This is a genomic window from Pyxidicoccus xibeiensis, assembly GCF_024198175.1.
In the GTDB taxonomy this organism is placed as follows: Bacteria; Myxococcota; Myxococcia; order Myxococcales; family Myxococcaceae; genus Myxococcus; species Myxococcus xibeiensis.
In genome coordinates, this window is sequence record NZ_JAJVKV010000004.1 from 1,088,363 (window position 1) to 1,144,011 (window position 55,649).

The 55,649-nt window shown below is 70.8% G+C and carries 54 protein-coding genes; 17 read left to right on the top strand and 37 right to left on the bottom strand.

Features of this window, described 5'->3' with window-relative positions; translation table 11 throughout:
- Positions 1-183 precede the first annotated feature (183 nt).
- Positions 184-921, bottom strand: a complete 738-nt coding sequence (locus LXT23_RS22315; protein ID WP_253982243.1) for an SDR family oxidoreductase — start codon at positions 919-921, stop codon at positions 184-186.
- A 162-nt stretch (positions 922-1,083) separates the two neighbouring features.
- Here LXT23_RS22315 and LXT23_RS22320 point away from each other — a divergent pair, with 162 nt between their 5' ends.
- Positions 1,084-2,034, top strand: a complete 951-nt coding sequence (locus LXT23_RS22320; RefSeq protein WP_253982244.1) for an AraC family transcriptional regulator — start codon at positions 1,084-1,086, stop codon at positions 2,032-2,034.
- Positions 2,035-2,084: 50 nt separating this feature from the next.
- Positions 2,085-3,485 carry a serine hydrolase domain-containing protein gene (locus LXT23_RS22325; protein WP_407692902.1) on the top strand — a complete coding sequence of 467 codons (1,401 nt, stop codon included), beginning with the start codon at positions 2,085-2,087 and terminating at the stop codon, positions 3,483-3,485.
- A 4-nt stretch (positions 3,486-3,489) separates the two neighbouring features.
- Here LXT23_RS22325 and LXT23_RS22330 read toward each other — a convergent pair whose 3' ends face one another.
- The 7 genes from LXT23_RS22330 to LXT23_RS22360 all read right to left on the bottom strand — a co-directional run bounded on the left by LXT23_RS22330 (position 3,490) and on the right by LXT23_RS22360 (position 10,688).
- A complete protein-coding gene (locus tag LXT23_RS22330; RefSeq protein WP_253982246.1) occupies positions 3,490-3,954 on the bottom strand; it encodes a DoxX family membrane protein in 465 nt (154 codons plus the stop codon).
- A 168-nt stretch (positions 3,955-4,122) separates the two neighbouring features.
- On the bottom strand, positions 4,123-5,685 hold the full coding sequence (locus tag LXT23_RS22335; RefSeq protein ID WP_253982247.1) for a fibronectin type III domain-containing protein: 1,563 nt from the start codon (positions 5,683-5,685) through the stop codon (positions 4,123-4,125).
- A gap of 111 nt (positions 5,686-5,796) precedes the next feature.
- The gene (locus LXT23_RS22340; RefSeq protein WP_253982248.1) at positions 5,797-6,618 is read right to left on the bottom strand and encodes a glycoside hydrolase family 25 protein; all 822 of its coding nucleotides are present in this window, start codon (positions 6,616-6,618) and stop codon (positions 5,797-5,799) included.
- A gap of 12 nt (positions 6,619-6,630) precedes the next feature.
- Positions 6,631-7,629 carry a hypothetical protein gene (locus tag LXT23_RS22345; RefSeq protein WP_253982249.1) on the bottom strand — a complete coding sequence of 333 codons (999 nt, stop codon included), beginning with the start codon at positions 7,627-7,629 and terminating at the stop codon, positions 6,631-6,633.
- A 402-nt stretch (positions 7,630-8,031) separates the two neighbouring features.
- Complete coding sequence (locus LXT23_RS22350; protein WP_253982250.1) at positions 8,032-8,736, bottom strand: DUF899 domain-containing protein; 705 nt, start codon at positions 8,734-8,736, stop codon at positions 8,032-8,034.
- A complete protein-coding gene (locus tag LXT23_RS22355) occupies positions 8,733-9,419 on the bottom strand; it encodes an NHL repeat-containing protein (RefSeq protein ID WP_253982251.1) in 687 nt (228 codons plus the stop codon). The genes LXT23_RS22350 and LXT23_RS22355 overlap by 4 nt, the downstream gene beginning before the upstream one ends.
- Positions 9,420-9,464: 45 nt before the next feature.
- Positions 9,465-10,688, bottom strand: coding sequence for a helix-turn-helix domain-containing protein (locus LXT23_RS22360; protein WP_253982252.1), 1,224 nt, complete (start codon positions 10,686-10,688; stop codon positions 9,465-9,467).
- An 81-nt stretch (positions 10,689-10,769) separates the two neighbouring features.
- Here LXT23_RS22360 and LXT23_RS22365 point away from each other — a divergent pair, with 81 nt between their 5' ends.
- Complete coding sequence (locus LXT23_RS22365) at positions 10,770-11,057, top strand: hypothetical protein (RefSeq protein ID WP_253982253.1); 288 nt, start codon at positions 10,770-10,772, stop codon at positions 11,055-11,057.
- Here LXT23_RS22365 and LXT23_RS22370 read toward each other — a convergent pair.
- The 4 genes from LXT23_RS22370 to LXT23_RS22385 form a co-directional block, all read right to left on the bottom strand.
- Positions 11,012-11,959, bottom strand: coding sequence for a hypothetical protein (locus LXT23_RS22370; RefSeq protein ID WP_253982254.1), 948 nt, complete (start codon positions 11,957-11,959; stop codon positions 11,012-11,014). The two genes, LXT23_RS22365 and LXT23_RS22370, sit on opposite strands and share 46 nt — an antisense overlap.
- Positions 11,960-12,122: 163 nt before the next feature.
- A complete protein-coding gene (locus tag LXT23_RS22375; RefSeq protein WP_253982255.1) occupies positions 12,123-12,566 on the bottom strand; it encodes a VOC family protein in 444 nt (147 codons plus the stop codon).
- Positions 12,567-12,586: 20 nt separating this feature from the next.
- Positions 12,587-13,453 (bottom strand): AraC family transcriptional regulator, encoded by an 867-nt coding sequence (locus LXT23_RS22380; protein ID WP_253982256.1) that lies wholly within the window; start codon positions 13,451-13,453, stop codon positions 12,587-12,589.
- A gap of 60 nt (positions 13,454-13,513) precedes the next feature.
- The gene (locus LXT23_RS22385) at positions 13,514-14,950 is read right to left on the bottom strand and encodes an aminotransferase-like domain-containing protein (RefSeq protein WP_253982257.1); all 1,437 of its coding nucleotides are present in this window, start codon (positions 14,948-14,950) and stop codon (positions 13,514-13,516) included.
- 193 nt (positions 14,951-15,143) lie between these two features.
- Between LXT23_RS22385 and LXT23_RS22390 the strand changes: the two genes are divergently transcribed.
- Together LXT23_RS22390 and LXT23_RS50145 are read left to right on the top strand one after the other, a co-directional pair.
- A complete protein-coding gene (locus tag LXT23_RS22390; protein WP_253982258.1) occupies positions 15,144-15,491 on the top strand; it encodes a DUF2917 domain-containing protein in 348 nt (115 codons plus the stop codon).
- A gap of 92 nt (positions 15,492-15,583) precedes the next feature.
- The gene (locus LXT23_RS50145; protein ID WP_267146705.1) at positions 15,584-16,609 is read left to right on the top strand and encodes a DMT family transporter; all 1,026 of its coding nucleotides are present in this window, start codon (positions 15,584-15,586) and stop codon (positions 16,607-16,609) included.
- Here the strand turns inward: LXT23_RS50145 and map are convergent.
- The 4 genes from map to LXT23_RS22420 all read right to left on the bottom strand — a co-directional run bounded on the left by map (position 16,596) and on the right by LXT23_RS22420 (position 19,719).
- On the bottom strand, positions 16,596-17,591 hold the full coding sequence (gene map, locus LXT23_RS22405; protein WP_253982259.1) for a type I methionyl aminopeptidase: 996 nt from the start codon (positions 17,589-17,591) through the stop codon (positions 16,596-16,598). The two genes, LXT23_RS50145 and map, sit on opposite strands and share 14 nt — an antisense overlap.
- A complete protein-coding gene (locus LXT23_RS22410) occupies positions 17,588-17,812 on the bottom strand; it encodes a hypothetical protein (RefSeq protein ID WP_253982260.1) in 225 nt (74 codons plus the stop codon). The genes map and LXT23_RS22410 overlap by 4 nt, the downstream gene beginning before the upstream one ends.
- A 138-nt stretch (positions 17,813-17,950) precedes the next feature.
- Positions 17,951-18,835: a hypothetical protein gene (locus LXT23_RS22415; protein ID WP_253982261.1), complete on the bottom strand. Its 885-nt coding sequence runs from the start codon at positions 18,833-18,835 to the stop codon at positions 17,951-17,953.
- A 146-nt stretch (positions 18,836-18,981) separates the two neighbouring features.
- Positions 18,982-19,719 carry an immunity 52 family protein gene (locus LXT23_RS22420; RefSeq protein ID WP_253982262.1) on the bottom strand — a complete coding sequence of 246 codons (738 nt, stop codon included), beginning with the start codon at positions 19,717-19,719 and terminating at the stop codon, positions 18,982-18,984.
- 134 nt (positions 19,720-19,853) lie between these two features.
- Here LXT23_RS22420 and LXT23_RS22425 point away from each other — a divergent pair, with 134 nt between their 5' ends.
- Together LXT23_RS22425 and LXT23_RS22430 are read left to right on the top strand one after the other, a co-directional pair.
- The gene (locus tag LXT23_RS22425) at positions 19,854-21,809 is read left to right on the top strand and encodes a serine/threonine protein kinase (RefSeq protein WP_253982263.1); all 1,956 of its coding nucleotides are present in this window, start codon (positions 19,854-19,856) and stop codon (positions 21,807-21,809) included.
- A 56-nt stretch (positions 21,810-21,865) separates the two neighbouring features.
- The gene (locus LXT23_RS22430; protein ID WP_253982264.1) at positions 21,866-22,735 is read left to right on the top strand and encodes a DUF2381 family protein; all 870 of its coding nucleotides are present in this window, start codon (positions 21,866-21,868) and stop codon (positions 22,733-22,735) included.
- Between the two features lie 36 nt (positions 22,736-22,771).
- On the opposite strand, the gene LXT23_RS22435 is transcribed toward LXT23_RS22430, so the two are convergent.
- From LXT23_RS22435 to nrfH, 8 genes are all read right to left on the bottom strand, one after another.
- Complete coding sequence (locus LXT23_RS22435) at positions 22,772-23,557, bottom strand: hypothetical protein (protein ID WP_253982265.1); 786 nt, start codon at positions 23,555-23,557, stop codon at positions 22,772-22,774.
- On the bottom strand, positions 23,554-25,293 hold the full coding sequence (locus LXT23_RS22440) for a hypothetical protein (protein ID WP_253982266.1): 1,740 nt from the start codon (positions 25,291-25,293) through the stop codon (positions 23,554-23,556). Before LXT23_RS22440 ends, LXT23_RS22435 begins: the two co-directional genes overlap by 4 nt.
- A gap of 152 nt (positions 25,294-25,445) precedes the next feature.
- A complete protein-coding gene (locus tag LXT23_RS22445) occupies positions 25,446-26,156 on the bottom strand; it encodes a hypothetical protein (protein WP_253982267.1) in 711 nt (236 codons plus the stop codon).
- 71 nt (positions 26,157-26,227) lie between these two features.
- Complete coding sequence (locus LXT23_RS22450; RefSeq protein ID WP_253982268.1) at positions 26,228-27,904, bottom strand: hypothetical protein; 1,677 nt, start codon at positions 27,902-27,904, stop codon at positions 26,228-26,230.
- 379 nt (positions 27,905-28,283) lie between these two features.
- Positions 28,284-28,562 carry a TraR/DksA family transcriptional regulator gene (locus LXT23_RS22455; RefSeq protein ID WP_253982269.1) on the bottom strand — a complete coding sequence of 93 codons (279 nt, stop codon included), beginning with the start codon at positions 28,560-28,562 and terminating at the stop codon, positions 28,284-28,286.
- Positions 28,563-28,835: 273 nt separating this feature from the next.
- Positions 28,836-29,483 (bottom strand): START domain-containing protein, encoded by a 648-nt coding sequence (locus LXT23_RS22460; RefSeq protein WP_253982270.1) that lies wholly within the window; start codon positions 29,481-29,483, stop codon positions 28,836-28,838.
- A gap of 119 nt (positions 29,484-29,602) precedes the next feature.
- On the bottom strand, positions 29,603-31,099 hold the full coding sequence (locus tag LXT23_RS22465) for an ammonia-forming cytochrome c nitrite reductase subunit c552 (protein WP_253982271.1): 1,497 nt from the start codon (positions 31,097-31,099) through the stop codon (positions 29,603-29,605).
- A 3-nt stretch (positions 31,100-31,102) separates the two neighbouring features.
- Positions 31,103-31,648 carry a cytochrome c nitrite reductase small subunit gene (nrfH, locus tag LXT23_RS22470; RefSeq protein ID WP_253982272.1) on the bottom strand — a complete coding sequence of 182 codons (546 nt, stop codon included), beginning with the start codon at positions 31,646-31,648 and terminating at the stop codon, positions 31,103-31,105.
- A 171-nt stretch (positions 31,649-31,819) separates the two neighbouring features.
- Between nrfH and LXT23_RS22475 the strand changes: the two genes are divergently transcribed.
- Complete coding sequence (locus tag LXT23_RS22475; RefSeq protein ID WP_253982273.1) at positions 31,820-33,328, top strand: HAD-IG family 5'-nucleotidase; 1,509 nt, start codon at positions 31,820-31,822, stop codon at positions 33,326-33,328.
- Positions 33,329-33,340: 12 nt separating this feature from the next.
- Here LXT23_RS22475 and LXT23_RS22480 read toward each other — a convergent pair whose 3' ends face one another.
- Positions 33,341-33,796, bottom strand: coding sequence for a DUF2267 domain-containing protein (locus LXT23_RS22480; RefSeq protein WP_253982274.1), 456 nt, complete (start codon positions 33,794-33,796; stop codon positions 33,341-33,343).
- A 191-nt stretch (positions 33,797-33,987) separates the two neighbouring features.
- Here LXT23_RS22480 and LXT23_RS22485 point away from each other — a divergent pair, with 191 nt between their 5' ends.
- Complete coding sequence (locus tag LXT23_RS22485) at positions 33,988-34,476, top strand: hypothetical protein (protein WP_253982275.1); 489 nt, start codon at positions 33,988-33,990, stop codon at positions 34,474-34,476.
- Positions 34,477-34,608: 132 nt separating this feature from the next.
- Entirely contained in the window at positions 34,609-34,908 is a 300-nt protein-coding gene (locus tag LXT23_RS22490; protein ID WP_253982276.1) for a hypothetical protein, read from the top strand.
- Between the two features lie 109 nt (positions 34,909-35,017).
- Here LXT23_RS22490 and LXT23_RS22495 read toward each other — a convergent pair whose 3' ends face one another.
- Positions 35,018-35,719 carry a DUF1361 domain-containing protein gene (locus LXT23_RS22495; RefSeq protein ID WP_253982277.1) on the bottom strand — a complete coding sequence of 234 codons (702 nt, stop codon included), beginning with the start codon at positions 35,717-35,719 and terminating at the stop codon, positions 35,018-35,020.
- Positions 35,720-35,869: 150 nt separating this feature from the next.
- Positions 35,870-36,520: a hypothetical protein gene (locus tag LXT23_RS22500; protein WP_253982278.1), complete on the bottom strand. Its 651-nt coding sequence runs from the start codon at positions 36,518-36,520 to the stop codon at positions 35,870-35,872.
- A gap of 239 nt (positions 36,521-36,759) precedes the next feature.
- Here LXT23_RS22500 and LXT23_RS22505 point away from each other — a divergent pair, with 239 nt between their 5' ends.
- Positions 36,760-37,158 (top strand): hypothetical protein, encoded by a 399-nt coding sequence (locus tag LXT23_RS22505; RefSeq protein WP_253982279.1) that lies wholly within the window; start codon positions 36,760-36,762, stop codon positions 37,156-37,158.
- Between the two features lie 24 nt (positions 37,159-37,182).
- On the opposite strand, the gene LXT23_RS22510 is transcribed toward LXT23_RS22505, so the two are convergent.
- From LXT23_RS22510 to LXT23_RS22535, 6 genes are all read right to left on the bottom strand, one after another.
- Entirely contained in the window at positions 37,183-38,361 is a 1,179-nt protein-coding gene (locus tag LXT23_RS22510) for a trypsin-like serine protease (protein ID WP_253982280.1), read from the bottom strand.
- A gap of 280 nt (positions 38,362-38,641) precedes the next feature.
- Positions 38,642-39,199, bottom strand: a complete 558-nt coding sequence (locus LXT23_RS22515) for a hypothetical protein (RefSeq protein ID WP_253982281.1) — start codon at positions 39,197-39,199, stop codon at positions 38,642-38,644.
- A gap of 41 nt (positions 39,200-39,240) precedes the next feature.
- Entirely contained in the window at positions 39,241-39,630 is a 390-nt protein-coding gene (locus LXT23_RS22520; RefSeq protein ID WP_253982282.1) for a hypothetical protein, read from the bottom strand.
- 3 nt (positions 39,631-39,633) lie between these two features.
- A complete protein-coding gene (locus tag LXT23_RS22525) occupies positions 39,634-40,527 on the bottom strand; it encodes a hypothetical protein (RefSeq protein ID WP_253982283.1) in 894 nt (297 codons plus the stop codon).
- A gap of 142 nt (positions 40,528-40,669) precedes the next feature.
- Positions 40,670-41,485, bottom strand: a complete 816-nt coding sequence (locus LXT23_RS22530) for a CheR family methyltransferase (RefSeq protein WP_253982284.1) — start codon at positions 41,483-41,485, stop codon at positions 40,670-40,672.
- Positions 41,486-41,545: 60 nt separating this feature from the next.
- A complete protein-coding gene (locus tag LXT23_RS22535) occupies positions 41,546-42,307 on the bottom strand; it encodes a hypothetical protein (protein ID WP_253982285.1) in 762 nt (253 codons plus the stop codon).
- A 184-nt stretch (positions 42,308-42,491) separates the two neighbouring features.
- On the opposite strand from LXT23_RS22535, the gene LXT23_RS22540 reads away from it, so the two are divergent.
- Positions 42,492-43,634 carry a serine hydrolase domain-containing protein gene (locus LXT23_RS22540; protein ID WP_253982286.1) on the top strand — a complete coding sequence of 381 codons (1,143 nt, stop codon included), beginning with the start codon at positions 42,492-42,494 and terminating at the stop codon, positions 43,632-43,634.
- 75 nt (positions 43,635-43,709) lie between these two features.
- Complete coding sequence (locus LXT23_RS22545; protein WP_407692903.1) at positions 43,710-45,848, top strand: M3 family metallopeptidase; 2,139 nt, start codon at positions 43,710-43,712, stop codon at positions 45,846-45,848.
- A 27-nt stretch (positions 45,849-45,875) separates the two neighbouring features.
- Here LXT23_RS22545 and LXT23_RS22550 read toward each other — a convergent pair whose 3' ends face one another.
- Positions 45,876-47,507 (bottom strand): R3H domain-containing nucleic acid-binding protein, encoded by a 1,632-nt coding sequence (locus LXT23_RS22550; RefSeq protein ID WP_253982288.1) that lies wholly within the window; start codon positions 47,505-47,507, stop codon positions 45,876-45,878.
- 306 nt (positions 47,508-47,813) lie between these two features.
- On the opposite strand from LXT23_RS22550, the gene LXT23_RS22555 reads away from it, so the two are divergent.
- From LXT23_RS22555 to LXT23_RS22565, 3 genes are all read left to right on the top strand, one after another.
- Positions 47,814-49,526 (top strand): DUF1592 domain-containing protein, encoded by a 1,713-nt coding sequence (locus LXT23_RS22555; protein WP_253982289.1) that lies wholly within the window; start codon positions 47,814-47,816, stop codon positions 49,524-49,526.
- Positions 49,523-50,866, top strand: a complete 1,344-nt coding sequence (locus tag LXT23_RS22560) for a DUF1552 domain-containing protein (RefSeq protein WP_253982290.1) — start codon at positions 49,523-49,525, stop codon at positions 50,864-50,866. The genes LXT23_RS22555 and LXT23_RS22560 overlap by 4 nt, the downstream gene beginning before the upstream one ends.
- Before the next feature lie 104 nt (positions 50,867-50,970).
- Entirely contained in the window at positions 50,971-51,630 is a 660-nt protein-coding gene (locus tag LXT23_RS22565; protein WP_407692904.1) for a CAP domain-containing protein, read from the top strand.
- 26 nt (positions 51,631-51,656) lie between these two features.
- Here the strand turns inward: LXT23_RS22565 and LXT23_RS22570 are convergent, their stop codons facing one another.
- Positions 51,657-51,863: a hypothetical protein gene (locus LXT23_RS22570; RefSeq protein WP_253982292.1), complete on the bottom strand. Its 207-nt coding sequence runs from the start codon at positions 51,861-51,863 to the stop codon at positions 51,657-51,659.
- Positions 51,864-51,996: 133 nt separating this feature from the next.
- Between LXT23_RS22570 and LXT23_RS22575 the strand changes: the two genes are divergently transcribed.
- Positions 51,997-52,581, top strand: coding sequence for a CAP domain-containing protein (locus tag LXT23_RS22575; RefSeq protein WP_253982293.1), 585 nt, complete (start codon positions 51,997-51,999; stop codon positions 52,579-52,581).
- A gap of 227 nt (positions 52,582-52,808) precedes the next feature.
- Here LXT23_RS22575 and LXT23_RS22580 read toward each other — a convergent pair whose 3' ends face one another.
- Complete coding sequence (locus LXT23_RS22580) at positions 52,809-54,137, bottom strand: alpha/beta hydrolase (RefSeq protein WP_253982294.1); 1,329 nt, start codon at positions 54,135-54,137, stop codon at positions 52,809-52,811.
- 603 nt (positions 54,138-54,740) lie between these two features.
- The gene (locus tag LXT23_RS22585) at positions 54,741-55,571 is read right to left on the bottom strand and encodes a dienelactone hydrolase family protein (protein ID WP_253982295.1); all 831 of its coding nucleotides are present in this window, start codon (positions 55,569-55,571) and stop codon (positions 54,741-54,743) included.
- Positions 55,572-55,649: the final 78 nt, after the last annotated feature.

The window sequence follows — 55,649 nt, forward strand, 5'->3', positions numbered from 1 at the left end:
GGGGCTCCAGTCAGTCCCTGGAGCCGGTGGGCCGTAGGCCTCCGGCATGCCTGAATCCGCCTTCGCGGTCCAGAAAGCGTCCCTCCCGGGCCCGCACGTCCCGGGGTAGAGCTCCGAATCATGGACGTCGCCTTCTTCCTCACCCCTCCCGAGGGCCTCCTCTTCGCACACTGACGGCAACGCTCAGTAGGGGCTCGCTGTCGGCCTCACGATGATTTCACTGACGTCCACGTCGGCGGGCTGCTCCACGGCGTAGGCGATGGCGCGAGCAATGGCGTCGGACGGAATCGCCCCCTTCCGGAACTCCTTCATCGTGTCGCGGGCCAGCGGGTCGCTGATGCTCTCCGCCAGCTCCGACTCGGTGACTCCGGGCGAAATCACCGTCACCCGGATGTCGCCGCCCACCTCCTGGCGGAGCCCCTCGGAGATGGCCATCACGGCGAACTTGGTGGCGCAGTACACGGCCGCCGTGGGCGACACCGCGTGGCCGCCAATGGACGAGATGTTGATGAACTGCCCGCTTCGCTGCTTCTTCATCAGCGGCAGGCCCGCGGCGATGCCGTGCAGCACTCCGCGGATGTTCACGTCAATCATCCGGTTCCACTCGTCGACCTTCAGCGCGTCCAGCTTGGACAGCGGCATGACGCCGGCGTTGTTGATGAGCACGTCCACGCGGCCGAACGCGCCCACGGCGAACTCGACGAAGGACTGCACGTCCTCCAGCCGCGTCACGTCCAGGCGGCGGTAGCGGGCCGAGCCGCCCTCGGCCTGGATGGCGCCCGCGAGCGCCGCGAGCCGGTCCTCGCGCCGCGCTCCCAGCACCACGTGAGCGCCCTGCCGGGCGAGCAGCCGAGCAGTCGACTCGCCAATGCCGCTGCTGGCCCCGGTGATGACGACGACCTTCCCCTTGATTCCAGACATGGTTCTTCCTCGGTGAAGTGAGTCAGGAGCCCCGGGGCGGTGCGCCTCGGGGCTGAGCCATATCTAGGAGTCGGGGGGCCCGCGCCGGTAGACCGTTCCTGGCGGGCTCTTGCCTGTTCCTGCACGGCACGCACGCCCCGGCCGGATTACCCTTGGAGCCACATGGCGACGACCCCACAGGCGAAGCAGCCGGCCCTCCACCCCGGTGCGCCCGAGCGGCTGGCGGAGCTGGCCGGCTGGCTCGAGCACCTCACCCGGCGCGACGGCATGCACCCGACGGCCATCGAGCGCCTCTCGCTCATCCGCGCATCGAGCGCCGGTGAGCCCTTCCACGTCCTGCACCAGCCGGCGCTGTGCATCATCGTCCAGGGCGCCAAGCGGGTGATGGTGGGCGAGGAGGTCTACCGCTATGGGGCCGCGCAGCACCTCGTCATCTCGGTGGACCTGCCCGCCGTCGGGCAGGTGACGCACGCCACGCCCCGGACGCCCTACCTCTGCTTCCGGCTGGACCTGGACCCGGGAGAGCTCGCCGAGCTGGTGCTGAAGACGGGCGCGCCCCCGCCGGCGGAGCGAGGCAGCTCGCGGGCGCTGTTCATCGGTCAGACGCCCGCGCCGCTAGTGGACGCGGCGCTGCGGCTGGTGCGCCTGCTGGACACGCCCGAGGACATCCCCACCCTGGCCCCGCTGACGATGCGCGAAATCCTCTACCGCCTGCTCAGGAGCGAGGACGGCTGGAGGCTGGGACAGATTGCCACGGCGAACAGCCAGGCACAGCGCATCGTCAAGAGCATCGACTGGCTGAAGACGCACTTCCGGGAGCCGCTGCGCATCGAGGACCTCGCGCGGAAGGTGCACATGAGCCCGTCCGCGCTGCACCACCACTTCAAGGCCGTCACCAACCTGAGCCCCCTGCAGTACCAGAAGCAGCTGCGGCTCCAGGAGGCCCGGCGCCTGCTGCTCAGTGACGAGGTGGACGTGGCGACCGCGGGCTTCCGGGTGGGTTACGAGAGCCCCTCCCAGTTCAACCGCGAGTACCGGCGCCTGTTCGGCGCGCCTCCCGGGAGGGACTTGCGCCAGCTGCGCGGCACCCGGGCAACGCTCGTGGCGCTCTGACCCGCGGCGGGTACAGTCACGCCCGTTCCCGCTCCGAAGGAGTCATGTCCGTGTCCTTCCCCCGCCGTCTCGCCGTGTTCGCCGTCTTCCTCCTGGGCCTCGCCACGAGCCGCCCCGCCGCCGCGCAGGGCCCCGTTCAGCGCATCGACGCCTTCGTGCGAGCGGAGCTGGAGCGCCAGCAGGTGCCCGGCGTCGGCATCGGCGTCGTGAAGAATGGCAAGGTGCTCCTGGCGAAGGGGTATGGCTTCGCGAACCTGGAGCACCAGGTCCCCGCCAGGCCGGAGACGCTCTTCCAGGCGGGCTCCATCGGCAAGCAGTTCACCGCGATGGCGGTGATGCTGCAGGTGGAGGCGGGCAAGCTCGCGCTGGCGGACCCGCTGACGAAGTTCTTCCCCGAGGCTCCGGCCTCCTGGAAGGCCCTCACGGTGCGCCACCTCCTCAACCACACCTCCGGCCTCCCGGACCTGGAGGGCACGCTCGACTACCGGAAGGACTACACCGATGAGGAGCTCGCGAAGTTCGCCTACGCGCTGAAGCCCGAGTTCACCCCGGGCGCGCGCTGGAGCTACAGCAACACCGGCTACGTCCTGCTGGGCATCATCGTGAACCGCGTCGCGGGCAGGTTCTACGGCGACGTGCTGCGCGAGCAGGTCTTCAAGCCCGCGGGCATGACGACGGCTCGCATCATCAGCGAGGCGGACATCGTCCCGCACCGCGCGGCCGGCTATCGCATGGTCGACGGGCAGGTGAAGAACCAGGAGTGGGTCTCGCCCTCGCTCAACACCACGGGAGACGGCTCCATGTATGTCTCCGTGCGGGACCTGCTGGCGTGGGACGCGGCGGTGCAGAAGGGGGCCATCCTGAAGCCGGAGAGCTGGAAGGAGATCCTCACCCCCGCGACGCTCACCAGCGGCGCCACCTATCCGTATGGCTTTGGCTGGCAGCTGCTGGAGCGGGCCGGGAAGCCGCTGCACCAGCACGGCGGTGCGTGGCAGGGCTTCAGGAGCGCCTTCTCCCGCTTCGTGGGAGACGGCATCTCCATCGTCGTGCTGACCAACTCCTCGGCGGCGAACCCCACGCGGTTCGTGGAGGGCCTCGTGGCCCTCCTGAACCCCGCGCTCGCCCGGCCGGAGCTCAAGCCCATCGAGGACAAGGAGCCCCAGGTCACCGCGCACATCGCGGCGCTGCTGGAGAAGACCCGGGAGGGGAAGCTCGCGCCGGCGGACTTCGCCTACCTCCGCGCGGGGTTCTTTCCGGAGCGCGCGAAGCTGTACCAGACGCAGCTGCGCGAGCTGGGGCCCACCGGACCGCTGGTGCTGCTCGAGCGGACCCCGCTGGGCGATGACCGCCTCTACACGTACCGGGTGGCGTTCGGCCCCCGGAACTTCCAGCTCCTCGTGGGGCTCGCGCCGGACGAGCGACTGACGCTCTTCGGCATGCGCCCCGAGTAGGGGCCTACTTCGACCCAGGCGTCGCGCGCAGGGCCAGCATCGGGCGGAACGCGTCCCGGTACACCCAGGCGAGGTAGAGCTCCAGGGCCAGGACGACGAAGGTCATCACCATGCCCATCGGCGCCAGGAAGAGGTGGAACGCGACGATGTTGACGATGACGGGCGCGAGCAGTGCCAGCGCCAGCGGCACGAAGCGGTTGGCCAGCAGCAGCACGCCCGCCAGCACCTCGGTGCCCTTGATGAGCGGCATCATGTAGCCCGTCTTCATCAGCGCGATGCTGAACGCCATGGAGGCCTCCGGCATGGGCTCCGTCGGCGGAGGGATGAAGTTCAGGAAGCCGTTCAGCCCGAAGACGAAGAACATCAACCCCATCAGGAAGCGCGCGGCGGTCGGAAGGTGGCGGGCCAGCGACTTCGAGCCCTGGCCTGCTCCGGCGACATCCACGTTCAGCGTCGTTCCCGTTCCCATGGCGTACTCCCCTTCGTGGTTCCTACAGGTGGTTGGCGCCGGGGCCAGCGAACTGGTGCGGCCCCGGCTTCTGTAGCTACGACGAACGGGAATCCGGGAGATCGACACGCCGGAGATTTTCTCCGGCGCTCCGACAAGTCCCCGGAATCATTGGCGCCCGCCCCTGCACTACGGGGTGAAGGGGGTCGGGTTGGGCACCGGGGGAATGGTGACCGCCTGCCCGTAGACCAGGGTGTTGCCCGTCACCGCCCCCGTCGCATTCAGCCGGCTCGCGTCGGCCAGCGTGCCGCTGACACCCTGGACGTTGAAGGTGCACTGGGTATCGCAGTCATAGGCCACGAGCCGCGCCGCGTTGCTGGAGTGGACGGCGATGCCCACCGCCGTCGTCACCCCCGAGCGCATGAAGAAGTGGGCGTCCCGGGGCTGGTAGCTGGTGACGGACTCGACGCGCGGGCCCGGCGTCGCCGAGTTCCACAGGCGGTAGTTGCGCTTGCACTCGGCGGCGACGGTGTTGCGGATGAGCATGTTGCGCACCTTGGTGTCGATGCAGCCATCCTCCGAGCCCCGGAAGTAGCTGTCCTCGACGAGCACGTCGCTCGCCGTGCTCTCACCGTCGATGCCGTCCCCCTGGGTGTAGTCGGTCTGCTTGCCGATGACGTTGAGCACGGTCGCCCTGCGGACCACCACGTTGCGCGCGGTGTCGTAGAAGGCAATGCCCACCGGGTAGTCGCTGCCCTGCCCGCCAATCAGCTGGGGCTGCATGTCGATGTACGTGTCCTCGATGAGCACGCCATTCGTGTTCGACGCAAGGAAGATGCCGCCGCGCGTGAACTGGAGAATCATCGCGCCGCGCACCGTGAGGTCTGTCACTGACGCGGTGGTGGAGCGCTCGACGTCCACGCACGTGGCGAGGTTCTCCGCCCGGAACTGGCTGAGCGTGACGTGCGAGACGGGCGCCACGGCGCGGAACGCGAAGCACGTGCCGACATGGCGGAACTCCAGGTTGTGGAAGACCACGTTGCTGGCCCGCACCTGGAACGCCACCGCCCCCGACTTCGCGCGCGTGGAGGCTTCGAAGGTGGACTGGAACACCGGCCGGCCCAGGATGCCCTTGAGGGTGACGGGCGCGCCGTCCGCGCCGCCGGCGGAGACGGTGTAGCCCGTGCCGTACGTGCCGCCGTGGATGCACACCTGCCCGCCCGGGCCCACCGCCGTGATGAAGGCGTTCAGGTTCGCCATCGTCCCCGCGTTCTGCGCGGTGAGCCCGTCCTTCGTCCCCGCGCCAGTGACGGAGATGTGGCGCACGGCGGTGCCCGTGCACTCGTCAGCCGTGGGCGTCGCGTACAGCCCGTTCGAGTACGTGGAGGTCGTCTCCACCGTGGCGCCCTTGATGCGCACGCGGAACTCGTAGCGCGTGCCGTTGGTCAGCCCCGTCACCACGTACGTGGTGTTGGAGCCCGCGCTGCGGTAGCTCCAGGTTCCGTCGGCCACGCGGAAGCGCACCTGGTATTGCTCGGTGCCCGCGGTGGCCGAGCTCCAGCGGAGCGTCACCCTGGAATCCCCAGGCACGGCCTCCACCATCGTCGGAGCCGTGAGGGCCGACTCGACGGTGTCGATCGTGTCGCGCTCGTCCACCCCATCTTCCCCACCGACGGGCTGGGGACCACACGCCAGCTGGAGCACGACGGCTCCCAGCAACAGCAGGAGGTGCTTCTCGGTAGAACGCCTCATCAGGGTCTGCTCCTTGTTGGCCTCTCGGCGCCGGACGGGTTTTCGGAGGCAGGAGCAGACCAGTTGCGGCTTTTCGTCGGATGAGGCCTGGATGTGAAGTGTGAGCCGCGCCTACTTCGTGGCGAGGAGGGCCTTCAGCTCGTCCGAGGTGCCGTTGAAGTAGCTCTGGTCGACCTGTCCGTCGATGCCGGCCACCTTGCCGCTCTCCGTGTACTGCCAGAAGTGCCAGCGCTTCCAGCCCTTGGGGAGCTTGGGCTCGGCCTGCTGCGTGTACGCGGCGAGCCAGAGCGGGTGGTCCTCGAAGTAGGGGTGGTCGCAGAAGCTGCCGCTCCACGTCACGTGGTTCGTGTAGATCATCGGCTTGCGGCCGAGCTCCTTCTCCACGCCCTGCGAGAAGCGCTGGAGCATCCCCGCGAGCTGCTCGCAGGTGAAGCCCGCGTACTCCGTCTTGAACTGCTCCACGTCCACCACGGGCGGAAGCTCACCGGAGTCCGGCTTCAGGTGCTTGGTGAAGTTGGCCACCTGCTTGTCCACGTCCTCCTTGGGGTGGAAGAAGTGGTAGGCGCCGCGAGGCAGCCCCGCCTTCTTCGCCCCGCTCCAGTGCGTCGTGAAGCGCGGGTCCACCGAGCCCGTGGACTCCGTCGCCTTCACGAAGACGAACGCGGTCGCGGAGGTGAGGGCCTCCCACTTCACGGTGGGCTGGTAGTGGGAGACGTCGACGCCCTGCAGCCAGGCCTTCGCCTCCTGCCCCTTCGCGGCCTCCGCCGGGTGCGCGGCTGCGACAGGCGCGGCGGGCGCGGCGGCAACGGCCTCGGGGGCCTTCGCCTCCAGCGTGGGAGCTGGAGCCGCGGGAATGCTCGGGGAGGAACAGGCCACGAGGGCCAGGGTGCTCAGCCAGCTCAGGGGATTCACGAGGGGGTGTCTGGGGGACATTGCCGCGCTCCTTCAGTAGACGATGAAGTTGAGGGTGAGGTTGGGGCGCACGCGCTGCGTGCCTCCCAGGGGAAGGTGGACTCCGCCGCCCAGGGCCACGCCGAGCTGGCGGCCCTTGTAGGACGGCGTGTAGGTGACGAAGGCGTCGCCGCCGCTGCCCTCGAGGGAGTCGAAGTCGGAGGACATGCCGCCCGCGAGGCCCACGTCGCCCAGCCGCACCACGCTCGCCGAGGCGCCGAAGCGCAGCACGCGCTCCGAGCGGAACGAGGTGCCCACGGTGGCCATCCACCCCGGGCCCCACTTCACCCACCGGCTCGGCGGCCCCTCTTGCGGCGCGTTCGAGTAGGTGAAGTTCGCGTCCACCAGCCGGGCCTCGGCCAGCTCGCGGTACTCGCTTCCCTCTTGAAACACCTCCACCAGCTGGATGCGCTCGGCCATCAGCGAACCGTCGGTCTGCTGCACGACGGTGCCCTTCACGCGGAAGTACTGCTGCATCTCCAGGTCCTCATCGCCCTGCACCCAGATGTCCGGGTCGGTGAGGTGGACGCGGCCCTGCTTGTCCGCGAACGCGTAGGCGATGACGGGCTTCGCGTCGGGCGCCGGGGTGCCGCCGGGCGCCGCTGGAGCCGGGCCCACCACGTGCGCCTCCTCCATCCCATCCTCGGCGCGCTGCTTCAGCGAGAAGAGGGAGTTGGAGATGCTCTTCAGCGCGAGGTCATGCTCGCGGCGGAACTTCTCGAAGTCCGCGTCCCGCGACGTGAGCAGCGCGGCGTACTTCTTGTCGAGGTCATCCTGCGTGACGAGCTGAGAGCGCGCGGTGCCCAGCTGCGTGTTCAGCGCCTCGATTTCCTTCTCGCGCGCGGTGAGGTGCCCCTGGAGCTGGCGCTGGTACTCCGCCTCCCGGCGCTCCCAGTCCGCATTGCTATAGCGGTGGAAGAGGTACGCGCCGCCCGCGGCCGAGCCGAGGACGAGCAGCAGCACGCCGGATACTCCCGTCAGCTTCAGCGACATGGACACTCCCCCCTGTCGGCCTCACCCACGGAGGGGAAGCCGAACACGTTGTCCGAGTGACAGCGTGACACACGTCCCCGACAGCGCCCTCCAGGCAGGCCCACCTGGCGGATGGCTGCTTCCAACCGTGGCGAGCCACAGTCGCGGGGAACGGGTATCGGACTGTGTGCGGCTGTGACGCGGGCGGGCATCGAGACTCCGGCGCGGCGTCACTGCGGGAGGCATGCCAGCCCGCGCGTCGCTCTCCGCCAGAGGGCCCGCCTGGCCTCACCCGCGCGTCTCGCGTCCCAAGGGAACGCAGCCCGGGCTCAGCGGGACGCGAGGCCTGCGTCCAGCCCTCGCGAGGAGGGCGTGGGCCGGGCTGAAGCGGGACGGCATCAGCCCGGCCGGGCAGGCGGCTGCTCAGGCGTACTCGTCCCGGCGCCGGAGCCATGCCATGGGGTGCGCGAGCCCCTGCTCGTCACGCCCCTTCGGGACGAGGTCCAGGTACTGGTAGGCCGCGTTCAGGCTGTCGATGCCCCGCGCGTAGCTGGAGTACGCGTGGAACACCTGACCGTCGGCGTCCTTGTAGAACGTGCTGACTCCCGGCATGTCCGTATTGTTTTCCTCGAACGGCCCGTAGTTGTAGCTGGCCCGATGCCGGGCAAGCTCCTCGGGCTTGAACGAGACGCCGTAGTCGAAGTTGAAGTCGCTCCCTCCGGAGGACACCCACTTGAAGCTCCAGCCCATGCGGCGCTGGTAGGCCTGGAGCTTCGGGAGCGGCGCGCGCGAAATCGCGAGCATCGTCACGTCGCGGTGCGCCAGGTGCGGAACGAAGCCGTTGAAGTTGTCCGCCCAGAACGAGCAGCTCTTGCACCCGGCCTCCCACTCCGGAGCGAACATGAAGTGGTAGACGAGGAGCTGGCTGCGCCCCGCGAAGAGCTGGGACAGCGTCTCCTCACCGTCGGGCCCCTGGAAGACGTACTTCTTGTCCACCCGCACCCAGGGCAGCTCACGCCGCTGCTGGCTGAGCTGGTCCTTCAGGTGCGTGAGCTCCCTTTCCCGGGCCAGCAGGCGCTTGCGCGCCTCCAGCCACTCTTCCCTCGATACGACTTTGTGGTTGTTCATGGTCCCTCTCCCTTCGGTCGCCGCACGGCGCGCACCCGTCCCGCGGGCCCGCCACCGCAAAAGAAAAGCTCTCCACCGTCCGACTCGAGCCCGCTCACCCCGGTGCCCTGAGGCATCTCGAGCCGCTCGAGCACCGCGCCCGAGCCCGGGTCGATGCGGCGGAGGTCGCTCGCGCCGTCTTCCCAGGTGCCGTGCCAGAGCTCGCCGTCGACCCACGTCACGCCCGTCACGAAGCGGTTGGATTCGATGGTGCGCAGGATGGCGCCAGTCTCCGGGTCGATTTGATGAATCTTCCGGTCGCGGTACTGGCCCACCCAGAGCGAGCCCTCGGCCCAGGCGAGTCCGGTGTCACGGCCCTGGCCGGGTGCGGGAATCGAAGCGACGACCTTCCCCGTCTCCAGGTCGATCTTGTCGATGCGCGCCTCCGCGATCTGGAACAGGTGCTTGCCGTCGAAGGCGGTCCCTGCATCCCCCGCGACGTCCAGCGTCCGCACCGTCTCGCCGCTCTCGGGGTCGAAGGCGATGAGCTTCGCGCCGGTGGCGGCCCAGACGCGGTGGCCATCGTGCGTGACACCGTGCACCTTCTCGACGCCCGCGAACGGGCCATACTCCCTGACGACCTCCGCGGCCCGCACGCGTGGCGGACCTTTCGGCTTCGCTGTCTTGGTCTGGGGTTGGGTCATGCCGTGGCTCCTTCACCGGGGATTCGTCGCTCCATCCACGTCCAATCAGTACCCACCGGGCGCGGACGCGGGGAGTAACAAGGTCGTCGTGAATCCCGCGAGCGGAGGCGAAAGCCAGCGCCGTGCCCGGGCCTGCCCCAGCGAGCGCACCCGCCCCGACGCTTCGAGCTCAGCGAGCGCCCGCTGGACGGTACGCTGGCTGTCACCCAGTGCGAGTGCGAGCGCCGACGTCGACCAGGCCTCGCCGTCGGAGAGCAGCGCCAGCAGCGCCGCCGAGTCTCCGTCGATGGGAGGCAGGAGCACGGTGACGGGCGCCGGGGGATTCGGCGTGAGCGCGAAGCCCGTCTTGGTCGCTTCGACCCGGGCCAGGGGCGCGAGCACCGCGCGCAGGCGGCCAATCTCCACCCGCAGGCGGGCCCGATGGGACTCGTTCACCCGGCGCACGCCGAAGGCGCGGGCAATCAGGAGCTCGCGGTCCACGCCGTCCGGCCCGCCTTCGCCCAGCGCCCGTGCCAGCGCGAAGAGCACCGGCCTCCTGGCCAGGGACACGACCTGCGCTCCGCTTCGCAGCTCGCGGCGGCAGGCGTCGATGACGAGCTCGCCCGACGCAAGCACGGCCTCCACCTCTTCGAGCAGCAGCTGCTGCTCGGCGCCCGCGCGAAGCCGCCTGGCGGCGGGCCGCTCCAGCACGGTGCGGGCCTGCTCCACCTCGGCCATCAGCGCGGGGACGCGCGCCCGTCGCGCGGCCTCGTGAGCCCGCTCCAGGGCTGCGCGTGCGGGGCGCGTCCGAATCGACCGCAGGGCGACCTCCGCATTGGCGAGCTCGGCAATGGTCACCAGCGGCGGTGGCACGCCGCGCGTGTCGAGGCGCGCGAGCGCATCAGCGGCCTCGCCGATGCGGCCGAGCAGCAGCAGGCGACGGATGGCGACCAACCGGGCGTGCAGTGCGTTGACCCCGTCTCCCCGGGCCTCGAGCGTCAGGAGCGCCGAGTCCAGTGCGCGCGGTGACCAGGTCAGGTCGCGCGTCGCGAGCGCCACCTCCGCCTCGGCCACCTTGCAGCGAGCGCGTGCGAGCTCTTCACTCGCGCCGAAGGCACGCGCGGCCCGCCGCAGGAGCTCGCGAGCCTTCCCATGCTCGCCCAGCTGGGCCATGGCGATGCCACGCAACGCGAGCGCCGGGGCATCGTCGCGAAGGGCGACGTGCCTCAAGGCACCGAGCACGTCTCCCACGGAGAGCGCCCGCGCGGCCGCGGATATCAGGGAGTCCATGCCGGGAGGCTAGCTCCGCCTCACGGATTCGCGCCGCGCTTGTTACTCCCCGCGCGGAGTGGCGGTGGCTATGAGACGCTCATGCACACTCCGCTCCTCTCACGCCGCGCCTCGCGCATCATCACGGGCATCGTGCTCCTGCCCGTGCTCGCGCTCCTGCCCAAGTGCCCGCTCTGCATCGCGGTCTGGCTGTCCGCCGCGGGCTTCGGGGCGGGCGCTGCCCATGCGCTGGCGTCCGGCGCCGTGGAGCTGGCGAAGGTGCTCGTGGCCCTCGCGCTCTGCATCCTCGGCGCCTGGCTCGGCAGGCGGGTGTGGCGGGCCGCCTACGCCGCGGGCTTCTCTTTGTGGGAGCGCCAGATGAAGGAGTAGACGTCCATCAAGTCGCGCGGCACGTGCCCCGCGGCCACCAGTCGCTCCGACGTCTTGCGCGCCACGTCCAGGAAGCCCTCGTAGACGGCGCTGGTGACGCGCCCGTGCTTGTCCGCCGTGAGGTTCAGGATGAGCGCCTGCTGCTCGAAGACGGTGGGCTTCACGAACGTGTGCTGCGTGGGGGCGTACAGCGCCTGCAGCAGCGTGGCCAGGGGCCAGGAGACCTTGCGGGCATTGCCCGCCGCGTCCGAGATGCGGACCGAGTCCGCGAACTTCTCGAAGCGCGGCCCATGCGGGCCCTCACCGTGCAGCAGCTCGCCCAGCGCCGTGACGAACCCGGCCCGGTCCTCCTCCTTCATGGTGGCGAAGGGAACGGGGCCCTCGATGGGGAAGACGAGGTTGGTGAACGCCAGCAGCTTCTTGGCGACCGCGTACGTCTCCTCCGGCGTGGCGCTGGCCAGCCGCTCGGGCGACAGCTGCTCCTGGGCGAGCTTGATGGCGGCGGTCTTGTACCCCTTCTTGCCCTTGACCTCGGGAGCGCCGCGCTCCTCGGCGACGAACTTCTCCCCCGCGAAGCCGCCAGGGAAGAAGGTCTCGAACCAGCGGACCTGGGCATCGAAGGAGGGGTACACGGCGGCGAGCGGACGCGCGGCCTTGGCGGACTTCCGGGCCGCGCCTCCCTGCGGGTGCTTGCCGCGCAGCCGGGCATTCACCGCCCGGGCCTCGTCGTCACTGAGCTGGACGGCCTGGAGCCCCTTCACCTGGGATTTGACGAAGACGCGCCGGCCCCCGTGCTCGAAGAAGAGGACGAGCTTGCCGTCCTTCTCGTCCAGGAGGGTGGCACGGCCCCAGGTGGGCTGCCCCTCCAGGGTGAAGAGGGACGGAGTGGCAGTGGCTGTCATGGGGTCGCCTTGGGGTGGAGCCGTCCGCGCTCGCGACAGGGTCGTCGCGGTGACGCTCTTCGGCGGAGCCCTCCAGCGGCGGGGGGCTCCCCAGGGTACACCGGCGGCGGGAAACATGTTGGCCCATGCTGCCAGCCCCTGACTCCCTGCTTACCGGGCGGAATCAGCGCGTAGCGAACAGTTGGTTGTACCGGCGCTGCATCTCCTCGGGTGTGACGTCCTCGATGGAGTGGCCGATGCTCCACTCGTGTCCGAACGGGTCCCGCACGGTCCCCGAGCGCTCCCCGTAGAAGGCGTCCGTTGGTGGACGGACGATGGTGGCCCCCGCGGCGGCGGCGCGCTGGATGGCCGCGTCGGCGTCGTCGACATGGAGGTGGATGGTCACCGACGTGCCGCCAATCGACTGCGGCCCGAGGATGCCCAGCTCCGGGAACTCCTCCGACAGCATCACCGTCGTCCCGCCGAGCTCCAGCTCGACGTGGCCGATGCGCCCGCCCGGCTCGGTGAGCCGGAGCTTCTCGGTCGCGCCGAAGGACTGCTTGTAGAACGCAATCGCCCGGTCCGCCCCCTTCACGCGCAGGTATGCGAACACCTCGTGGATATTCATGGTGGACTCCCTTCCGGTGGTCATTCGCGGGGGAATGTGCCCGCGCGCGGCGACAGCGTCTTGAACGAATTTGACCTGATGGGGACGTGGTGGGCCTTCAGCGGAGCGGCCGCCTGGTACTCGCCGGGGGACAGGCCGGTGAACGCGCGGAAGTCGCGGTGGAAGTGCGCCTGGTCGCTGTAGCCGGCGTCCGCCGCGACGTCGCCCGGACGGGGAGCCCCCCTGGCCGCCAGCCGCTCGAGCGCTGCCCCGAAGCGGACTACGCGCGCATACTGCTTCGGTGCCATTCCGACCGCCTCGCGGAACAGGGCAATGAAGTGCCGGTGGCTGTAGCCCGTCTGGTCGACCACGCGTCCGACCTCCACGCCGGAGGCGAGGCGCCCCAGCGAGAATGACAGCACGGGAGCAATCCGTGCCTCGCCCCGCAACCGGGAGAGCAGCAGGGACTCGAAGGTCGAAAGGCGCGCCTCGGGTGTCTGCGCCTCATGCAGCCGCTCGGTGAGCTCGGAGGCAAAGCCTCCCCAGAGCGCGTCGAGCGGCGTGTGGCGCTCGGCGAGCGCCTCGGCCGGAACGCCGAGCAGCAGGGGCGCGGCCCCCGGGTACAGCAAGGCGCCCACGGACTCCGCCGGGCTCGAGACGTCCCGGACGTAGAAGCCCGTGCGCGGTCCGCCGACGACGGCATGCCCGAGCACCCTTCCGTCCTCGGACGACGGAGTGTCGTACAACCTGAGCGGGGAGCCCGAGAGCCGGATGACGAGGTGCACCGCGCCCGTGGGGAGGACGCGCTCGCGCAGCCCGGAGGTCCCGGGCACGGAGGGGCCCGCGCACGTCGCCCAGAGCGTCTTCACGAAGGGCTGGAGCGCGGCACGGGGAAGACGGCTGTACATGGGCGGCCATCCTTTCATGGCGGAGGCCCCGGGGCAGGTCCGCCCAGGCGCGCGCGGACCTCACGCCAGGCTGCGCGCGAGGCTCCCCAGGGTGCCCATGGCACCCTCGATGCGGGGCGTCCACGGATGGCCGCAGTTGAGCCGGATGAAGTGCCGGTACGAGTCCGGCCGGGCGGAGAAGATGGGCCCGGGGGCGATGCTGATGCCCGCCTCCAGCGCCTTCGCGTGCAGCGCCAGCGCATCCACCTGGGAAGGCAGCTCCACCCACAGCAGCGAGCTGCCAGCGGGGCGGGCCGCGCGCGTGTTCGCCGGGAAGTACTCCGCCACTGCCTCGACCATGCGCTCCACCTGGGCGGCGAGCTTGCGGCGCAGGATGCGCAGGTGCCTGTCATAGCCGCCCTCCTGGAGGAAGCGCGCAATCGCCAGCTGCGGCAGCGTGGCGGTGGCCACGGTATGGGAGAACTTGAGCAGCTCCACGCGCTCGCGGAAGCGGCCCGGGGCGACGTAGCCCACGCGGAAGCCGGGGGCGAGCGTCTTGGAGAACGAGCCGCACAGCATCACGGTGCCCGTCGTGTCGAACGACTTGCACGTGCGCGGGCGCTCCGGGGCGAAGTGCAGGTCGCCGTAGATGTCGTCCTCGATGAGGGGGATGTCTCGCTCGGCCAGCATGGCCACCAGCCGCTGGCGGTTCGCCTCCGGCATGCAGCTTCCCACCGGGTTGCTGAAGCTGGGCACCACCAGCACCGCGGCCACGCGCCGCCGCTCCAGCGCGGCCTGCAGGGCGTCCAGCTCCATGCCGTCCCGGGGGCTGCTGGGAATCTCCAGCGCGCGCAGGCCCAGCGACTCGATGGCCTGGAGCGTGCCGTAGTACGCGGGTGACTCGATGGCGATGGTGTCACCGGTGCGCGCCACCGCGAGCAGGCACAGGTGGACGGCCTCGGATGCGCCGCAGGTGGTGATGAAGTCGTCGGGCGACAGCGCGCAGCCCCAGTCCAGCGAGCGGCGGGCGAGCTGCTGGCGCAGCTCCAGGCAGCCGGGAGGGATGTCGTAGAGCGCGCCGGCGTCCCCCGCCTCGCGGGTGAGGGCATTCAGCTCGCGGTACAGCCGGCGCGTGGGCAGCAGCTCCGGCGCGGGCCAGGCGGCGCCCAGCTGCACCAGCCTGGGGTCCCTCCCCGCGCGGTACACGCGGGAGACGAGCGCGCTGATGGTGACGGGCGTGGCGCTGATGGCGGGGCGGGACACCTGGGGCTCGGCGAGGCGGGGGCGCTCGCGGCGGCGCACATAGTGGCCGGACTGCGGGCGCGTCTCGATGAGGCCCACGGCTTCCAGGTGCAGGTACGCCTGGAGCACGGTGGAGATGCTCACCCGCTCGCGAAGGCTGAGCTGCCTCACCGACGGCAGCCGGTCTCCCGCCCGCAACGTGCCCGCGGCGATGGCGTCTCCCAGCCGCTCGGCCACCTGCTCGTACAGCTTCGGTCTCTGTGCCAGCGCGCCCATGTGTCCTCCCGGGGTGCGTCACGTCCCAGCCATCATCGGTACCCGGCTCCCGGCCCGCTGCCCAGATACACCTCCCCGCGCCGTGGACCGGTACAGTTCGACAACCCGGGACTGTACCGGTCACAATCCCCAATCGCTGCATCTGTTCCGTTTCTTCCGCCGGGCGCATGTTGGCGGCCAGGAGGATGCGGCGATGGCGGTGACACTCACCTTCCCTTTTCATCACTGGCTGCGGGCCCTGGCGGAGCGCCTGAGGCCTGGCGTGCAACGGAGCTACACCGCGGGGCCGGTGTCGCTGGAGCGGGGTGCCACGTGGAGCGTGCGCACGCAGGCCGACGAGTCCCTGACTCTCACCTGCGGCGAGGGCCTGCTCTGGCTCACGCGCGAGGGCGACTCGCGGGACTACGTGCTGAATCCCGGGCAGACGGTACGGCTGGAGGTTCCCGGCCGCGTGGTGGTGCAGGCGCTGCGCCCCGCGAGCTTCCGCCTCGCGAGCGGGCCGTCCCGGGCGCGCGTCGCGAATGAGCTGCGCGCGTCATGACAGCACGGCCAGGGACGCAAAGGATGTCGTGGGCGGGCGGCGCCGAGGAAGCATCAGGCCCCGCCAGGGTGGAACAGCCGAGGACGCAGGGGATGTCGTGGACGGGCAGAACCGAAGAAGTGGCCACCCGCGCCACGACGGAAACGCCAGGTACGCTCGAACTGTCATGCCCAGGCCGCGCCGAGGAAGCGCCCACCCGCGCCACGACGGAACAGGCGAAGACTCGCGAGGGCCTTCTGCTCGGCGCGCTGGGAGTGCTGGCCTTCAGCCTGACACTGCCGGTGACGAAGGTCGCGGTGCCGGAGCTGGGCAGCGTCGTGACAGGGCTCGGGCGAGCGGTGGTGGCGGCGGTGTTGGCGGGGGCGCTGCTCGCCTTCCGTCGCGAGCGACTCCCGGAGCGGAGGCACTGGCCCCGGCTGGCGGTAGTGGCGGGAGGACTGGTGGTGGGCTACCCCCTGCTCTCCGCGCTGGCGCTGCGAGACATGCCGGCGGCACATAGCGCGGTGCTGGTGGGCCTGCTGCCCGCGGCGACAGCCGTGGCGGCCGTGTTCCGAGCGAGGGAGCGGCCCTCCGGAGCATTCTGGCTGGCCAGCGCCGCGGGCCTCGTGGCCGTGCTGGCCTTCGCGGTGGCGCAGGGCGCGGGGCGCCCCACGGCGGGAGACGGGCTGGTGCTGCTCGCGGTGGTGGTCGGCGCGATGGCCTATGCCGAGGGCGGAAGCCTGTCCCGGGAGCTCGGAGGCTGGCGCGTCTTGAGCTGGGCCCTGGTGCTGTCCGCGCCCGTGCTGCTGCCCGTGGTGGTGCTGAGCGCCGACGCGCGCGTCCTGGACGCCAGCCCCCGCGCGTGGGCCGCCCTCGCCTACCTGTCGGGCGTGAGCATGTTCCTGGGCTGCCTCGCGTGGTACCGGGCGCTGGCCCTGGCGGGTGTAGCGCGGGTGAGCCAGCTCCAACTGCTCCAGCCGCTGCTCTCGCTGGGCTGGTCCGTGCTGCTGCTCGGCGAGCAGGTGGGGCGCGGCACACTGGGTGCCGCGCTGCTCGTGGTGGGCTGCGTCCTGGCGAGCGCGCGCAGCCGCATCCAGCGACTGCCCGCGCCCGAGGCGCCCGCCGTCAGGCCACCGTGAGAATCTCGGCGCCCTTCTCGGTGACGAGGAGGGTGTGCTCGAACTGGGCGCTGCGGCTGCCGTCGGCGGTGACGGCGGTCCACCCGTCATCCCAGGTGCGGCTGCCCCAGCCGCCCAGGTTGATCATCGGCTCCACGGTGAAGATCATCCCGGGCTCCATGATGGTGTTGGAGTCGGGCTCGTAATAGTGGGGAATCTGGAGGGACGTGTGGAACGTCTCGCCGATGCCGTGGCCGCAGTAGGCGCGCACCACGCTCATGCCATTCCTGGTGGCGTGGTCCTCGATGGCGCGGCCGATGTCGCTGATGGGGCGGCCGGGCTTCACGGCGGCGATGCCGACCTCCAGGCACTCGCGCGTCACCTTCACCAACCGCTGGCTCTCCGCGTCCACGTTGCCGACGAAGTAGGTGGCCGAGCAGTCACCATGGACGCCATCCAGGTAGATGGTGATGTCCAGGTTGACGATGTCGCCATCCTCCAGCGCGCGGCTGTCGGGGATGCCGTGACAGACGACCTCGTTGACGGAGGTGCACAGCGACTTGGGGAAGCCGTGGTAGTTGAGGGTGCTCGGGTAGCCGCCACGCTTGATGTACGCCTCGTGGGTGAGGGCATCCAGCTCGTCGGTGGTGATGCCCGGGCGCACGTGGGCGGAGACCTCCTGGAGGACCTCCGCGGCGGCCTTGCAGGCGCGGCGCATGCGGGCGATGACGTCCGGCGAGTTGATTTCGGAGGCCGGAGCCCGGCGCGAGGGCCGGCCTGACGACGCGTAGTCCGGGCGGGGGATGTGGAGGGGCACGTCGCGGCGGGGGCTGATGATGCCCGGGCGGACGCCACGGCGGGCCACCTCGGGGCCCTTCTTGCGGGCCTCGACGGCGTCGGCGCCGCGGTGGCACTTCTTGTACTTGGAGCCGCTGCCACACCAGCACGTGTCATTGGGGCCGGGCAGGACGGCGGGGGCCGTGCGAGGGACTGCGGTGGTCATGATTCACCTCCAACACTACTGAGCTGCTCGGATTGACGGGCGCGCAACCAGCGCACCACCTGGGGACGGAGCCACAGCCGGGGGCGTCCGGTCCCCAGGTCCAGCACGGGCCGCGGCATGTCCGGGTACCGGCGCAGGTAGGTGCTGACGCTGTTGGCATGGCTCAGGCGCAGCAGCCCGGCCACGCCCTGGGCGTCAATGAGGTCTTCTGTCTTCACCATGGGACACATGAGGGCCTGTCTATACCCATAGACACGCACCCGTGCACGCGTTCTTTCCGGAGGCGGGCCGGGCGGGCGTCGCCTGGGGACACCGGAGGGGCCCCGGCTGTCCGCCTGGTGGGGGGCCTTCCTGGCCGGCTATTCGAGCGCGAGGAGCAGGGCATCCCGCTCCGCAGCGAGCTTCTTGGAGCTGATGCCCTTGCGGATGAGGCGTCGCGCCTCGGCGCGGGCTCCCGCCTCCGTCAGCCGGGGGAGCCAGCGGGCGCGCAGCTCCTCGACCTGCTGCCGCTGTGTCAGCCCGGGAGTCTTGAGCCAGCGCTCCAGCTCGATGACGACGTCCGGCCGGGGAGGCGCGGGCGGCTCGGCGGGCCGGAGCGCCTCGGGCTTCGGGGTGTACCGCCGCGCCGCCCAGGCCTCGGGCAGGGGGCCCCACTGCTCCGCCAGGGTGCGCAGGCCGCGCTGGGCCTCGTCGAGGTAGGCATCCTGCGTCGGGTCGGAGAGCACGCCCCAGTCCACGAGCCGTTGCCGCAGCGCCTTGCGCCCATTCACTTCGTCATGGACCTCTTCGGCGAGCGAGGCCGTCCCCCAGACGTCGAAGTGGTGGTTGTGGGAGAAGACGGCGCTCTCCACGTGGGCGTCGCCGAAGACGTAGGTGCCGTGCGGCTCGTCCTCGCCGAGCAGGCGCCGGACGCGAAGCTCCCCGAGCACGATGAGGTAGCCGTGGGTGTAGAGCGTCTGCGCGATGAGGTTGCCGCGCACGAAGACGAGCCCGCCGGGGTTCTCCAGCCAGCCATCGACGAGCAGGTCGCCATCGATGAAGGTCGAGCCCCGGCTGTTCTCCAGGCTGAGCGACGGGACCCGCCCGCCCTGGAACAGGCCGGCGCCGCTGTTGGAGAAGCCGTAGGAGAGCACGGCGGCATCGACATCCATGCCGATACGGGCGCCGGTGCCTTTGAAGGCCTCGTACGGGCGAAGGTATGCGGCGGCCTCGTCCGGAAGCAGCCAGCGTTGCAGGGCGAGCATGGGTCGAATCATCCGCAATGGCCCGTGTCCGCGTCCACAGGATGAGCGGGCTCGCGCTGCCCAGTACCGTTGACGGGAACGCGCACCAGGAGGGCGCGCCCCACACGCCCCCCCCGGCGCAGACCGCCGAGGTCTCCGGACTCCAGTTACCCTCTCGCGTACACCAGGGGCTTCCACGGCCTGAGCGCATTGAGCAGCTTCGCGGTCCGCAGCGCCTCGCGGACGTGCTCCGCCAGCTCCACGTGCTCGGGGTTGGTGGCCGTGAAGCGGTCCGGCGTCAGCACCACCAGCGTCCCCAGTCCCTCCACCGGCTCCACCCGCACCGGCTCCGGCAGCGGCGGCACCTCGCCCCGGCGGCGGGAGAAGTACATCATCCACCCGACGAAGGTGCCCGCCCGCGCCCGGCCGGACACCATGTCCCGGTGGTTGTCCGACGTGGCCACCGCCCACTCCGGCTCCCACGCCAGCACCATGCTGCGCAGCACCTCCTTCATCACCTTGGCGCTCACCACCCGCTCCGCCACCGGCCCGTGCGACGGCGGCTTCAGCAGGCACACCGCCGACGTCTGTTGCGACGCCGAGCCACACCGCAGGCTCACCCCCGTCACCTCGTCCCGGCGCTCACCCGCCCACGCCCACAGGCTCACCCCGTCCCCGGACTCCTGGTTCTCCTTCCGCCCGAACATCCGCGCGAGGTTCGCCGCGTCCGGCTGAAAGGGCAGCAGCCGCGACGTCTCGAAGGACTCGGCGGCCTCACACCAGTGCGCCCACGCAGGGTCGCACCGCCCCACGGAGCGGAAGAAGGTCTCCGCCCGCCGCGCACACGCCTCGGCGGATTCCCTCCTCCCCAGCCAGTAAGCACCCGCGTACCAGGTCTCGTTCATCCGACAATCTCCCTTGGACGCCTCCCCGGGCGACTCCACCGGGGACGTCCTCCATCTTCGACAGAACACACCAGGTCCCCACAATCCCGCTCAACCTGCTAGGTTGAGGGAAAGTCAGGAGACCTCCCACGGCCATGAGCTCGGACATTCCCCAGGTGAACCCGGACACGCTGCCCCCCGGCACGGTGGTGGGCGGCTGCTGGCGCCTCCTCGAGCGGCTGGGGGTGGGCGGCTACGGCGCCGTCTACAAGGTGGAGGCCACGGACCACCCGGGCCGCTACTTCGCGCTCAAGCTGTCCCGGCAGCTCTACGAGCCGCGCGCCCGGCGCGAGCTCACGCTGCTCATGGACAAGGCAGTCCACGCGCACGTGGTGGCCGTCCACGCCTGCGGGCGCTGGCCGGACATCGTCACCGGCCACTTCTTCTTCGTCATGGACTGGGTGCCCGGACCCGCGCTCCACCTCTGGGCAGACCTCCACAACCCCTCCTTCCAGCAGCTGGCGGACGCCGCGCGCCGCGTGTCCCTCATCCTGGATGCCATCCACGCCGGGGGCGTGCTGCACCGCGACCTCAAGCCCGAGCACATCCTCATGCGCGGCCCCCACGGCGACCCGGTGCTCATCGACTTCGGCTCGGGCGACTACCTGGGTGCGCCCACCCTCACGCTGGGGCCCCTGCCTCCGGGCACCCTCCACATGCGCAGCCCCGAGGCCGTCCGGTTCCACCAGCGCCACTGGCGCCGCCTCGACGCCCGCTACGCCTTCGAGCCCACCGACGACCTCTACTCCCTGGGCGTGTGCCTGTACCGCGCGGCCACCGGCCACTACCCGTTCGCTCCGGAGTGGCCTCCGGACGTGCTGTGCGCGGCCATCGTCTCGCAGCAGCCTCCGGCGCCGTCGGAGGTGAATCCCCGCGTCCCGCCCTCGCTCAGCGCCCTCATCCTGCGCCTGCTGGAGAAGGACCCCGCCCAGCGCTTCGAGACCGGCGCGGAGCTCCACGAGGCGCTGACCGTGGCCCGCGAGGAGCGCCTGCGCGAGCCGTGGGAGACGCCCCTGTTCGAGTGGCACGAGGCCCCGGTCTCCACCGGGGAAGGCGCCCCGGTGCCCGCCCGCCGCGTGCGCCGTCCGGAGTGGCCGTCCCACAAGCACCGGCCGCCATCCGTGGTGCGAGCCCGGCTGCTGCGGTTGTGGGCGGAGGTGCTGGGGTGGTTGCGCCCGCCTCCGAAACCCACTCCCTACACGAAGCCCAGGGAGGCCCTGCTGGAGGGGCGAGCGCGCCGGGTATACCCGGGCCGGCGGCGGGCGCTCGTGGCGGCGGGAGGGCTCGCCATGGTGGCGGTCCTGGTGGCGCTGGGGGCTCGGGCAGCGGGAGCATGGGGCAACACTACCGCCCAGGTGAGGTCCGAGGCAACCGCCGCAGTCGGTCAGAAAGTGGCCAGCCCGGCGGAGGCCCTCCACACTGTCCCGGTCGCGGTCCCGCCCCCGGCGGAGCCTACCCCCGCGGCCGTCGCCCCCCGGGCGGCGTCATCCCAGGAAGCCGCTCCCGTGAATGTGAAGAAGACCGACACCGCCTCCAAGTCCCAGGTGGCGGAGAAGAAGGCACCCACGCTCGGCGCCCGTGCCGGCACCGCGGCCCGGACGCTGGCCATGTGCGGCGCTCTCGGCTGTGCGAGCACGCCGCCGCTGATGGAGCAGCCGCTGCCGCCACCCGAGGACTGCCCGCCTGCGTCGATGGCGGCGATGAAGCGATTGAGGATTCCCATCGGGGCGGCCCTCATGAGCGAGTTCGTCAGGACTGGGGACGGCGAGCCCATCACCGTCCGCGAGGGGCGGGCCATCGCCTATACCCTCAGGACCGTGGGAGACCTGTCGAGCGGCGCGGAGGTGGATGGGTATCTCTACGTGACGCCCCAGCGCGTCTATGGCCGCTTCACCCAGGTCCGCTACAAGAATGAGCGGTATCCGGGCTGCTTCGAGCTCTGGGAGTTGAACTCGAGGCAGCGCGGCTTCCCGAGGGAGCCCGGAGGCGACGCGCAGAACGCCATCATCGTCAACAACGTCGATATCCGGGCCGTCCACCGCTTCCAGTGAGCCACGGGGCCTGCGACGTGTCTTCCCGGCTGCCTCCTCTGGTTTCGCTGCTCGCGGTGCTCCTGGGTTCCACTGCGGCCAGGCCCGCCCCGGCTCCCGTCCAGGCACAGCTCCGGCGCATCGAGCTGGCCCCTGAGCCACTGCATGAGCCCCTGGAGATTGCCATCCAGGCGGGGACCGCCACCCTCCTCATCTTCGAGTCACGCCTCGAGCGCGACAAGGTCGAGCTGGAGGGAAGGGAGCACTTCAGTCGGGTGGCCGTGAGCGAGGACACCCTGGCCCTGCTGCCCACGGAGGCGGTGCGCGAGGGAGAACGGCTGCGGCTCACCGTGCGCTTCGCGGAGGGTGCCACTCCTGCCGAGGCGCGCTTCGTCCTCGTGGTGGACCGTAATCGGGCGGATACCCAGGTCGAGGTGCTCCACTCGCGGCGTGTTTCCGAGCCGGCCCTGATGGAACAGGAGCTTCAGCGACTGCGAGAGGAGAACTCGCGGCTCCGGGCGGCGCGGGGACCCGAGGGTCTGGCAGGCGCCATCGCGGCGGCATGGGTGAACGAACAGGGCGTTGCTGCCGCGAGTCTCAGGTTCACGGCTCCGAGCGTGACGGGCACGACTCACGAACTTGATATCACCGCAGTGGGCTTTCGCACCTCTGCTCGGGTCGCGGTGGAACTGGAGCTGGCGTTCTCCGCGAGCGAGCGTCCCTGGTCGATGGAGAGCGCAGCGCTCATCGGGCCGAAGGGGCAGCGGTTGCGCATCGTGCAGACCTGGCAGTCCGGGCCCGGCCAAGAAGGTGCACGCAAGGTGCGCATCGCGGTGGAGGCAGCCGCGGAGACACACGAAGCTCACGGCCCACATGCCCTGGAGCTACGGGAAGCCGGCGGCGACCGCACCCTCACAATCAGCCCGGTGACGTTTCCTTCCCTGTGAACCCGCGCACTGCCGCCCGTCGAGCTCGACCGAAGCCTACGGACTGCCAGTCGAGAGGTCCGGAACACGCGTGGGCTTGCGGTGCTGCTCGTGGTCGTAGAAGCACTCGGGCCCGAGCACCGTGATGAGCCGCTGCTCGGCGGCGTCGCCTTCGGGCGTCATCGCCTGGGTGGGCAGCTCGTAGGGCTGCACCAGGACGATGTCGCTGCCGAGCTCCTGAGACGCACCGGGTGGTAGGGACCGGAGGCGGTCTCCGAACATGCGCACGAACGGCGGACCGAAGAAGTTGCGCCAGTAGAGTCCCGCGAGTCCTTCGCTGGGGTCGCGCACGGTGAAGGTCTCGATGGAGCCGATGCCATCCGGAGAAGGTACCTCCCTGCGGCCTTTGCGCTGAAAATCATCGGCCAGTCCGGTCCGGGCCAGAGATGCGCCTAGAAGCCCCATGAGTTCAACGACCTGCTGAAGATGAGACCGTTGCCAATCAGTTTTATTGGCCTCACTTGCAGCTGTGTACCAGGCGAACTGCCCTACAAAAGGGGGAGCGCCAGGTCTGGTAGGAGACAGACTGATGAAATCCCGGTCCGTCCAGGCAAGAACCATGAGGGAGCGCTTCTCCTCGTAGCTCGCCACGAGTGCGTCGTAGTCGATCCGTCGTGGATCCAGCCGCCCGTCATGGCCGAACCGGTCATAGCGAACGGGATGGAACCAGCGGTAATCCTCAAAGATGCGCCGCAGGAGCGCACGGACCTCCGATGAAGTTGGAGGTACGGGGGGAAGGTTGATGCGGGTGGTGATGGAAGGCGGAACCATGGACTCGCTCATGGGAAATATCGCACGGTGACACCACCAACCTCTTCGAGCGCCGTGAACCTTTCCTGCAAGGGCGTCGTCAATCGCGTTCTTCCCGCTGGATGGCGCGCGGACCGGAACCATACTTCGACATGCCCACCATGAACTTGGACGTAGTCCAGCATGGCCTTGAGGTTGCCGGTGAGCGCCATCTCCCCGCGGGCCTTCACCTCGATGAAGCGGTAGGGCTTGCCCCACACCAACTCCTCCGGGTTGCCCACCACCGAGTCCGAAGCGAAGCCCTGTGCTCGGCTGCCCGGCGGCGGTAGCAGCAGGGCCGTGTTCTTCTCATAGCCCTTCGCCGTGAGCACCTTCTGCTCGAACTCTCCACCTTCCCCCTTGTTCTTCAGCACCGTGCGGTACATCCGCTCCCACGCCGCGTCCGGTGCGTAGCTGAAGCGGGGGTACTTGCCCGGGTGGCGGAACTGGTAGTCCACCCACGCCTGCGCCAGGTGCTCCGCACTCCCCGGCACCAGCCTCATTCCTTCCGCCGTCGCGCGCGAGCCCACCAGCGGCACCCGCGCCCCCGCCTTCACCGCCTGGGCCACCTCCGCCAACGGCCCTCTCAGCCGCTTCGCCAGCTCGCGCAACCACTTCAGCTCCTCCTCGGGCACCTTCTCGCCCCGCCCCGCCGCCTTCAGCAGTTGCTGCATCCGCGCTGTCTCTTCCGGCGCCAGGTGCTGCACCACCCGCTGCGCCACCTGCGCCTCCTGCAGGCCGCGTCCCGTCAGCAGCGCCGCACGCTCCACCTCCACCGCGTTGGCCAGCAGCGCGCCGCTCACCACCGGCAGTACCGCCCCCGCCACGCACAGCAGTCGCTCCTCCCCCGTCAGCTCCCGCCCCAAGAGGCTCAGCCCCACCACCGCCCCGGCGACGTCCACCCCCTCGCCCACTCCAGGCAGCAACCCCACCGCCAGCTCCAGCAGCACCTCGTCCGCGGGCACCTCCTCCACGTACTCCGGTACCCACTCCAGCTGCGGCGGCGAGGCGTTGCCCTGCGCCAGCGCCGTCGCCAGCGCGCTGCGCTTCACCAGCAGGTAGACGGCCACCTCCTGCGGACTCTTCTTCAAGAAGTCCGGGTCCTGCGTGTGCCCGTACGCCCAGGCCAGCACCGCCGAGGTGAGCGCGTCCTGCGCTCCCTCGAAGACGGCGCTCTCCGTCACCAGCCACTGGCGCCCGGCCTTCCGGAAGTGTCGCGCGGCCAGCCACTCGCTTCTCCCCCGCGCCCACCTCCAGTACTCCTCCAGCTTCTCCTCCACCGCCCCGTCCCGCGCCTCGGCCTCACGGTTGCGGAGTACCCGCTCCACCTTGAAGCGCAGGTACACCTCCTCCGGCTCCTCTCCCGACAGCTGCGCCTCCGTCTTCCCGTGCAGCCACCCCAGCACCTCCAGCAGCGCCCGCTCTCCTACGCGCCGCTCCGCCTCGGAGACCTTGGGCCGGCGCAGGGCCCCCTGCCGCTCGCGCACGAAGGCCATGAAGCGCCCCAACTGCGCGCCGCCCACCGTGCCTCCGCCTCCTTCGTCCTCCACCTCCTCGCGTGGGAAGGGCGGCGGCGAGGCGGAGTGGTAGCGCAACGGCACACTGTCCAGCCACGGCCCCAGTCGCTCTCCTCCCCAGCCCTGGCAGCCCGGCGTCAGCAGCAGCGCCACCAGCACCAGTGCCACCACCCGGTCTCTGCCCGTCGCTCGCCGGGGCCGACAGTCCGCCATTCCGAACCTCCCGCGATTCCGGGACGTATGTTAACAGCGGTGTTGGCGCCTGCTGGACTGCCCAAGGCATGCCATCGAGCAGGAACCGACCATGCGCTGCTTCCAGTCATCCTGGACGAGCTGTAACGCACCGGCACGAAGCAGGGCCGGAACTACCGAGTCCCGCGCAACAGGTCCGGAACTCGCGTGGGCTTGCGGTGCTGCTCGTGGTCGTAGAAGCACTCGGGCCCGAGCACGGTGATGAGCCGCTGCTCGGCGGCGTCGCCTTCGGGCGTCATCGCCTGCGTGGGCAGCTCGTAGGGCTGCACCAGGGCGATGTCACTTCCGAGTTCCTGATGTGCACCGGGCGGTAGGGACCGGAGGCGGTCTCCGAACATGCGCACGAACGGCGGGCCGAAGAAGTTTCTCCAGTAGAGTCCCGCGAGTCCTTCGCTCGCGTCTCTCACGGTGTGCACCTGCGCTGAACCGATGCCATTGGAGTTGGGAACGATTCTGCTCTTCTTCCGATGCAAATCGTCGACAAGCCCAGACTCAGCCAGGGGAGAACCGAGCAGTCGCATGACTTCCGCCACCTGATGCAACTGAGCCTCTCGCCACCGTGCCTGCTTTGATTCTGAGACGGAAGTCGTCCAGCTGAAGCTCCCAGTAAACGGGGGCGCATCGTGCCTCGTCGGGAGAATCATCACGTAGTCCCTGTCAGTCCGGGCCGCGACCGTGATGTCCTGGAACTCACCGTAGTAATCCACCAAGGCGTTGTAGTCGGTACTGCTCGGGTCCAGGCGCTCGTTGATGTTTGCCCGGCCGTAACGCACAGGCTGGAACCAGCGGTACTCCCCGAACACTCGTTGGAACAGCGTCCTCACGACCTCGGTCGGAGGAGCGCCTGGCGGTAGATGAACGCGCGTGGAGACGTATCTGAAGGACATGACTGGGCTCAGGGATACCACTGCACCTTCACTTGCGCCTGCAAGTTGAGTTCCCTGATGCGATCGCGCAAAGGTCCGGTCAGTCGTGTCTGCCCGTTAGGATGGCTCGCGGAGCGGAACCAGATTTCGATGTGGCCACCATGCTCTCGCACGTAGTCCAGCATGGCCTTGAGGTTGCCAGTGAGCGCCATCTCTCCCCGAGCCTTCACCTCGATGAAGCGGTAGGGCTTGCCCCACACCAACTCCTCCGGGTTGCCCACCACCGAGTCGGAGGCGAAGCCCTGTGCTCGGCTGCCCGGCGGCGGTAGCAGCAGGGCCGTGTTCTTCTCATAGCCCTTCGCCGTGAGCACCTGCTGCTCGAACTCGCCTCCCGCTCCCTTGTTCTCCAGCACCGTGCGGTACATCCGCTCCCACGCCGCGTCCGGTGCATAGCTGAAGCGGGGGTACTTGCCCGGGTGGCGGAACTGGTAGTCCACCCACGCCTGCGCCAGGTGCTCCGCGCTCCCCGGCACCAGCCTCATTCCTTCCGCCGTCGCGCGCGAGCCCACCAGCGGCACCCGCGCCCCCGCCTTCACCGCCTGGGCCACCTCCGCCAGCGGGCCGTGCAGCCGCTTCGCCAGCTCGCGCAACCACTTCAGCTCCTCCTCGGGCACCTTCTCGCCCCGCCCCGCCGCCTTCAGCAGTTGCTGCATCCGCGCTGTCTCTTCCGGCGCCAGGTGCTGCACCACCCGCTGCGCCACCTGCGCCTCCTGCAGGCCGCGTCCCGTCAGCAGCGCCGCACGCTCCACCTCCACCGCGTTGGCCAGCAGCGCGCCGCTCACCACCGGCAGCACCGCCCCCGCCACGCACAGCAGTCGCTCCTCCCCCGTCAGCTCCCGCCCCAAGAGGCTCAGCCCCACCACCGCCCCGGCGACGTCCACCCCCTCGCCCACTCCAGGCAGCAACCCCACCGCCAGCTCCAGCAGCACCTCGTCCGCGGGCACCTCCTCCACGTACTCCGGTACCCACTCCAGCTGCGGCGGCGAGGCGTTGCCCTGCGCCAGCGCCGTCGCCAGCGCGCTGCGCTTCACCAGCAGGTAGACGGCCACCTCCTGCGGACTCTTCTTCAGGAAGTCCGGGTCCTGCGTGTGCCCGTACGCCCAGGCCAGCACCGCCGAGGTGAGCGCGTCCTGCGCTCCCTCGAAGACGGCGCTCTCCGTCACCAGCCACTGGCGCCCGGCCTTCCGGAAGTGTCGCGCGGCCAGCCACTCGCTTCGGGCCCGCGCCCACCTCCAGTACTCCTCCAGCTTCTCCTCCACCGCCCCGTCCCGCGCCTCGGCCTCACGCTCCCGGTGCACCCGCTCCACCTTGAAGCGCAGGTACACCTCCTCCGGCTCCTCTCCCGACAGCTGCGCCTCCGTCTTCCCGTGCAGCCACCCCAGCACCTCCAGCAGCGCCCGCTCTCCTACGCGCCGCTCCGCCTCGGAGACCTTGGGCCGGCGCAGGGCCCCCTGCCGCTCGCGCACGAAGGCCATGAAGCGCCCCAACTGCGCGCCGCCCACCGTGCCTCCGCCTCCTTCGTCCTCCACCTCCTCGCGTGGGAAGGGCGGCGGCGAGGCGGAGTGGTAGCGCAGCGGCACACTGTCCAGCCACGGCCCCAGTCGCTCTCCTCCCCAGCCCTGGCAGCCCGGCAGCACCAGACCCACCGAAAGCGCCAGCGCTACCACCCGATCTCGTCCAGACGCTCGCCGGGCCCGACAGTCCACCATTCCGAACCTCCCGTGACTCCAGGAAGAACGTTAACAGCGGAAACTCAGGCTCTGACGTCAGGGAGCCAGCCCTTGATGGCCACGGGCTGCAATCAGGCCGGACGCCGGCACTGCGTGCCGCGACACACGTCAGGAGCAGTGAGCCCGTTCGTGAAGCCAGAGCGTGTACGTCCGCTTCACCTGCTCACCCGCGGGAAGGGAGCGCGGCGCTCCGAAGCGATTCCCTCGATAGCGCCCCTGCAGCAGGCGCGGGCTCCACCACCGTGGGCTGCTCGCGCTCAGCTCCGCACTGCACGCCGCAGCGGCAGACCACCGCTCACCGCGCCACCGCCGCGCACGTCAAACAGTGCCGTGCCTCCGGAATCGCGCGAAGCCAGTGCCGCCCAATCGCGCCACCGCACTGCATGCACCGGCCAAACGCGCCCTTGTCGATGCGCGCGAGCGCTTCCTCGATGTCCTTCAACTCCCGCCGCTCCGACTCGGTGAGCACCTCGGCCTCGACCTCCACCGCCTCCGCGGATGCTCCGGTACGAGCCCGCAGGCGGTGGCTACGCTGTTTCAGCGCCTCTTGTGCCTCACGCGCCAGCATGTCCATGTTCGCCTCCCACGGCTGCTCCGCGCCGCGGCCACTTCCGGAAACCCGAGCTCCGGTGCAAGAGGCCCTTTCAGGAAGCGTGCCCCGCCCCCACAGAGCGGATCAGCCCCCGGGCAGCGCAAGGCTTGCGCGCCGTCCGGAAGCCTTCCGCAGCCATTGCGGGTACGGCCCCCGGAGGCCTCACGGGCCCCCCGGAGGCCTCACGGGCCCCCCGGAGGCCTCACAGACGCCCGGAGGCCTCACGGACGCCCGGAGGCCCACCGGGCCGCCGTGTCACTTCGCCTTCCGGCGCCCCTCGCCATGCAGGCGGGCCCGCTTCTCCACCGCGCGGAAGGTGTCCACCACCCCGTCCTTCTGGCCCATGTTGGCCAGGAAGCCCGGAATCGAGCCCGCGGGGTCCACGGTGAACCGGTACACGGCGTAGGATTTCCCCTCGCCGCGAGGCTCCACGCGCCAGCTCCCCTCGTTGAGCCGCAGCCGCACCGTGTCCCGGCGCTGGGGGATGGCGTCCGGCTCCGCCGACCACCGCTGCGCGAAGACGCCCGAGCCGTCCTCCACCAGCTTCGACTCCTGCACCACCCGGCACACGTAGTCGCGCGAGGACACCACCGGCAGGTCCAGCTTCGTGTACGTCAGCCGCGCGCCGTCCGGCAGGTCCTTGATGACGCGCGACTCCTTCACGTACGGCATCCATTGCCGGTACGAGTCCACGTCCGTCAGCACCGCCTGCACGTCCACGGCGCTGGCGGCGAGCTCGCCTTCCGCCCACACGTCCTTCGCCTGGGTGCCCGGCCGGGGCCGGACCTTCACCATGTACGGCTTCTCCGCCACCGTCTCCCACGCCTCTTCCGCATGAGCCGTCCCGGCGGAGAGCAGCAGCGCGGCGGCCGCGAAGGCCCCCCGGTTCCCAAGCAGCTTCATGTGTCCTTCTTCCGTGGCGCTCCGGCCTGGGCGCGCGTGCTCCATCCCACCTGTCCGACCCCCGGGCGAGCCCGGGTATTCACGCACCAGGCCTCAGGCCCACCGTCCCGCCCCTGCCTTCAGTGGGCCGGGCTACCGCCGCCAGGGTTGCCCACCGTCTTGCCCGGGGTGCCGGGCCCGGCGTGCGCATCCCCCGCCCCGGGCGGTGGCATGTCGGGGACCTCCGGCTTGAAGGATGGGTCGCGCACCATGATCTGCGCCTGCCGGATGAGGTTGGTCGCCTGCCCGAGGATGCGGGCGGCCTCCTCCGGCGCGTGGAAGCCCATCGAGTTCTCCGCCTCGATGAAGTCCAGCATGAACTGGCCGCGCCGCTGCAGCGCGTACACGCCGGCCAGGTCCGCGTCCGTCTTCCCCGCCACCTTCGCCGCCTTCACGTCGGCGATGAGCCCCACCAGCGCGTCCAGCCCCTGGTTGCGCAGCTGGAAGGTGCGCGCCTGGAGCGCCTCGGCCCGGGACCGCAGCTCGTCCTCCGAGAAGTGGTGGCACGTCTGGCAGGCGCGGTTGATGTTGAGCAGCGGGCTGCGCACGTGGTGGTCGCTGACCTTCTGCGCCCCCACCCGCGTGTACGGCATGTGGCAGTCCGCGCAGGCCACGCCCGAGCGCGCGTGGATGCCCTGGTTCCACATCTCGAACTCGGGGTGCTGCGCCTTGAGCACCGGCGCGCCCGTGTCCGCGTGCGTCCAGTCCTTGTGCGGGTTCTCCTCGTAGTACGCGAGGATGTTCTCCACCTTCAGGCCCTTGTCCCACGGGTACGTGAGCGTCTTCTCCGGGCCCTTGAAGTAGTACTCCACGTGGCACTGGCCGCACACGTAGCTGCGCATCTCCTGGCGCGTGGCGTCGCGGTTGACGTCGAAGTCCTTCACGCCCTGCGCCGCCTTCATGCGCGCCATGCCCTGCATGAAGGCCGGCCGCGTCACCCGCAGCTGCATCGTCTGGCTGTCATGGCAGTCGATGCAGCTCACCGGGTGCTCCACCTGCTTGCGCGCCTCGAAGTACTTCATGTGGTTGAGCGCGTCGAAGCCCTTCATGATGTCGCCGTTGCCCAGCTTCTTGTACGCGGTGTACGTGCTGGCGTGGCAGTGGATGCAGGTGCCCGGCTGCTGCGTCACCTGCTGGCGCTCGGTGAAGGTCTGGTCGTCCAGCATGTACGCGTGGCCCCGCTCCTCGCGGAAGTCCTTGCTGAAGGCATAGCCGGCCCACATCGCCTTCAGGCGCGGGTCCTCCTCCAGCCGGCTCTGGGCCACCACGGAGCGCGGGTCCGCCTGGGTGGGCGCTCGCGGCACCGCCTCGCTGCCGCCGTACTGCGTGCGCACCTGGTCCACGGTGCGCAGGTAGCTGTCGTACTGGAGCGGGAAGTTCTTGCCCCAGATGGCGGGGTCCACCGTGTCATCGGTGAGCTCCACCACGCGGACGAAGGTGTTCTTCGCCTCCTGCTTGCGCTCGAAGATGTTGGTGGCAAGGGCGACGGCGGCCGCGGCGGCCAGGGCCGACACGAGGCCCACGCCCACCAGCAGTAGCAGTCCCCTGCGCTTCACGGGGGCATTCGGGTTCGCCATAGGTCAGTCCAGTTCCAGGTGTCCCACCGAGCGGTGGCAGCGCAGACAGCTCATTGTCCCGTCCCGGGGCACGGGATGCTGGCTGCCATGCCGGTCGGCTTCCTTCCGGGGCTCTTTCGTGGCCTGCGCGGAGACGCGCACCAGCAGCTCCGGCTCAATCGCATGGGTGATGTCCTGGTGACAGGAGCGGCACGCCGCCTCCGTCACCTGCAGGTTGCGCTCACCGATGTGGATGGGCTCGTGGAAGTCCCCGGAAGTGAAGGCCACCGAATGGTGCCAGCCGTTGAGCGCCTTGGTGTAGTACTTCCCGAAGAAGCTGTGTGGGGTGTGACAGTCATTGCACACCGCCACGTTGTGGTGGCTGCTCTTCACCCAGCCCGCGTACTGCTCGTTCATCACGTGGCAGTTGGCACATGCGGCCGGGTCGTCCGTGAGGTACGAGGCGCCCTTCGCGTAGATGAAGGTGAAGCCGGCCGCACCGACGGCCGTACCGACCAGGACGGCGAGCACGACTGCGCTGACGGCGACACGGCGGGACACGCCAAGCATGGGGCTCCCAAAAGTGCGCGGACGGTAGGGCCGACCCTACCCTTCTGCAACCTCCTCGTGTCGTTTTCCTGCGTCCCGCCCCGCCGGAGCCCGGCGCATGTGCCGTCCAACAAACGCGGGGCCACGCGGGCATCGACTTTTGCTTCGGGCCGGGGCAAAGCCAGGGTGTCTATGCGCTCGCACCCTTCCGGTCCCCCGCCCGAGCGGGGCCTCTTCTGCAACCGCACCCTCAACCTGCGCGCCATCAAGGCCGTGGGCTACGACATGGACTACACGCTCATCCACTACCGCGTGGAAGCGTGGGAGCGCCGTGCGTACGAATACATCCGCGACCGGCTGGAGGCCCAGGGCTGGCCCGTGGGGCACCTCACGTTCGACCCCGCGCTCGCCATCCGCGGCCTCATCATCGACACGGAGAAGGGCAACCTCCTCAAGGCCAACCGCTTCGGCATCATCAAGAAGGCCCTCCACGGCACCCGGGCCATGGAGTTCGACGCCCAGCGCGACGAGTACTCCAGCACGCTCATCGACCTGCACGAGCGCCGCTGGGTGTTCCTCAACACGCTCTTCTCCCTGTCCGAGGCGTGCATCTACGCGCAGCTGGTGGACCTGCTGGACGCCGGCCAGCTCCCCGGGCCCATGGGCTACGGGGACCTCTACGAGCACGTGCGCAAGAGCCTGGACGCCACGCACATGCAGGGGCGGCTGAAGGCGGAAATCATCGCCGACCCGGAGCGCTACGTCATCGACGACCCGGAGACGCCGCTGGCGCTGCTGGACCAGCGGTACGCGGGCAAGAAGCTCCTGCTCATCACCAACAGCGAGTGGGCCTACACCGAGCCCATGATGCACTTCGCCTTCGACAAGCACCTGCCGCAGGGCATGACGTGGCGGCAGCTGTTCGACGTGGTGATTGTCTCCGCGCGCAAGCCGGAGTTCTTCACCACGCGCTCGGCCCTCTTCGAGGTGGTGGAGTCCGGCGGCGAGGCGCTCTTGCGGCCGCACTCCGGGCCGCTGAAGGCCGGCACGCCGTACTTCGCCGGCAGCGCGCTGGAGCTGGAGCGGCACCTGGGGCTGTCCGGGGACCAGATTCTCTACGTGGGCGACCACATGTTCGGCGACGTGCACGTGACGAAGGACGTGCTGCGCTGGCGCACCGCGCTCATCCTCCGCGAGCTGGAGGACGAGGTGCGCGCCATCGCCGCCTTCCGCACCACGGAGGCGAAGCTGGCCGAGCGCATGGTGCACAAGGAGCGGATGGAGGCGGAGAGCTGCCAGCTGCGGCTGGAGCTGCAGCGGCGCCGAGCGCAGTACGGCCCCCGCGAGGAGACGCCCCCGGAGGCGGAGCTGGTGGCGCGCCAGGTGGAGTTGCGCACGGAGCTGGAGGCGCTGGACGCGGAGCTGGGCCCCATGGCGCGCGCGGCCAACGAGCTGTCCAACCCCCTCTGGGGCCTGCTCACCCGCGCGGGCAATGACAAGAGCCACCTGGCCAGGCAGGTGGAGCGGTACGCGGACATCTACACGTCACGCGTGTCCAACTTCCTGTTCGCCACGCCCTTCGTGTACCTGCGCAGCCCGCGCGGCAGCCTGCCGCACGACCCCAGCCTGCCCGGGGGCACGCCCGTGTTCCCGTCCTCGGACTCGGGCGGCGGCGCGCAGGGCGGGGACGGCGGGGAGTAGCCCCTCCGCACCCTACTGGGTGAAGCCCCACAGCGCCTGCAGGTCCGGCGGCAGGTTGCTGGCGACATCCGCCGCCTCGCCCTCGGAGATGAGGTCCCGCATCGACCGGAACACGGCGCGCACCAGGGGCTCCACGTCTCCGACGGGCAGCTCCAGGTCGTCCGCCACCGTCTGGAGGAAGGCCTCCCGGCCGAAGCGCCTCGCCCGCTGGGGGCGCTGCTCCAGCGGCGGCAGGAACTCCACCAGGCGCCGGGGCAGCTGGGCCTCCAGGTCCTTCGCCTCCGACGGCAGGATGCGCCGCTCCAGGGCGCTCAGCACCGCCACCGCCGCGCACTCGGCCACCGACGGCTCCAGCTTCCCCACCTCGCACAGGTGGCGGATGAAGGCCGCGTAGGTGGAGCGCAGGTGGGACTCGTGCCGCTGGGCGCGGCGCTGCATCAGCTCGGTGTCGTTGCTGGGGCGGGTCATGGCGGGGGCCTCCGGGTTTGCCCCGACAACCTGCTCACCCCCCACCCCACCGCCGCCAGCCGGCCGGCCATGGGGCCCCTCGCGCCACCCCACTTCCAGGGTGGGAAAGCGTGTAGATCCGCGAAACTACTGAACTTTCATTCAGTCCAGGCCCGGAGAGGGGGCAGGGGGTCCGGCCCCTCGGGCAGGGCATGTCAGACCGCCCCAGTATTACTTGTCCCGTGAGCCACTCGACCCCGGACAGTTCGCCGTCGCGTGTCCTCGAGCAGCGCAACCTGCTCGGGGGGATGGACCTTCAGCCCGTGCTGGGCCGCGGCAATCGCAAGCGCGGCCGCAGCTTCCACGTGGCCTCCGCCGGGCGCATCGGCTTCGCCGCGGCGCTGGCGCTGGTGGTGGAGCACGGACGCCAGAAGGCCAAGGAGATTGGCGTCACCTCCCTGAGCCGCTGCCCGCGCTGCGGCCACACGGGCCCCACGGAGCAGGACTTCGGCTACCGCATCATGAAGCGCGGCGAGCGCCGGCCCCAGTCCTGGTGCCGGGGCTGCCGGGGGCTGCACCTGGAGCCCTCCGAGGCCACCCAGAACACCACCTCCTCGCGCGCCTCCGAGGGCTGGCTCTTCCCACCGGAGAGCACCACCAGCACCCGCCCGCCCAAGAAGGGCAAGCGCTCCTCGACGTAGCCACTGCCCTCTCGGAGGAGGACGGAGCGGCCGCCGAGCACCCAGGCACGCGGCGTGGCCCCCGTTGCTTCCCCCGGAGGGGGATGGAAAAGCCGGGGCGCCGTCCTTACCTCTCCACGGTAGGAGGGCATCATGGCCGTGCGGACCAAAGTGGCAGGTATCAAGAACAAGCGGCGGGTGGATGCGCACGCGGCCCAGCCCAGCGTGCAGGCCAGCAAGGGGCGCAAGACGCTGCCCCGGGACGACGCCGCGGCACTGCGCCGTCAGAAGACCCTGGAGCGGGTGACCCTGGGCCCCGCCGCGGAGCTGCACGAGCCCAAGAGCAACCGTCGCCGTGCAACGACGCTCAAGGGCCGGAAGAAGGCGCCCAGTGAGATGAACGTGAAGCACCGGGGTGGGCCCAAGAAGCGCCTGCCCCTCCACGGCGGCTGACGACTCCGGGCCCTGGCCCGAAAGAGGACACCGCCCCTGTCCGGGCGTACCGGGCGCAAGGCGGTGTCTTCGTTCTGCCCGGGCTTCCCCTTGGGGAGGCCCGGGCGTGTCACGCGCGCTTCAGCGCGACGCGGCGGCAGCGCGTGACGAGCGTCTCGAAGACGGCATAGGAGACGAGCACCAGCGCGGCGAAGCCGGCGGTCAGGTGCACGAGGTACGGGAAGGCCGTGGGCTCCGTCAGGTGCGCGCCGATGCTTGCGAGCAGGCGGCCGGGCTCCGCGAGCACGTCCCAGCTGTTCCAACGCTCCACGCGGCCCAGGTAGATGCCGTAGCCGCACAGCACGGACGTGGCGGCCACGAAGCCCCAGGCCCGCGCCCGGCCCCAGCGCTCCTCCAGCCACTGCTTCCACACCTCCAGGGACAACAGCCCCATCAGCCAGCCGGTGGCGGCGAACAGCGCGAGCAGCGCCGCGTCGAACCAGAGCGGCACGACGGGCCGCTGGCGCAGGTGGATGAAGTCCGTGAGCAGGTAGGGCGCGTTGGGGAACAGCGCGAGCCACCCGAGCGCCAGCGGCGTGAGCAGCCACCCCTGGCCCAGGCCCCGGGCCATCAGCAGCCGCGCCACCAGCGACAGCGCGTAGGGCACCCAGGCCAGGAACAGGTTCCACGTGAGGAAGGCGTAGCTGGCGCGCTCGCTCCAGTCGAGCCGGAGGGCCAGCATCCCCACCGCGACGCCGCTGCACGACAGCACGGGAAGGACGCCATGGCGGCGCAGGACGGACAGGATGGCAGGGGTGGCGGAAGGGGTCATGGACAGGGTGGCGCTGCGGTAGCCGGGCCGCGCACCGTGGTCGTCTGACCGCGGCTGGGGCTCGGGAAGGAAGGTGCTCCCACGGACCTCCCACCTGGAGGCCGTCACGCACGGACGTAGAGCAACGTCCGGGCCAGCGCCTCGGGGCCCTCAGGGCTCCGGCGGCCAGAGGGCGCTGATGTCGGGGGCTTCCGCCAGGTAGACGACCCACACCGGCGCCCCCGGACGGCGCTGCAGGTCCGAGAGGTGGGGGGATGGCATGCTTCCGTGGACGCGCTGGCCGTGGACGGTAAAGACGTAGTCGAGCCTCGCGACACGCCCGGCCTCCAGCGAGGGGAGGAAGTGACGCTCCACGCCGGTGAGCTCCCCGGCGGCGGGAAGGCCCCAGCGAAGCGCCTGGAGCCGGCGGCGCTGCTCGCGGCGGAGCGCGGCGGGCCAGCCGGAGCGCCGGAACAGGAAGCCCACGAAGAGGAAGATGGCGGCCATCAACAACAGGGGCCGCACGAAGACGAACGCCACCGGCAGCAGCAGCGCGCCGAGCGCGAAGAAGAGCGTGCCCAGGATGTGATGGGTGGCGAGCTTCGGACGGAGCACGGCCCGGCGCTGGGCCCGGGTGAGCCGGCGTGGAGGCAGCGGCGGTGGCGGGCCCCGGGCGGCGCTCAGCGTCTCCGCCAGGGAGCCGCCGCACACCTGGCAACGCGCGTCCGGGCCAACGGGGACGGCCTGCGCGCAGGCGGGGCAGACGAGGCGTGGCTCGCGCGGCTCCGGCAGGTCCATCGTCAGCGGTGGGCGGCGAGACACGGTGCCATCATCGGAGCACCGCGACGTGCACGTGCGCAACCCGGCCCCCAGGTACGACGTGGAGGAAGGGACACGGTGCTGACAGCGGGGCACGCATGCGACCTCGTACCCAGGTACGACGTGGGTGTGGAGCGCTGGGGGGAATGGGCCGAAGCGGACATGAGCGCCTGGGCCCGCCCGCCTCGCTGCTCCCTGGCATCCAGGGAGATTCATTCCTACCTGATTGCCTGGGAGGTCGCATGCCAGAGAAGACTCGAGCGGTGCGGGCGAAGGCCGCGAAGAAGAAGGGCACGACGATGGAGCTCAAGGCCACGGACGTCCGCCGGGCCGGAGCGGAGAGCCCTCACAAGGCAAAGAAGAGCGGACGGCGCGCGCTGGGAAACGTGGGCTTCGAGGACCGCAGCGTCAGCCCGCGCAAGGCACCAGGGACGGGGCTGACGGCGAAGAGCCGCAAGCTGCCCGTGCCGGAGCTGGGCAGCAGCACGTCCCGGCGCAAGACGCTGCCGGCCGAGGCCGCCGTGGCCTATCGCAAGGAGGGCACGCCCAAGCGCACCACCGGCCGCGGTGACGCGACGCCGCTGAAGGCGGGCAAGGCGTACAAGAGCAAGGGCGCGCGCAAGACGAGCGTCCGCACCTGACCCCTCCCCGCCCGCGTTCGAGCCTCAGAGGCCGACGTGGGCGGGAGGCGGCGCACGTCCTGACGGGTCGCGGCGTTGGCGCCGGGACGTCAGCACGCCTGCCCACGCGAAGAGCAGCACGAGGAGCGCCGAGCTCGGAACGCTCGTGCAGCCGCCCGAGCCGGCATCCGCCCCGGAAGGCGCCTGCGGCTCCGGCGGAGGCGGCGCGCAGGGGGTGAAGCAGCGGCACGCGCCCGCTCCTTCCGGCTCCAGCCGCGCGCACACTCCGCCCGTGCCACACGCGGCATCCTCCGTACACGTCGTGCCGTAGTCGCCCTCCTGGAGCGCGGGCAGCAGGCACCGGCCCGGGCCTTCGCCCCGGGCAACACAGGTGAGCCCCGAAGGGCACTCGGCGTCCCGCGTGCAACTGGCACTGCAGAGGCCTTCCAGCGGCAGCGTGGGTACGACGGGAGCTGGCGCCTCCTCGAGGAAGGGGCGGATGAAGCCGTCGAGCAGCGCGTCGACGCGCACGTTGAAGGCCTCGTCCCTGCACGCGACGTCTCCGCTCGCCGTGATTCCCACCAGCACCTCGCGCTCGCCGTCACGCATGAGCACGGGGCCACCGCTGTCCCCGACGCAGCTCATCGAGGGTGACGGCCCGGCGCGGAAGGCGGAGCCCTCCACCTGCGTCACCGTGAGCGTTCCCTGCCGACGGCGACCGGATGGAGCCTGAGCGTCTTTCGTGTCCCCGTAGCCCACCACGCGCACGGAGACCCCTGTCGCGAGTGCGCCACCCGTGGACTCCGGCAGGGCGAACGGCGCCGCGGCCACCGGAGCCGCGAGCCGGAGCAGCGCCGCGTCGTACGCATGTGTCCCCGGCACATAAGCGGGATGGATGACCGCGCGGGACACGCGGGCGAAGCGGCCTTGGGGCTCCGGCTCGGGCAGCAGCACCTGTCCGAGGTAGACCTCGTGCGGGCCCTCCGGCCCGAAGATGGCCAGGCAGTGCGCCGCCGTCAGCACCACATCTGGCGCGATGAGCGCTCCGGAGCACAGCAGCATGGGCGACTCTCCGCCACACCGGGCGCGTCGGGCGATGAGCGCCACCGCGGCGATGGCCTCCGGTGCTTCCGTGCCCTGGACGACGGGGCTTCGGGCCGTGCGCTGCCGGGACTCCTCCTCCACGGGCTGGCAGCCGAGCAACGACGCCAGTGCCACGGCCACGAGAAGCGCCCAGGCAACGCGCCCGCCGTGCCGCGCGTTGCCGCCAGGAGACGCCAGGGTCCTGAGTCGGTAGCCAGGGATTGGGAGACGCCCCCTGCGACAGGCCGCTCTTCTCGTCGGCTCCGCTTCCTCTGCCCTGCGGGTCCTGACGGCTCCACCGGCACACTGTTCGAAAATGTCGGGACATTTCACGCCGCAAAACCCCCGACATATTCGAACAGTGAGTGGCGGCAGGCCGCCCGGGGCGGTGCGCAGGCTCTGCGAGACGTCTGTCCGGACCTCATTCCGGAGAGGATGATTCCTTCACCACCTCGTCCAGCTCGCGCAGCTCCTCCCGCAGCTCGTGCAGCCGCGCCCGGTGCCGCTTGAGGAGCGTCTGCAGCTGCGCGCTCCGCGTCTCGTCACCGCGCGCCTCGGCGGCCTCGTGCTCGCGCTCCAGGCGCTCCACGTCCCGGCCCAGCAGCGTGGTGATGTGCGTCGTCTTCTCCAGCCGCCACTGCGGCGTCTGGGGCAGCTCGGGGGGGATGGGGTCGTTCTCCTGCGGAGGCGGGTTCTCCACCTCGGGCTCCGGCGCCACGTCCCCGGGCCCCAGGGCCACCACCGTGGCCGCGGGCGGTGCCAGCTCCGGGCTCGCGAGCAGGGACTCTGCCTTCACCGGCGCGGCGGCCCGCTCCGGTACCGGCTCGGACGGAGGTGCTCGTGGCTCGGGCTCCACCTTCGCGGCGGCCAGCAACTGGGCCTCCGGCGCGGGCGAAGGAGCCGGCCAGAACACCACCGCCAGCAGGGACGCGGTGAGCGCCACCGCGGCGGCCAGCATCAATCGGTAACGCATCCTCATGGCTCGCTTGCCCTCCTCGCGCCTGCTGTCGTGTCCAGTTCTCAGAACCGCACGCGCCAGGCGCCTGCCTGCCGCTCCACTCTCAGCAACCACGGCTCCTGGCGCTCCACACCGTCGCGCGCCACGCGGGCGCGGACGATGACCGCCTCCGAGTCCCGTCCATCCACCCGGGACTCGACGATGCCCACCAGGGAGAAGCCGTGCTCCCGCAGCTCCTGCACGGTCTGCTCACAAGGCCGAGCACCGCCTCCGGTGGCCAGCAGCGGCTCCAGCACCGCGCAGTCCCCCGAGGGCAGCGCCGCGAAGAAGCGCTGGACCGACTCCTCCGCGGCGCGCGTCTTCGAACCCGCGGACGTACACGCGAGGGCGGCCAGCAACAGCCAGCCCACCCTCATGCCCACCTGCCTGCCCGTCACGCGGCTCGACGCCATGGCTCAGTAGCAGTTGGGCGCCATCAGCTCGTCGTCGCTGGCGGACACGAACTGGTCATCGCAGTAGCCGCTCGCCAGCATGTGGCCGTTGCGCACGCAGCCGTCGTGGTTGGTGGCGTCCAGCGTGTACTGGGTGTCCCCACCGCAGCCGCCACCGCAGCGGCCGAAGCAGTTGCCCATCACCTTCGGACGGGACCAGTGGTCCGGCTCACCACACACCCAACTGCCGCCGCTCAGGTAGAACTCGTCACCGCCGCACGTGGTGTGGTCGCCGAGCTGGGCAATCTGCTGGTTGCGGTCGTAGCTGAAGCCGCCCTTGTTGCAGTCGTGCTTCGCATACGAGTACCAGTTGTACACACCGCCGCAGCTTCCCGTGTAGCTGCCGTTGCAGCGCGCGTAGCTGCACAGCATGGTGTAGCCGCGGCCCTGCTCGCCCATCACCGTGCGCTGCAGGTCCACGCTGCCCGGGTGTTGCGCCCACAGGCCCACCGCGCGCCGCAGGTACATGGCCTCGGGGGCCACCGCGTCACCGGAGGGCAGCTCCGCGTTCAGCGCGCCGTAGAAGGCGGCGAGCAGGTCGCGGTCCGCGTCGCCCAGCTGCGTGTCCGTCGCATCCTCTTCCGCGAAGCCGTCCAGCGTGGACACACCGCTGGCCGGGTCCATCAACCCCGTGAGCGTCAGCCCGCGCAGCCGCACCTCCAGCCGGTACACGCCGGGCTCCACCTCGCGCGAGGAGAAGGCCACTTCGCCTGTCTCCTGGATGAAGGAGCCGCTCGTGCTTCCCGCCTCGGCGGACAGCGTCAGCCCTTCCTGCTTCGCCTGCGCGGCGTCTCCACCGCCCGCGCCGCCACACGCCGACAGCATCAATGCCGCGACCGCACACAACACCTTGCGCATATCGTTGCCTTCCCTCCGGCCAGGGGATTGGCCCCAGAGGACACGGTGGTACCGGGCACCCGAGACACGCTCAAGGCGGGGCGCGTCACCGACACCTGATACATGATTCATGTCTCAGGGTGCATCGAGACCCGCCCCCGCGTCAGGGCCGGCGAAACACGGGCAGTGCACCCGCCGCGCGCTCCAGGTCGGTGGAATCCTCGGGAAGTGACTCGTGGCCGCCAATGACGAGCAGCCCGCCCGGCACCAGCCGCTCCACCAGGCGCGCGAGCACCTCGCGCTGAAGCGGTGGAGCGAAGTACGTGAAGGCCACGTTGCGGCACAGCACGAGGTGGAATGGCCCCTCCGGCCACTCCGTGCGCAGGTCCTGACACGCGAAGCGGAGGCCCTCCCTGTACTCCGGGGCAATGCAGGGTTCGGCGCCGGACTCGGGGAAGGCGGTACGGCTCCACTCCGCTGGCAGCTCGCGCAGGGAGCCTCGCGGATAGCAGCCCCGGCGCGCCCGCTCCAGGAGGGCCGCGTCGGCGTCGGTGGCGAGCAGCTCCAGCCGGGTCTCCGGGGACCGGGGCTGCAGGCCGTGCCGGAAGAGCACGCTCACGGTGTAGGGCTCCTCGCCCGAGGCACAGCCGGCGCTCCACACACGGAAGGGGGACTCGCCCCTGTCGCGCAGCGCCGCCAGCAGCGGTGGGAGGAGGTCGTCTCGCAGCACGTCGAAGACATGCCGGTCCCGGTAGAAGCGGGAGATGGTGACGCGACAGAGGGAGTCGAGCACGTCCCACTCGGTGGCGTCCGCCTCCAGCCGCGCGCGGTACGCGGCCGCATCCGCCAGCCCCAGCGTCTTGAGCCTCCGGCCGAGGCGCTTGCACACCTGCCCCCGCACCCGACGGAAGCCGTCCCAGCGCAGGCGCAGCCGGGGCGCGGCCCACTGCAGCAGCTCCACGCATTCACGGTCCGTCATGGCACCTGCCTCCCCGGAGTCATGGCAACCGAGGCTCGAGTGATGCCCCGCCTGCCGGCCTCAATCCTCGTAGGGCTCCCAGGCGGACGGTACGCCCTGCCCGGTGGAGGCGGGGGCCCACCTGTAGCGCTTCCGCTCCGTGTCCAGCTCGAGGGGCATCCACCCGTCCTGCTCTGCCCAGACCTCCACGCACAGCTTCGTGCCGTCCGGCTCTCGATAGAGGGCACGCTCCATGAGGCGCAGGCCCTTCGTCAGACGCTCCTTGGAAGGAGGCCTCCAGGAGCCGGCCAGGCGGAGGGTCCTCCCGCTCGCGGGCGTCACGTCGAAGCGGGCATTCTCCAGCGCACTCTCCACGTCGATGTACCTCCAGACGATGGGCATGCGGCTGTGCCTGTCCACCACGACGGCCAGCCCCGGAGGAATGTTGGGCCCGGCGTAGAGCAGGAACGCCCAGCACCGGGGAAGCTCGAACGCGCCCACCCAGCTCCAGTGGAACACATCGCTCCCCGCCGGCGCCCGGCGCAGTTCCTCCTCCGCCGCGGCCAGCGCCAGCCGCTCGGCCTCATCCCATGACATGGGGGCCACAGCGGCCGCGGGTGGCTGCAGCCGCATGAGTCCACCGAATGGTCCGAGATGGCCCTGGGCGGCCTCGAGGCGTGCCAGGAGCGCGGCAGCCTCGGTGGGCTCGAAGGGACCCGCCTCGCAAGGCAGAGGCCCCGGGTGGAGTGCAGCCCCCATCACCGCCTTCAGCTCACGCCCCAGCTGCCCGGAGGGCTCGAGAGCGTAGAGCACGAGGAACAGCGCGTCCTGGGGAGCGCTCATCCGGAAGTCCTCGAGCTCGAGGCAGCGTGCTGCATGGCGACGATACGGTACGCGTGTGGCGAGCCCATGCCGAGCCCCTCGTGCGGGCGCCTCCCGTCGCAATTGCATTGCACCACTTCACCCCTCCAGCGAGTCTCGACCGCGCTTCCAGCAAGCCACATCCGCCAGCCTCTGGAGTCCATCGTTGAAGCCCACCGTGAGCGGGTTGACGCTGTCCCTGTTGCTGATCTCCTGCGCCGCGCGTCAGCCGTCCCCCACCGCGCCCCGCGCCCCCCTGGATGACCTGACCGCGGCTGACCCAGCGAGCCTGGGCATCGACCCGGCGCCGCTGGCAGCCATGCAGACGGCCCTCCAGCAGGGCACCTATCCCAAGACGACCAGCGTGCTCATCGTCAAGAGCGGCAGGCTCGTCTACGAGGGCTACTTCGACGGCGCGGAGCCCGGCACGCTCCATGACACGCGCTCCTCGATGAAGTCCGTCACCGCGCTCGCCGTGGGCCTCGCACTCCAGGACGGCCATCTCACCTCGGTGGACGCGCCCGTCTTCACCCACTTCGCGGACCTGCGGCCCTTCGCGCACGAGGACGCGCTCAAGGACCAGGTGACGGTCGCCGACCTGCTGACCATGTCCTCGGCCCTCGACTGCAATGACGACGTCCCCGAGAGCCCCGGCAACGAGGAGAACATGTATCCCCTCCAGTCCTGGGTGCGCTGGGCGGTGGACCTGCCCATGAAGCGGGACTACACGCGGGACGCCTCCGGCCGGGGCCCCTTCGCCTACTGCACCGCTGGTAGCTTCCTGCTCGGCCAGCTCCTCCAGCGGACCTCGGGCGAGCCTGTCGACCGGTACCTCGAGCGGCGCCTCTTCGCTCCGCTCGGCATCACCCGGATGGAGTGGCCCCGCTCGCCCACGGGCGAGGTGATGACGGGCGGAGGACTGCGCCTCGCGTCACGGGACCTGGCGCGCCTCAACTGGATGCTCTTCGCTGGAGGCCGCTGGGCCGGGAAGCAGGTGCTGCCCGAGGCCTGGGTCCGCGAGGCCCTGACGGTGCACCGGAAGGCAAACGAGCAGCAGGACTATGGGTACCAGTTCTGGCGGCGGGACCTCGCCTCTCGCTGCGGGGTCTCGTCCGCCTGGTACATGTCCGGCAACGGGGGCAACGCCATGCTGCAGCTCCCCGACCAGGACGCGGTGGTCATCGTCACCCGGCGCAACTACAACGGCCGGGGCATGCACCAGCAGACCGTCCGGCTCCTGGAAGACCATGTGCTCAAGGCGCTCCCGTGCGAGCGCGCCACGACGCGGCAGGGCGAGACACCCCGCTGACCTGGGCGCCCTCGCTGTCCGGGGCACGGCAACCCCGGGGGAGGCCCGCTCCCCGGCCGAGCGGAGGCGGCCGGGATGTGGCATGACGCTCCGGCGTTTCCGATGGACTCCGGAGGAATCCCCTTGAAGAGACTGACTGCTCTCACCCTGTCCGCCGCGCTGGCGGCGACCGGCTGCTCGCATGGCACCGCGGCCACCGAGCCCGCGCCCCAGCAGGCCCAGGCCGCCACCCCCGCCCCCACCCAGGCCGCGCCCGCGGCGGAGGCCCGCCAGCCGCTCCCGCCCCCCACCGGCTCCACCCTGCTCGCCGGCACCGTGGAGGCCTTCACCGCCGCCTGCACCGCGGACCTGGAGCGCGTGCGCGCCAGCGTCACCACGCTCAAGGGACTGGATGCGCGCAAGGACGGCCAGGCCGTGCTCGCCGCGTATGACGAGGCCACCGCCGCGCTCGCCTCGTCTGCCAACCGCTCCAGCCTCGCTCGCGAGGTGCATCCGGAGGCGGCCTTCCGCGACGCCGCGCGCGAGTGCGAGCAGCGCGTGGACTCCGCCAACGTGGAGCTGTCGCAGGACCGCGGCGTCTATGACGCCCTGGCCTCGGTGGACCTGTCCGGCGCGGACGCGTCCACGAAGTACTGGATGGAGCGCGCGCTGCTCGACTTCCGCCGCGCCGGCGTGGACCGGGACGACGCCACCCGCGCCCGGGTGAAGTCGCTCAACGAAGAGCTGCTCAAGCTGGGGCAGCAGTTCGGGCAGAACATCTCCGAGGACGTGCGCAAGGCCACCTTCACCCCGAAGGAGCTGGACGGCCTGCCGGAGGACTACCGGAAGGCGCACCCGCCGGGGAAGGACGGCAAGGTGGTCCTCACCACCAACTACCCCGACTACTTCCCCTTCATGGTGTACGCGAAGGACGGCAAGGCGCGCGAGAAGCTGTGGCGCACCTACCGCCAGCGCGCCTTCCCGAAGAACCAGCAGGTGCTCTCGCAGCTCATCGCGAAGCGGCACGAGCTGGCCACGCTGCTGGGCTACGAGAACTGGGCCGCGTACACCACCGAGACGAAGATGACCCGCACGCGCAAGGTGGCGGCGGACTTCATCGACCGGATGGCGGTGGCCACCGAGCCGCGCGCGAAGCAGGAGTACGCGGACCTGCTGGCGCGCAAGCAGAAGGACGTGCCCGGCGCGAAGACGCTGGAGCCGTGGGACCAGGACTACTACGAGGACCGGCTGCGCGCCGAGCGCTTCGGCTTCGACTCGCAGACGGTGCGCCCCTACTTCGAGTACGGCCGCGTCAAGCAAGGCCTGCTCGACATCACCGCCCGTATGTGGGGCCTCACCTACCAGCCGGTGAAGGACGCCCAGGTGTGGCACCCGGAGGTGGAGGCGTACGACGTGCTCGAGGGCAGCACGCTGCTGGGCCGCATCTACCTGGACATGCACCCGCGCGACGACAAGTACAAGCACGCGGCGCAGTTCGACCTCGTGGCGGGCCAGGCCGGCAAGCGCTACCCGGAGGCGACGCTGGTGTGCAACTTCCCGCGCCCCAACGAGCTGATGACGCACGACGAGGTGGAGACCTTCTTCCACGAGTTCGGCCACCTGCTGCACGCCGTCTTCGCCGGTGACTTGAAGTGGAGCGGCATCGCCGGCACCCGCGTGGAGTGGGACTTCGTGGAGACGCCGTCCATGCTGCTGCAGCAGTGGCCCGTCAATGCCCAGGTGCTGGCCGGCTTCGCCAAGCACCACCAGACCAGCGAGGCGATTCCCGAGGAGCTGGTGACGAAGCTGCGCGCGTCGAAGGAGTTCGGCAAGGCGCTGTGGACGCGGCGGCAGCTGTTCCTGTCCGCGGTGAGCCTGGACTTCTACTCGCGCCAGCCGGGCTTCGACACCAGCAAGGCCATGGTGGCCCTCCAGCAGAAGCTCAGCCCCTTCCGTCACGAGTACCGCGACAACACCCACTTCGAGCTGTCCTTCGGCCACCTGGATGGGTACTCGGCGGCGTACTACACGTACCTGTGGTCCTCCGTCATCGCGAAGGACCTGGAGACGGAGTTCCAGAAGCACGGGTACCTGGACCGGGAGACGGCGATGAAGTACCGCCGCACCGTGCTGGAGCCCGGCGGCTCCAAGCCCGCCGCCGACCTGGTGAAGGACTTCCTCGGCCGCGAGTACGGCTTCGACGCGTACAAGGCGTACCTCGACGGGAAGCAGTAGCCGGACACACCGCCGGGGGGAGCGTGCCTACGCGCTTCCCTCGGCCTCCTCCTGCGCGAGCGCGGCGTCCACCTCCGCGCCCAGCGGGTAGATGGTCAGGTGGCGCAGCGGCTCGCTGCCCTGGCTCACCGCCTCCAGGTGGTAGCGGCTCACCAGCCGGTGCTGGAGCTTGCGCAGCCTCGGAGGCCGGGGCGCCAGCGGCACCGAGACGCCCTCGCTGAGCACGCGCTCAATCGCGTGCTCGACTTCGGCCACGGCCTCGCGCACCTGGTCCTCGTCCACGCCCTCCACCACGTTGAAGGCCGTCTTCAGCACCCGGCGCAGCTCCGCCGAGCTGTTGCGCTTCACCACCTCCACCCGCGCGCCCGTCTTCTCCGCCGTGCGCCGCAGCCGCGGGTCGTTCGCCCGCGAGCGCAGCGTCACCACCAGGTCCGCCGCGTCCAGCCGGCTCACCAGCCGCACGTCCACCGGCAAGTCCCGCAGCACCCGCTGCAGCAAGTCCCGGCTCACCGCGTGCGCGTACACCTTCGTCTGTCCGCCCGTCCCCGGCGCCCGGGCCTGGAAGGCCTCGGAGGCGCTCCCCGCCCCTGCCCCCGCGCCCGCCATCCGCACCGGCCGGAGCGCCGGCAGCGTGGACGGCTGCGCCGGCACCGCCTCCACGGCCACCTCGCCGGAGTCCGCGTCCTGCTTGCGGCGCTCGCCGCCCACGTCCAGGCCCGCCAGCAGCCGGTCCACCGCCGAGGCCGTGTCCGGGTGCACCAGCACCTCTTCCCGGCCCACCATCTCCACCACGATGTCGAAGGTGGGCGGCGCCTTGCGCTCGCTGATGGTCTTCTGCGTCCGCCGGCGCCGCGCCTCCTCGTCGCTCAGCGTCACCGTGTGCACCCCGCCCACGAGGTCCGACAGCGTGGGGTTCAGCACCAGGTTCTCCAGCGTGTTGCCGTGCGCCGTCGCCACCAGCTGCACGCCGCGCTCGGCAATCGTCCGCGCCGCCGCCGCCTCCGCCGAGGTGCCAATCTCGTCGACGATGATGGCCTCCGGCATGTGGTTCTCCACGGCCTCAATCATCACGTCGTGCTGCCGGTCCGGCCGCGACACCTGCATCCGCCGGGCGGCGCCGATGCCGGGGTGGGGCACGTCGCCGTCCCCGCCAATCTCGTTGGAGGTGTCCACCACCATGACCCGCTTGCGCAGGTCGTCCGCCAGCACGCGCGCCACCTCGCGCAGCTTCGTCGTCTTGCCCACGCCGGGCCGCCCCAGCAGCAGGAGGTTGCGCCCCGAGCCGATGAGGTCCTTCAGCATGTCGATGGTGCCGAAGATGGCCCGCCCCACCCGCAGCGTCAGCCCCACCACCTTGCCCTTGCGGTTGCGGATGGCGGAGACGCGGTGCAGCGTGCGCTCGATGCCGGCGCGGTTGTCGTCCCCCGGCGGCCCCACCTGCGCCAGCACGTGCTCCAAATCTTCCCGGAGCACCGGCTCCTCGCGCAGCCGCTCCACCCGGTCCACGAGCCGGGCCTCCGGCGGGCGCCCCAGGTCCATCACCACCTCCAACACTTGCTGAGGCGGTAGCGCTCGCACCGCTGCCTGCAGCGGGCCCGGCAGCACGCTCACCAGCAGCAGGAAGTCGTCGGCGACGGCATCGGCATGCGGCGGTGTCATTTGACGACCCTCCACGCCCCCACTCCAACGTGTGCCCTCCCCGGCCCGCCTGCAGGCCCAACCCGGCTGGGAGGGCACCAGCCGTGCGAAGGCCTCTGTACCGACAGGGGGGTTCCCACCCGGGGAAACATCTTTCCCACCCCGCCCCTCCCGCCTCCGGAAAGCCGCGCTTTCACCGGCCCCAGCCTGCCCCCCCGGGCAGGGCGTCGTCCAGCACCGGGCACGCGGCGCTGGTGAGCATCTTGCTTCGTCCCGGGCGGCCCCGGCGCAGAGGGGCATGGGGCGAGCATGGAGGGGGTCGCAGACGTGAAACCCAGGCTTCGAAGAGGACGGAGCTGGCGGATGCTGGCGGGCGCGGGATGCGCGCTGCTGCTCGCCGGCTGCGATGGAGACAACCTTCCCCGGGCCCGGGTGCTCCCTGGAGACATGCCGGGGCCGGACATCCCTCCACCGCCGCCGCCGGGTACGCAGCAGCCCATGGACGAGTGCAAGGACGTGCCGAAGGACCCTGGCAGCGTCACCCTGCACCGGCTCAACCGCGCCGAGTACGACGCCACCGTGCGCGACTTGCTGGGCGACACCACCCGGCCCGCCCGGGACTTCCCGACGGATGACCACGGCTACGGCTTCGACAACAACGCGGACGTGCTCAGCATGTCGCCGCTGCTGATGGAGAAGTACTCCACCGCGGCGGAGAAGCTGGTGGAGGCGGCCTGGAAGAAGGGGCTGTTCAACACCTGCGCGCTGGACGGGGCCGACCCGAAGCCCTGCGCCAGGGACCTCCTGTCCCGCTTCGCCCGCCGCGCCTGGCGCCGGCCGGTGACGAAGGACGAGGTGGACCGGCTGGTGGACTTCGTCGCGCTGGCCCAGCGCCATGGAGACCCGGCGGAGGCGGGCGTGAAGCTGGCGCTGCGCTCGGTGCTGGTGTCCCCGCACTTCCTCTTCCGCGTGGAGAAGGACCCGGACCCGAAGTCCGCCACGCCGCACCGGCTCGACGACTTCGAGCTGGCCACCCGGCTGTCCTACTTCCTGTGGAGCAGCATGCCGGACGAGGCGCTCCTGTCCGCCGCCGAGGCGGGCCGGCTGAGCGACCCGCGGGAGCTGGAGGCCCAGGTGCGCCGCATGCTCGCGGACCCGAAGGCGAATGCCCTGGTGGAGAACTTCGCCGGCCAGTGGCTCTACACCCGCGCGCTGGACACCGCGGAGCCGGACCGGACGCTCTACGGCACCTTCAACGAGGACCTGCGGAAGGCCATGCGCCAGGAGACGGAGCTCGTCTTCCGCGAGTTCATCACCGGCAACCACAAGCTGAGGGAGCTGGTCGACGCGCCCTTCACGTACGTGAATGACGCGCTGGCCACGCACTACGGCCTGCCCCTGCCGGGCAGCAGCACGCCCCGGCGCGTGGACCTGTCCCGCCACCCGGAGCGAGCGGGCATCTTCGGCCATGGCTCGCTGCTCACCGTCACCTCCAACCCGGACCGCACCTCGCCGGTGCAGCGCGGCGTGTGGGTGCTGGAGCAGCTGCTGTGCATGCCGCCACCGCCGCCACCTCCGGACGTGGAGAACCTGCCGCCGCCCCTCACGCCGGACATGACGATGCGGGAGCGGATGGCGCTGCACCGCAGCTCGCCGGCGTGCCAGGGCTGCCACCGGATGATGGACCCGCTGGGGCTGGCGCTGGAGAACTACGACCCCATCGGCCGCTGGCGCCTGCAGGAGGTGAGCGGCGCCCCGGTGGACGCCACGGGCGAGCTGCCCGACGGCAACATCCTCGATGGCTCCGAGGCCATGCGGCGCTTCGTGAAGAGCGACCCGAAGCTGCCCGCGTGCTTCACCGAGCACCTGCTCACCTACGCGCTCGGCCGCGGCATGTCCAAGGCGGACGAGTGTGCAGTGAAGGAGATGGCCGCCACGGCGGAGGCCAGCGGCGGCCGTCTCAGTGACTACATCCTCAGCATCGTCCTCAGCGACCACTTCACCCAGCGGCGCGGCGAGACGGAGGCCTGGCAGCCATGAGCAAGAAGTTTCAACTCTCCCGGAGGACCCTCCTGCGTGGCGCGGGCGCGCTGATGGCGCTCCCCGTGCTGGAACAGATGGTGCCCCAGGCGGCCCACGCCGCGCCGGGCGCCGCGCCCCGACGGCTGGCCGTCTTCTACACGCCCAATGGCATCCACATGCCGAAGTGGACGCCGTCCGCCACGGGTGCGAGCTGGGAGCTGACGCCCACGCTGCAGCCGCTGGCCCCGGTGAAGAGCGACGTGCTCGTCCTCAGCGGCCTGGCCAACTACCCCGGCCTACCGGACGGAGACGGCCACCACGCCGCCGCCACCGCCGCCTTCCTGAGCTGCGCCAAGGCCTTCAAGACGGAGGGCACCGACTTCCGCGTGGGCATCTCCATGGACCAGGTCATCGCCAAACACCTGGCGTCGAAGAAGGCCACGCGGTTTCCCTCGCTGGAGCTGGGCAACGACGCGGGCCGCGGCATCGGCAACTGCGACTCCGGCTACGCGTGCCCCTACGCGAACAACATCGCCTGGGCGGGCCCGACGACGCCCGTGGCCAAGGAGACGCGGCCCAAGGCCGTGTTCGACCGGCTCTTCGCCGGCTTCGACCCGAACGCCACCCAGGCGCAGGTGGAGAAGCGCCGCGCGTACGGCAAGAGCATCATCGACTTCGTGCGCGACGACGCCTCGGCGCTGAAGACGCAGCTGGGCACGTCCGACCTGCGCAAGCTGGACGAGTACTTCACCGGCGTGCGGGACTTGGAGAAGCAGGTGGAGGCCATCGAGGCGGAAGGGCCCTCGTGCAACCCGGGCAGCGCGCCGGACGACAACGAGGACCCGCGCGTGAAGACGAAGGCGATGATGGACCTCATCGTCCTGGCCTTCCAGTGCGACCTCACCCGCGTGGCCACCTTCATGCTGGCCAACGCGCGCAGCAACAAGGTGTACGGCTTCCTCGGACTTCCCGGCGGGCACCACACGTACTCGCACCACCAGAAGGTGCAGGCCAACTATGACGCGCTGGCCACCATCGACCGGTGGGAGGTGGAGCAGTACGCGTACCTCCTCCAGCGCATGAAGGGCATCCAGGAGGGGAACGGGAAGTCGCTGCTCGACAACTCGATGGTCTACTTCTCCAGCGAGGTTGCCGACGGCAACTCGCACGAGCACAGGAACCTGCCCGTCCTGCTGGCCGGCAGCGGCGGCGGGGCGCTCCTGCCGGGCCGGCACGTGCGCTACAACGGCGAGCCGCTCGCCAACCTGTACATCTCCCTGATGCAGGCCATGGGCGTGACGGGCATCACCACCTTCGGTGACAACGGCACCGGTCCGCTGGGCCGGCTCGCGGGGTAGGTGCGCACTCGCGGTGGAGCAGGCGTGCGGCCAGCCCCCGTACGCGCTGCCCGCCGCGCACGGTTCCCATGCATGGGCGGACGTCCTGGCGCATCATCCGCCCCATGCTTTCGTCTCTTCTTCGTATCCGCTGGCCCGCCCTGCTCGTCCTCGCCCCGCTGCTCGGCTGCGGCGTGGGAAGCCAGGGTGGACAGCGCAAGCCGGCCGCCCAGCGGCAGACGGTGACGGCCTCGCGGCAGAAGGCCCCGGCGCAGCAGCGGACTCCGGCCCGCACGCCGGAGCCCGCTCGCGCGGCCCTGCCCGCCGCGAAGGACTTCTCGCGGGACATGGTGACAGCGCACAACCAGGCACGCGCGCAGGCGAAGCCCGCACCGAAGCCCGCGCTGCCGCCCCTCACCTGGTCCGACGAGGCCGCTCGCAAGGCCGCGTCCTGGGCGAAGGAATGCAGGTTCGAGCACAACCCCAACCGGGGTGACTTCGGGGAGAACCTCGCCGCCGCCACTCCCGGCGCGTGGACCACGCCCGAGGTGGTGAAGAGCTGGGCGGATGAGGCCGCGGACTACGACTACACGCGCAACACCTGCAAGAAAGGCAAGGTGTGCGGCCACTACACGCAGGTGGTGTGGCGGAAGACGGGCTCGGTGGGCTGCGCCACGGTGATGTGCAACAAGAACTCGCCGTTCGGCGCGCAGTTCCCCACGTGGCAGAACTGGGTGTGCAACTACGCGCCGCCGGGCAACTGGGTGGGCCAGCGGCCCTACTGAGTGGGGCGGAGGCGGCTGGCGGGCGCTCAGCCGCGGAAGAGCTTCCGGAACAGGCGGGTGAAGACGGAGCCGTACACGGGCTCCGGCCGGCCCTCCACGGCCTGCCGCTGCCCCTCCAGCTCGAGCTTCAGCTTGCGCATGCCCTTGTCGACGGACATGACGCTGAACTCGTCCACGCCCTCGAGCGAGGTGAACACCTTGCTCGCACGGCTCTGGGGAGGGTCGTTGCTCATGAGGGACCTCGGGGGCGGACTTCGCGAGTCTAACAGGCTCCGGAGGCCGGCGCCCGCCCCCTCCCTGCCGCGTGTGATTCCAGACGCCGGACGCCGCTGGTACGGGCCCGGGGGGACGCGGATAATCCTCCGCATGCGCCACTCCCCGATGCGACACCTGCTGGCCCTCGGACTCGTCGTGCCCTGGCTCTCCACCGGCTGCGGCTCGGATGAGTCGACTCCCGATGACGGTGAGACGCCCCAGGAACAGCCCACGCTGACGCAGTTCGAGCGCGACATGCTCGACACGCACAACACGGTGCGGGCTGGCGTGACGACGCCCAGGCCCGACCCGGCGCTGGAGGCGCTGACCTGGGACGTGGCCGCGGAGGCGGTGGCAAAGGCACACGTGGCGAAATGCAACTTCAGGCACAACGGCGAGCGCGGCGACTTCGGCGAGAACATCGCCGCCGCCACGCCCGACCTCTGGGATACGCCGGACGTGGTGAACGAGTGGGCGAAGGAGGTGGCTGACTACGACTATGCCCGCAACACCTGCGCGGCGGGCAAGCAGTGCGGCCACTACACCCAGGTGGTGTGGCGCGCCACGAAGCGCGTGGGGTGCGCCACGCAGGTGTGCACGACGAACTCGCCGTTCGGCTCGCGGGCGCCCACGTGGCAGTTCTGGGTGTGCAACTACGCGCCGCCGGGCAACTACGTCGGCCAGCGGCCGTATTGAGCGCTTCTGGGGGCGGTGCGTGCCGCCGGCATCAGGCGTCCTGAGCCCTTCCGGGTGCAGCTGCGTGCCGCCGGGAGACTCGGCTGGCCCGGGACCGTGGTGAGCCCTTCCCGGTGCAGCTGCGTGCCTCCGGGCACCTCCGCCGGCCTTCAGGCGTCCTGAGCCCTTCCGGGGGGCAGCGGCGTGCCGCCGGGCGACTCCGCTGGCCCGGGACCGTGGTGAGCGCTTCAGCCTCCCAGTTCGCGCAGCCACGCCTCCAGTATCGGGAACACGTCGTCCGCCGTCCGCTCCACGCCCGGCAGCTTCGCGTCGGGCGGCAGGGCGAGCCGGTGGTCCGCCCCGGGCAGCACCTTCACCGTCACCGGAGGCGCCCCCGCATCACCGGACCGCTGGAGGAGTCCTTCGGACAGCGCGCGTGCCGCGGGGCGGGCGGGCGTCACCTCGTCCTTCTCGCCGAACAGCGCGAGCACCGGGCCGCGCACCCGCCCCAGGTCCTCCGTCGAGTCGTAGGACAGCACGTCGTTCCACGTCTGGCGCTGGGCAGCCAGGAGGCGCGGCAGCGGGAGGGTGTCGAGCTTCGCCAGCGGCGTCATGCTGTACCAGCGCTTGCGCTTCGCACGCTTGAGCTGGAAGTCGAGCGTCTTCAGCGCCTTCTCCTCGCGCTCGGGCGCGTAGAGGCGCGGGTCGTGGAGCATGCTCAGGAACTCCGTCAGGTCCACCTGCTCCGGGCCGGTGAGCCCGCGCCGGCGGGCGTCGTTGCGAAGCTGGTGCTGCGCCTGCTTCCAGACCGGGCCTCCGCCGCCGGAGATGAGCACGAGGAAGCCGACCTCGGGTGCTCGCGCCGCCGCTTGGACCGCGACCCATGCGCCCTGACCAAAGCCCATCAGCCCCACCCTGCCCTCGCGCACGGCCGCGCGCTCCCGGAGCAGCCGCGCCGCCGCGAGCCCGTCGTCCGCCAGCGCTCGCAGGGAAGGCGCCTCGGGCGTGCTTCGCCTGTCGTACGTGAGCACCGCGAGCCCCTGGTGGACGAGGTACGTCGGGTACGGCTCCAGCGCCCGCCGCGTCCCCGCGTCCTCTTCGTGCAGCAGCACCACGGCGGCACGGGGCGCCGCGCCGGATGGGAGCCACAGCGTCCCGGAGAGGGTGACGCCTCCACTCTGGAAGGTGACCTCCTCGGTGCGCACTGGCAGCCGGGCCAGCTCCGACGGCAGGCCGAGCGGCGCGACTCCCGGGCCGCTCACGGCCAGCGCGGGGCCCCGGGCGGAGACACTGGTGGGAGGCTGGCTCCCAGCGAGCGCCCAGGCGCCCTGCTCTCGGGGCTCCAGCCGCCACCGGCGACGCGAGGCGAAGTCCATCAGGAAGGGTGCGGCCCCGTCATGCCCGGCGACCGCGAGCCCTCCGTCCGGACGCAGCCAGCCGCCGGCGAAGGGGGGTGCGCCACCCGCGAGCGGCTTCGCCACGCCGCCGTCCACCGCCACCAGGAGCGCGTGACTCTCCCCGCTCCAGAGAAGCAGGCCCAACCCCACCACGACGCATACCGCTGTCCTCAGCACCACGGCCTCCAAAGATGTGACCGTCCTTCAACCTGACCCCGGGCCTCGGGGCAACAGCCGGGCGGGCGGCATGCCCTCGGGAAGGACGGGTGGACAACACCTCGCGCCCGGCACGGCGGTGGCCCGCACCTCGCGAGCCCTCCCTCGCACACCGGGTGTCCCGGCTTGCCCGGTCGGGGAAATGGACTCGTGGTGCCAAGACCCTGCGCCCGCCCCGGCAGCCAGAAAGGAAACTTCCTTCCACGGAGGTCCGTTCGGTGGCCCCCCTCCCGGGCGCCCGGCGGCCGGAAGGAACGTTCATTCCGCTGAGGCCTGGGGTGGGCGGCTGTCCTTTCCTGCCCCAGGCGGCCGGCAGGAACACTCGCTCCACATGGCGCGGGTGCCAGGTGGTCAGGTCCGCGCTCGCGCCCCCATATGGCCGGAAGGAACGTTCATTCCGCTGGTGCATGCGCCATGGGCGCTCTCTCCCGGCCCCCGGTGGCTGGAAGGAACGCTCATTCCGCCGATGCCTGCGCGGCGGGCTCCCCCTTCCCCCACCCCCGGCTGCCGCAAGGAACGTTCATTCCGCCTGGCACCGGCGGGTCCGGCGCCCAGGCCCCGGCCAGCTCACCGCCGCAGGTTGTGCTCCAGGAAGGCGGAGACCTCCTGCCACGCCGTCGCCGCCGCGCGCTCGTCGTAGCGGCCCCCGGACGGGTTGGCGAAGGCGTGGTCCGCCTCCAGCTCCAGGATGCGGTGCCGCACCCCCGCGTCGTCCAGCCCCTGCCGCAGCTCCTGCACCTTCTCGGGCGGAATGGACGCGTCCTTCGTCCCGAAGATGCCCAGCACGCTCGCCCGGATGGTCGCCAGCTCCTGAGGGTCCGTCACCGGGTTGCCGTAATAGATGACCGCCACGTCCAGCTCCGGAATCGCCATGGCCGTGCGCAGCGACCAGCCCCCGCCGAAGCACCAGCCGATGCTCCCCGTGCGCTCCGCACGCACCCGCGGGTCCTCCCGCAGGAACGCGTGCGCCGCCTTCAGGACCTCCTGGGCCCGCGCCGGGTCCACCGTCTTCACCAGCGCCATCGCCTCGTCCCGCGTGGTGGCCACCTTGCCGCCATACAGGTCCACCGCCAGCGCCGCGTACCCGTCCGCCGCCAGCCGGTCCGTCCAGTGCTGGATGTGCTCGTTGAGCCCCCACCACTCATGGAGGACCAGCAGCGCCGGCAGCGGCCCCTTCGCCCCCTCGGGCAGGCTCAGGTACGCCTTCGTCCCGGCAATCTCCACCTCCTGCCCCCGCCGCGCCGGCGCCGCGTCCGTGCGCAGCGTGTGCAGCGCCTTGAAGGCCTCCTCGGACACCGCGCCCGTGGGCGAAGGCTCCCGAGACACCTCCGCGGCCCTGTCCCTGACGCAGGCCCCCAGCAACAGCACTCCCATCAACAGCAGCAGGCTCCGGCGCATGTGGCACTTCCCTCCGTGTGCATCGTCGGTGGCGCCTCCGGCCTACCCCGGCCCGGCACCGCCCGCCACCGGCCCGCG

Coding starts and splice junctions, on each gene's coding strand:
- LXT23_RS22520 (WP_253982282.1), bottom strand. CDS start 39,630: ATGGCGTCGAGCCGCGTGACGGGCAGGCAGGTGGGCATGAGGGTGGGC.
- LXT23_RS22425 (WP_253982263.1), top strand. CDS start 19,854: ATGAGCTCGGACATTCCCCAGGTGAACCCGGACACGCTGCCCCCCGGC.
- LXT23_RS22475 (WP_253982273.1), top strand. CDS start 31,820: ATGCGCTCGCACCCTTCCGGTCCCCCGCCCGAGCGGGGCCTCTTCTGC.
- LXT23_RS22570 (WP_253982292.1), bottom strand. CDS start 51,863: ATGAGCAACGACCCTCCCCAGAGCCGTGCGAGCAAGGTGTTCACCTCG.
- nrfH (WP_253982272.1), bottom strand. CDS start 31,648: ATGCTTGGCGTGTCCCGCCGTGTCGCCGTCAGCGCAGTCGTGCTCGCC.
- LXT23_RS22460 (WP_253982270.1), bottom strand. CDS start 29,483: ATGAAGCTGCTTGGGAACCGGGGGGCCTTCGCGGCCGCCGCGCTGCTG.
- LXT23_RS22435 (WP_253982265.1), bottom strand. CDS start 23,557: ATGAGCGAGTCCATGGTTCCGCCTTCCATCACCACCCGCATCAACCTT.
- LXT23_RS22575 (WP_253982293.1), top strand. CDS start 51,997: ATGCGCCACTCCCCGATGCGACACCTGCTGGCCCTCGGACTCGTCGTG.
- LXT23_RS22530 (WP_253982284.1), bottom strand. CDS start 41,485: ATGACGGACCGTGAATGCGTGGAGCTGCTGCAGTGGGCCGCGCCCCGG.
- LXT23_RS22350 (WP_253982250.1), bottom strand. CDS start 8,736: ATGAACAACCACAAAGTCGTATCGAGGGAAGAGTGGCTGGAGGCGCGC.
- LXT23_RS22495 (WP_253982277.1), bottom strand. CDS start 35,719: ATGACCCCTTCCGCCACCCCTGCCATCCTGTCCGTCCTGCGCCGCCAT.
- LXT23_RS22455 (WP_253982269.1), bottom strand. CDS start 28,562: ATGGACATGCTGGCGCGTGAGGCACAAGAGGCGCTGAAACAGCGTAGC.
- LXT23_RS22535 (WP_253982285.1), bottom strand. CDS start 42,307: ATGAGCGCTCCCCAGGACGCGCTGTTCCTCGTGCTCTACGCTCTCGAG.
- LXT23_RS22375 (WP_253982255.1), bottom strand. CDS start 12,566: ATGAATATCCACGAGGTGTTCGCATACCTGCGCGTGAAGGGGGCGGAC.
- LXT23_RS22545 (WP_407692903.1), top strand. CDS start 43,710: ATGTGGCATGACGCTCCGGCGTTTCCGATGGACTCCGGAGGAATCCCC.
- LXT23_RS22410 (WP_253982260.1), bottom strand. CDS start 17,812: ATGGTGAAGACAGAAGACCTCATTGACGCCCAGGGCGTGGCCGGGCTG.
- map (WP_253982259.1), bottom strand. CDS start 17,591: ATGACCACCGCAGTCCCTCGCACGGCCCCCGCCGTCCTGCCCGGCCCC.
- LXT23_RS22505 (WP_253982279.1), top strand. CDS start 36,760: ATGCCAGAGAAGACTCGAGCGGTGCGGGCGAAGGCCGCGAAGAAGAAG.
- LXT23_RS50145 (WP_267146705.1), top strand. CDS start 15,584: ATGTCGTGGACGGGCAGAACCGAAGAAGTGGCCACCCGCGCCACGACG.
- LXT23_RS22370 (WP_253982254.1), bottom strand. CDS start 11,959: ATGACAGCCACTGCCACTCCGTCCCTCTTCACCCTGGAGGGGCAGCCC.
- LXT23_RS22320 (WP_253982244.1), top strand. CDS start 1,084: ATGGCGACGACCCCACAGGCGAAGCAGCCGGCCCTCCACCCCGGTGCG.
- LXT23_RS22380 (WP_253982256.1), bottom strand. CDS start 13,453: ATGTACAGCCGTCTTCCCCGTGCCGCGCTCCAGCCCTTCGTGAAGACG.
- LXT23_RS22585 (WP_253982295.1), bottom strand. CDS start 55,571: ATGCGCCGGAGCCTGCTGCTGTTGATGGGAGTGCTGTTGCTGGGGGCC.
- LXT23_RS22525 (WP_253982283.1), bottom strand. CDS start 40,527: ATGCGCAAGGTGTTGTGTGCGGTCGCGGCATTGATGCTGTCGGCGTGT.
- LXT23_RS22390 (WP_253982258.1), top strand. CDS start 15,144: ATGGCGGTGACACTCACCTTCCCTTTTCATCACTGGCTGCGGGCCCTG.
- LXT23_RS22365 (WP_253982253.1), top strand. CDS start 10,770: ATGCACACTCCGCTCCTCTCACGCCGCGCCTCGCGCATCATCACGGGC.
- LXT23_RS22560 (WP_253982290.1), top strand. CDS start 49,523: ATGAGCAAGAAGTTTCAACTCTCCCGGAGGACCCTCCTGCGTGGCGCG.
- LXT23_RS22415 (WP_253982261.1), bottom strand. CDS start 18,835: ATGCTCGCCCTGCAACGCTGGCTGCTTCCGGACGAGGCCGCCGCATAC.
- LXT23_RS22440 (WP_253982266.1), bottom strand. CDS start 25,293: ATGGCGGACTGTCGGCCCCGGCGAGCGACGGGCAGAGACCGGGTGGTG.
- LXT23_RS22360 (WP_253982252.1), bottom strand. CDS start 10,688: ATGGACTCCCTGATATCCGCGGCCGCGCGGGCGCTCTCCGTGGGAGAC.
- LXT23_RS22315 (WP_253982243.1), bottom strand. CDS start 921: ATGTCTGGAATCAAGGGGAAGGTCGTCGTCATCACCGGGGCCAGCAGC.
- LXT23_RS22340 (WP_253982248.1), bottom strand. CDS start 6,618: ATGTCCCCCAGACACCCCCTCGTGAATCCCCTGAGCTGGCTGAGCACC.
- LXT23_RS22480 (WP_253982274.1), bottom strand. CDS start 33,796: ATGACCCGCCCCAGCAACGACACCGAGCTGATGCAGCGCCGCGCCCAG.
- LXT23_RS22515 (WP_253982281.1), bottom strand. CDS start 39,199: ATGAGGATGCGTTACCGATTGATGCTGGCCGCCGCGGTGGCGCTCACC.
- LXT23_RS22485 (WP_253982275.1), top strand. CDS start 33,988: ATGTCAGACCGCCCCAGTATTACTTGTCCCGTGAGCCACTCGACCCCG.
- LXT23_RS22465 (WP_253982271.1), bottom strand. CDS start 31,099: ATGGCGAACCCGAATGCCCCCGTGAAGCGCAGGGGACTGCTACTGCTG.
- LXT23_RS22330 (WP_253982246.1), bottom strand. CDS start 3,954: ATGGGAACGGGAACGACGCTGAACGTGGATGTCGCCGGAGCAGGCCAG.
- LXT23_RS22420 (WP_253982262.1), bottom strand. CDS start 19,719: ATGAACGAGACCTGGTACGCGGGTGCTTACTGGCTGGGGAGGAGGGAA.
- LXT23_RS22550 (WP_253982288.1), bottom strand. CDS start 47,507: ATGACACCGCCGCATGCCGATGCCGTCGCCGACGACTTCCTGCTGCTG.
- LXT23_RS22355 (WP_253982251.1), bottom strand. CDS start 9,419: ATGACCCAACCCCAGACCAAGACAGCGAAGCCGAAAGGTCCGCCACGC.
- LXT23_RS22385 (WP_253982257.1), bottom strand. CDS start 14,950: ATGGGCGCGCTGGCACAGAGACCGAAGCTGTACGAGCAGGTGGCCGAG.
- LXT23_RS22345 (WP_253982249.1), bottom strand. CDS start 7,629: ATGTCGCTGAAGCTGACGGGAGTATCCGGCGTGCTGCTGCTCGTCCTC.
- LXT23_RS22490 (WP_253982276.1), top strand. CDS start 34,609: ATGGCCGTGCGGACCAAAGTGGCAGGTATCAAGAACAAGCGGCGGGTG.
- LXT23_RS22565 (WP_407692904.1), top strand. CDS start 50,971: ATGCTTTCGTCTCTTCTTCGTATCCGCTGGCCCGCCCTGCTCGTCCTC.
- LXT23_RS22335 (WP_253982247.1), bottom strand. CDS start 5,685: ATGAGGCGTTCTACCGAGAAGCACCTCCTGCTGTTGCTGGGAGCCGTC.